General features: G+C 67.7%; 60 protein-coding genes, 1 tRNA gene and 5 pseudogenes (1 of these 66 cut by a window edge). 31 read left to right on the forward strand and 35 right to left on the reverse strand.

What is annotated here, in order from left to right:
• Positions 1-146: 146 nt before the first annotated feature.
• The 6 genes from pyrE to ACFYWY_RS19360 form a co-directional block, all read right to left on the reverse strand.
• Positions 147-695: an orotate phosphoribosyltransferase gene (gene pyrE / locus ACFYWY_RS19335; RefSeq protein ID WP_389187719.1), complete on the reverse strand. Its 549-nt coding sequence runs from the start codon at positions 693-695 to the stop codon at positions 147-149.
• 10 nt (positions 696-705) lie between these two features.
• Positions 706-1,533 (reverse strand): aldose 1-epimerase, encoded by an 828-nt coding sequence (locus tag ACFYWY_RS19340; protein WP_389187722.1) that lies wholly within the window; start codon positions 1,531-1,533, stop codon positions 706-708.
• 9 nt (positions 1,534-1,542) lie between these two features.
• Positions 1,543-2,517 (reverse strand): SRPBCC family protein, encoded by a 975-nt coding sequence (locus ACFYWY_RS19345; RefSeq protein WP_389187726.1) that lies wholly within the window; start codon positions 2,515-2,517, stop codon positions 1,543-1,545.
• 114 nt (positions 2,518-2,631) lie between these two features.
• On the reverse strand, positions 2,632-4,227 hold the full coding sequence (locus ACFYWY_RS19350) for a polyamine aminopropyltransferase (RefSeq protein WP_389187730.1): 1,596 nt from the start codon (positions 4,225-4,227) through the stop codon (positions 2,632-2,634).
• A 74-nt stretch (positions 4,228-4,301) separates the two neighbouring features.
• On the reverse strand, positions 4,302-4,820 hold the full coding sequence (locus tag ACFYWY_RS19355) for a DUF2617 family protein (protein WP_389187733.1): 519 nt from the start codon (positions 4,818-4,820) through the stop codon (positions 4,302-4,304).
• Positions 4,821-5,162: 342 nt separating this feature from the next.
• On the reverse strand, positions 5,163-5,411 hold the full coding sequence (locus ACFYWY_RS19360; protein WP_389187736.1) for a hypothetical protein: 249 nt from the start codon (positions 5,409-5,411) through the stop codon (positions 5,163-5,165).
• Positions 5,412-5,856: 445 nt separating this feature from the next.
• Here ACFYWY_RS19360 and ACFYWY_RS19365 point away from each other — a divergent pair, with 445 nt between their 5' ends.
• Positions 5,857-7,137, forward strand: a complete 1,281-nt coding sequence (locus ACFYWY_RS19365) for an FG-GAP repeat domain-containing protein (protein WP_389187739.1) — start codon at positions 5,857-5,859, stop codon at positions 7,135-7,137.
• Between the two features lie 134 nt (positions 7,138-7,271).
• Here the strand turns inward: ACFYWY_RS19365 and ACFYWY_RS19370 are convergent, their stop codons facing one another.
• Positions 7,272-8,414 carry an aminotransferase class I/II-fold pyridoxal phosphate-dependent enzyme gene (locus tag ACFYWY_RS19370; protein ID WP_389187742.1) on the reverse strand — a complete coding sequence of 381 codons (1,143 nt, stop codon included), beginning with the start codon at positions 8,412-8,414 and terminating at the stop codon, positions 7,272-7,274.
• Positions 8,415-8,646: 232 nt separating this feature from the next.
• Between ACFYWY_RS19370 and ACFYWY_RS19375 the strand changes: the two genes are divergently transcribed.
• Positions 8,647-8,793, forward strand: coding sequence for a hypothetical protein (locus ACFYWY_RS19375; protein WP_389187745.1), 147 nt, complete (start codon positions 8,647-8,649; stop codon positions 8,791-8,793).
• Positions 8,794-8,824: 31 nt separating this feature from the next.
• Here ACFYWY_RS19375 and ACFYWY_RS19380 read toward each other — a convergent pair whose 3' ends face one another.
• Positions 8,825-9,361 (reverse strand): YbjN domain-containing protein, encoded by a 537-nt coding sequence (locus ACFYWY_RS19380; RefSeq protein WP_389187751.1) that lies wholly within the window; start codon positions 9,359-9,361, stop codon positions 8,825-8,827.
• 253 nt (positions 9,362-9,614) lie between these two features.
• On the reverse strand, positions 9,615-12,200 hold the full coding sequence (gene clpB / locus ACFYWY_RS19385) for an ATP-dependent chaperone ClpB (protein ID WP_389187754.1): 2,586 nt from the start codon (positions 12,198-12,200) through the stop codon (positions 9,615-9,617).
• 123 nt (positions 12,201-12,323) lie between these two features.
• On the opposite strand from clpB, the gene ACFYWY_RS19390 reads away from it, so the two are divergent.
• Complete coding sequence (locus ACFYWY_RS19390) at positions 12,324-12,728, forward strand: pyridoxamine 5'-phosphate oxidase family protein (protein WP_389187758.1); 405 nt, start codon at positions 12,324-12,326, stop codon at positions 12,726-12,728.
• 175 nt (positions 12,729-12,903) lie between these two features.
• On the opposite strand, the gene ACFYWY_RS19395 is transcribed toward ACFYWY_RS19390, so the two are convergent.
• Complete coding sequence (locus ACFYWY_RS19395) at positions 12,904-13,224, reverse strand: (2Fe-2S)-binding protein (protein ID WP_142214562.1); 321 nt, start codon at positions 13,222-13,224, stop codon at positions 12,904-12,906.
• Between the two features lie 386 nt (positions 13,225-13,610).
• Between ACFYWY_RS19395 and ACFYWY_RS19400 the strand changes: the two genes are divergently transcribed.
• Entirely contained in the window at positions 13,611-14,594 is a 984-nt protein-coding gene (locus ACFYWY_RS19400) for a helix-turn-helix transcriptional regulator (RefSeq protein WP_389187762.1), read from the forward strand.
• 348 nt (positions 14,595-14,942) lie between these two features.
• Complete coding sequence (locus tag ACFYWY_RS19405; RefSeq protein WP_389187765.1) at positions 14,943-15,578, forward strand: GAP family protein; 636 nt, start codon at positions 14,943-14,945, stop codon at positions 15,576-15,578.
• A gap of 89 nt (positions 15,579-15,667) precedes the next feature.
• Here ACFYWY_RS19405 and ACFYWY_RS19410 read toward each other — a convergent pair whose 3' ends face one another.
• From ACFYWY_RS19410 to dnaK, 4 genes are read right to left on the reverse strand one after another with little or no spacing between them, the layout of a single operon-like run.
• Positions 15,668-16,123 carry a heat shock protein transcriptional repressor HspR gene (locus ACFYWY_RS19410; RefSeq protein WP_389187768.1) on the reverse strand — a complete coding sequence of 152 codons (456 nt, stop codon included), beginning with the start codon at positions 16,121-16,123 and terminating at the stop codon, positions 15,668-15,670.
• Between the two features lies 1 nt (position 16,124).
• A complete protein-coding gene (dnaJ, locus tag ACFYWY_RS19415) occupies positions 16,125-17,315 on the reverse strand; it encodes a molecular chaperone DnaJ (protein ID WP_389187771.1) in 1,191 nt (396 codons plus the stop codon).
• Positions 17,316-17,345: 30 nt separating this feature from the next.
• Positions 17,346-17,996 carry a nucleotide exchange factor GrpE gene (gene grpE, locus ACFYWY_RS19420; protein ID WP_389187774.1) on the reverse strand — a complete coding sequence of 217 codons (651 nt, stop codon included), beginning with the start codon at positions 17,994-17,996 and terminating at the stop codon, positions 17,346-17,348.
• Positions 17,993-19,849 (reverse strand): molecular chaperone DnaK, encoded by a 1,857-nt coding sequence (gene dnaK / locus ACFYWY_RS19425; protein ID WP_389187777.1) that lies wholly within the window; start codon positions 19,847-19,849, stop codon positions 17,993-17,995. The genes grpE and dnaK overlap by 4 nt, the downstream gene beginning before the upstream one ends.
• Before the next feature lie 289 nt (positions 19,850-20,138).
• Between dnaK and ACFYWY_RS19430 the strand changes: the two genes are divergently transcribed.
• The 3 genes from ACFYWY_RS19430 to ACFYWY_RS19440 all read left to right on the forward strand — a co-directional run bounded on the left by ACFYWY_RS19430 (position 20,139) and on the right by ACFYWY_RS19440 (position 24,259).
• Complete coding sequence (locus ACFYWY_RS19430) at positions 20,139-20,672, forward strand: sugar transferase (protein ID WP_389187780.1); 534 nt, start codon at positions 20,139-20,141, stop codon at positions 20,670-20,672.
• A gap of 129 nt (positions 20,673-20,801) precedes the next feature.
• Entirely contained in the window at positions 20,802-23,072 is a 2,271-nt protein-coding gene (locus ACFYWY_RS19435; RefSeq protein ID WP_389187783.1) for a heterodisulfide reductase-related iron-sulfur binding cluster, read from the forward strand.
• 284 nt (positions 23,073-23,356) lie between these two features.
• Positions 23,357-24,259 carry a Yip1 family protein gene (locus tag ACFYWY_RS19440; protein ID WP_389187786.1) on the forward strand — a complete coding sequence of 301 codons (903 nt, stop codon included), beginning with the start codon at positions 23,357-23,359 and terminating at the stop codon, positions 24,257-24,259.
• Positions 24,260-24,349: 90 nt separating this feature from the next.
• On the opposite strand, the gene ACFYWY_RS19445 is transcribed toward ACFYWY_RS19440, so the two are convergent.
• On the reverse strand, positions 24,350-24,847 hold the full coding sequence (locus tag ACFYWY_RS19445; protein WP_389187789.1) for a phosphoribosyltransferase: 498 nt from the start codon (positions 24,845-24,847) through the stop codon (positions 24,350-24,352).
• A gap of 3 nt (positions 24,848-24,850) precedes the next feature.
• Positions 24,851-25,426, reverse strand: a complete 576-nt coding sequence (gene dcd, locus ACFYWY_RS19450; RefSeq protein WP_389187793.1) for a dCTP deaminase — start codon at positions 25,424-25,426, stop codon at positions 24,851-24,853.
• 466 nt (positions 25,427-25,892) lie between these two features.
• Here dcd and ACFYWY_RS19455 point away from each other — a divergent pair.
• A tRNA-Gly gene (locus tag ACFYWY_RS19455) sits at positions 25,893-25,966 on the forward strand.
• A 394-nt stretch (positions 25,967-26,360) separates the two neighbouring features.
• On the opposite strand, the pseudogene ACFYWY_RS19460 reads toward ACFYWY_RS19455, so the two are convergent.
• A pseudogene (locus ACFYWY_RS19460) lies at positions 26,361-26,687 on the reverse strand (PRC-barrel domain containing protein); the annotation flags it as partial.
• Between the two features lie 93 nt (positions 26,688-26,780).
• Between ACFYWY_RS19460 and ACFYWY_RS19465 the strand changes: the two are divergent.
• Together ACFYWY_RS19465 and ACFYWY_RS19470 are read left to right on the forward strand one after the other, a co-directional pair.
• Positions 26,781-27,191, forward strand: a pseudogene (locus ACFYWY_RS19465) (ribonuclease BN); the annotation flags it as partial.
• Positions 27,170-27,574 (forward strand): DUF6381 family protein, encoded by a 405-nt coding sequence (locus tag ACFYWY_RS19470; protein WP_389187796.1) that lies wholly within the window; start codon positions 27,170-27,172, stop codon positions 27,572-27,574. The pseudogene ACFYWY_RS19465 and the gene ACFYWY_RS19470, both read left to right, overlap by 22 nt.
• Here the strand turns inward: ACFYWY_RS19470 and ACFYWY_RS19475 are convergent.
• From ACFYWY_RS19475 to ACFYWY_RS19495, 5 genes are all read right to left on the reverse strand, one after another.
• Complete coding sequence (locus ACFYWY_RS19475) at positions 27,480-27,827, reverse strand: PRC-barrel domain containing protein (protein ID WP_389187799.1); 348 nt, start codon at positions 27,825-27,827, stop codon at positions 27,480-27,482. The genes ACFYWY_RS19470 and ACFYWY_RS19475 overlap by 95 nt on opposite strands.
• A 222-nt stretch (positions 27,828-28,049) precedes the next feature.
• Positions 28,050-28,388 (reverse strand): ANTAR domain-containing protein, encoded by a 339-nt coding sequence (locus ACFYWY_RS19480; RefSeq protein WP_389187801.1) that lies wholly within the window; start codon positions 28,386-28,388, stop codon positions 28,050-28,052.
• A gap of 106 nt (positions 28,389-28,494) precedes the next feature.
• The gene (locus ACFYWY_RS19485) at positions 28,495-28,764 is read right to left on the reverse strand and encodes a hypothetical protein (protein ID WP_389187803.1); all 270 of its coding nucleotides are present in this window, start codon (positions 28,762-28,764) and stop codon (positions 28,495-28,497) included.
• 275 nt (positions 28,765-29,039) lie between these two features.
• On the reverse strand, positions 29,040-29,213 hold the full coding sequence (locus ACFYWY_RS19490) for a CsbD family protein (RefSeq protein WP_389187806.1): 174 nt from the start codon (positions 29,211-29,213) through the stop codon (positions 29,040-29,042).
• Positions 29,214-29,303: 90 nt separating this feature from the next.
• Positions 29,304-29,747: a hypothetical protein gene (locus tag ACFYWY_RS19495; RefSeq protein ID WP_389187809.1), complete on the reverse strand. Its 444-nt coding sequence runs from the start codon at positions 29,745-29,747 to the stop codon at positions 29,304-29,306.
• Positions 29,748-29,915: 168 nt separating this feature from the next.
• On the opposite strand from ACFYWY_RS19495, the gene ACFYWY_RS19500 reads away from it, so the two are divergent.
• Positions 29,916-30,014, forward strand: a complete 99-nt coding sequence (locus ACFYWY_RS19500; protein WP_389187812.1) for a DUF6131 family protein — start codon at positions 29,916-29,918, stop codon at positions 30,012-30,014.
• Between the two features lie 193 nt (positions 30,015-30,207).
• Here ACFYWY_RS19500 and ACFYWY_RS19505 read toward each other — a convergent pair whose 3' ends face one another.
• Both ACFYWY_RS19505 and ACFYWY_RS19510 read right to left on the reverse strand, forming a co-directional pair.
• Positions 30,208-30,378, reverse strand: coding sequence for a hypothetical protein (locus ACFYWY_RS19505; RefSeq protein WP_307662115.1), 171 nt, complete (start codon positions 30,376-30,378; stop codon positions 30,208-30,210).
• 32 nt (positions 30,379-30,410) lie between these two features.
• Positions 30,411-30,767, reverse strand: coding sequence for a PRC-barrel domain-containing protein (locus tag ACFYWY_RS19510; RefSeq protein WP_389187815.1), 357 nt, complete (start codon positions 30,765-30,767; stop codon positions 30,411-30,413).
• Between the two features lie 559 nt (positions 30,768-31,326).
• Here ACFYWY_RS19510 and ACFYWY_RS19515 point away from each other — a divergent pair.
• The 11 genes from ACFYWY_RS19515 to ACFYWY_RS19565 all read left to right on the forward strand — a co-directional run bounded on the left by ACFYWY_RS19515 (position 31,327) and on the right by ACFYWY_RS19565 (position 37,890).
• On the forward strand, positions 31,327-31,590 hold the full coding sequence (locus tag ACFYWY_RS19515; protein ID WP_389187818.1) for a hypothetical protein: 264 nt from the start codon (positions 31,327-31,329) through the stop codon (positions 31,588-31,590).
• 123 nt (positions 31,591-31,713) lie between these two features.
• Positions 31,714-31,893 (forward strand): hydrophobic protein, encoded by a 180-nt coding sequence (locus ACFYWY_RS19520; protein WP_389188028.1) that lies wholly within the window; start codon positions 31,714-31,716, stop codon positions 31,891-31,893.
• Between the two features lie 92 nt (positions 31,894-31,985).
• Entirely contained in the window at positions 31,986-32,159 is a 174-nt protein-coding gene (locus ACFYWY_RS19525; protein WP_274560874.1) for a CsbD family protein, read from the forward strand.
• 132 nt (positions 32,160-32,291) lie between these two features.
• Positions 32,292-32,912, forward strand: coding sequence for a hypothetical protein (locus ACFYWY_RS19530; protein WP_389187822.1), 621 nt, complete (start codon positions 32,292-32,294; stop codon positions 32,910-32,912).
• Positions 32,909-33,334: a hypothetical protein gene (locus tag ACFYWY_RS19535; protein ID WP_389187825.1), complete on the forward strand. Its 426-nt coding sequence runs from the start codon at positions 32,909-32,911 to the stop codon at positions 33,332-33,334. Before ACFYWY_RS19530 ends, ACFYWY_RS19535 begins: the two co-directional genes overlap by 4 nt.
• A 575-nt stretch (positions 33,335-33,909) precedes the next feature.
• Positions 33,910-34,050 carry a hydrophobic protein gene (locus tag ACFYWY_RS19540; protein WP_389187827.1) on the forward strand — a complete coding sequence of 47 codons (141 nt, stop codon included), beginning with the start codon at positions 33,910-33,912 and terminating at the stop codon, positions 34,048-34,050.
• 380 nt (positions 34,051-34,430) lie between these two features.
• The gene (locus ACFYWY_RS19545; protein WP_389187830.1) at positions 34,431-34,613 is read left to right on the forward strand and encodes a hypothetical protein; all 183 of its coding nucleotides are present in this window, start codon (positions 34,431-34,433) and stop codon (positions 34,611-34,613) included.
• A gap of 630 nt (positions 34,614-35,243) precedes the next feature.
• Entirely contained in the window at positions 35,244-35,669 is a 426-nt protein-coding gene (locus ACFYWY_RS19550) for an STAS domain-containing protein (protein ID WP_389187833.1), read from the forward strand.
• A gap of 56 nt (positions 35,670-35,725) precedes the next feature.
• Positions 35,726-36,331: a hypothetical protein gene (locus ACFYWY_RS19555; RefSeq protein ID WP_389187836.1), complete on the forward strand. Its 606-nt coding sequence runs from the start codon at positions 35,726-35,728 to the stop codon at positions 36,329-36,331.
• On the forward strand, positions 36,331-37,089 hold the full coding sequence (locus ACFYWY_RS19560; protein WP_389188031.1) for an ANTAR domain-containing protein: 759 nt from the start codon (positions 36,331-36,333) through the stop codon (positions 37,087-37,089). Before ACFYWY_RS19555 ends, ACFYWY_RS19560 begins: the two co-directional genes overlap by 1 nt.
• Positions 37,090-37,173: 84 nt before the next feature.
• A complete protein-coding gene (locus ACFYWY_RS19565) occupies positions 37,174-37,890 on the forward strand; it encodes a GAF and ANTAR domain-containing protein (protein ID WP_389187839.1) in 717 nt (238 codons plus the stop codon).
• A 91-nt stretch (positions 37,891-37,981) separates the two neighbouring features.
• On the opposite strand, the gene ACFYWY_RS19570 is transcribed toward ACFYWY_RS19565, so the two are convergent.
• Positions 37,982-38,308 (reverse strand): sigma-70 family RNA polymerase sigma factor, encoded by a 327-nt coding sequence (locus ACFYWY_RS19570; RefSeq protein ID WP_389187842.1) that lies wholly within the window; start codon positions 38,306-38,308, stop codon positions 37,982-37,984.
• Positions 38,309-38,359: 51 nt separating this feature from the next.
• Here ACFYWY_RS19570 and ACFYWY_RS19575 point away from each other — a divergent pair, with 51 nt between their 5' ends.
• Positions 38,360-39,046, forward strand: a complete 687-nt coding sequence (locus tag ACFYWY_RS19575) for a diacylglycerol/lipid kinase family protein (protein ID WP_389187845.1) — start codon at positions 38,360-38,362, stop codon at positions 39,044-39,046.
• A gap of 159 nt (positions 39,047-39,205) precedes the next feature.
• Here the strand turns inward: ACFYWY_RS19575 and ACFYWY_RS19580 are convergent, their stop codons facing one another.
• The 3 genes from ACFYWY_RS19580 to ACFYWY_RS19590 form a co-directional block, all read right to left on the reverse strand.
• Positions 39,206-39,694, reverse strand: a complete 489-nt coding sequence (locus ACFYWY_RS19580; RefSeq protein WP_389187847.1) for an Asp23/Gls24 family envelope stress response protein — start codon at positions 39,692-39,694, stop codon at positions 39,206-39,208.
• A gap of 521 nt (positions 39,695-40,215) precedes the next feature.
• Complete coding sequence (locus ACFYWY_RS19585) at positions 40,216-40,728, reverse strand: hypothetical protein (protein ID WP_389187850.1); 513 nt, start codon at positions 40,726-40,728, stop codon at positions 40,216-40,218.
• 295 nt (positions 40,729-41,023) lie between these two features.
• Complete coding sequence (locus tag ACFYWY_RS19590; RefSeq protein ID WP_389187853.1) at positions 41,024-42,013, reverse strand: YihY/virulence factor BrkB family protein; 990 nt, start codon at positions 42,011-42,013, stop codon at positions 41,024-41,026.
• A gap of 319 nt (positions 42,014-42,332) precedes the next feature.
• Between ACFYWY_RS19590 and ACFYWY_RS19595 the strand changes: the two genes are divergently transcribed.
• Genes ACFYWY_RS19595 through ACFYWY_RS19605 form a run of 3 tightly spaced genes read left to right on the forward strand, consistent with a single transcriptional unit; the run spans position 42,333 to position 43,864 of the window.
• The gene (locus tag ACFYWY_RS19595; protein ID WP_389187856.1) at positions 42,333-42,884 is read left to right on the forward strand and encodes a hypothetical protein; all 552 of its coding nucleotides are present in this window, start codon (positions 42,333-42,335) and stop codon (positions 42,882-42,884) included.
• A gap of 48 nt (positions 42,885-42,932) precedes the next feature.
• Positions 42,933-43,439 (forward strand): hypothetical protein, encoded by a 507-nt coding sequence (locus ACFYWY_RS19600; RefSeq protein ID WP_389187859.1) that lies wholly within the window; start codon positions 42,933-42,935, stop codon positions 43,437-43,439.
• Positions 43,440-43,495: 56 nt separating this feature from the next.
• Positions 43,496-43,864, forward strand: coding sequence for a hypothetical protein (locus ACFYWY_RS19605; RefSeq protein ID WP_389187862.1), 369 nt, complete (start codon positions 43,496-43,498; stop codon positions 43,862-43,864).
• Between the two features lie 382 nt (positions 43,865-44,246).
• Here ACFYWY_RS19605 and ACFYWY_RS19610 read toward each other — a convergent pair.
• From ACFYWY_RS19610 to ACFYWY_RS19635, 6 genes and pseudogenes are all read right to left on the reverse strand, one after another.
• A pseudogene (locus tag ACFYWY_RS19610) lies at positions 44,247-44,580 on the reverse strand (FGGY family carbohydrate kinase); the annotation flags it as partial.
• A gap of 255 nt (positions 44,581-44,835) precedes the next feature.
• On the reverse strand, positions 44,836-45,723 hold the full coding sequence (locus ACFYWY_RS19615) for an MIP/aquaporin family protein (RefSeq protein WP_389187865.1): 888 nt from the start codon (positions 45,721-45,723) through the stop codon (positions 44,836-44,838).
• A 401-nt stretch (positions 45,724-46,124) separates the two neighbouring features.
• Complete coding sequence (locus tag ACFYWY_RS19620; protein WP_389187868.1) at positions 46,125-46,400, reverse strand: hypothetical protein; 276 nt, start codon at positions 46,398-46,400, stop codon at positions 46,125-46,127.
• Positions 46,397-46,882, reverse strand: coding sequence for a GNAT family N-acetyltransferase (locus ACFYWY_RS19625; protein WP_389187871.1), 486 nt, complete (start codon positions 46,880-46,882; stop codon positions 46,397-46,399). Before ACFYWY_RS19625 ends, ACFYWY_RS19620 begins: the two co-directional genes overlap by 4 nt.
• Positions 46,883-47,037: 155 nt before the next feature.
• A complete protein-coding gene (locus ACFYWY_RS19630) occupies positions 47,038-48,228 on the reverse strand; it encodes an IS110 family transposase (RefSeq protein WP_389187874.1) in 1,191 nt (396 codons plus the stop codon).
• 201 nt (positions 48,229-48,429) lie between these two features.
• Positions 48,430-49,207 (reverse strand): annotated as a pseudogene (locus tag ACFYWY_RS19635) (IS5 family transposase).
• A 482-nt stretch (positions 49,208-49,689) separates the two neighbouring features.
• On the opposite strand from ACFYWY_RS19635, the gene ACFYWY_RS19640 reads away from it, so the two are divergent.
• Together ACFYWY_RS19640 and ACFYWY_RS19645 are read left to right on the forward strand one after the other, a co-directional pair.
• Positions 49,690-50,034 (forward strand): hypothetical protein, encoded by a 345-nt coding sequence (locus tag ACFYWY_RS19640; protein ID WP_389188033.1) that lies wholly within the window; start codon positions 49,690-49,692, stop codon positions 50,032-50,034.
• 691 nt (positions 50,035-50,725) lie between these two features.
• On the forward strand, positions 50,726-51,325 hold the full coding sequence (locus ACFYWY_RS19645; RefSeq protein ID WP_389187877.1) for a type II toxin-antitoxin system HicB family antitoxin: 600 nt from the start codon (positions 50,726-50,728) through the stop codon (positions 51,323-51,325).
• An 80-nt stretch (positions 51,326-51,405) separates the two neighbouring features.
• Here the strand turns inward: ACFYWY_RS19645 and ACFYWY_RS19650 are convergent, their stop codons facing one another.
• Positions 51,406-52,362 carry a helix-turn-helix domain-containing protein gene (locus tag ACFYWY_RS19650; RefSeq protein ID WP_389187880.1) on the reverse strand — a complete coding sequence of 319 codons (957 nt, stop codon included), beginning with the start codon at positions 52,360-52,362 and terminating at the stop codon, positions 51,406-51,408.
• Positions 52,363-52,606: 244 nt separating this feature from the next.
• Between ACFYWY_RS19650 and ACFYWY_RS19655 the strand changes: the two are divergent.
• Both ACFYWY_RS19655 and ACFYWY_RS19660 read left to right on the forward strand, forming a co-directional pair.
• Positions 52,607-53,600: pseudogene (locus ACFYWY_RS19655) on the forward strand (ATP-binding protein); the annotation flags it as partial.
• Positions 53,601-53,616: 16 nt separating this feature from the next.
• Positions 53,617-53,767 carry the start of a DUF742 domain-containing protein gene (locus ACFYWY_RS19660; RefSeq protein WP_389187883.1) on the forward strand. 176 nt of this gene lie beyond the right edge of the window, so the window shows 151 of its 327 coding nt (coding positions 1-151); its start codon is at positions 53,617-53,619; the stop codon falls past the right edge of the window.

Genomic DNA, 53,767 nt, shown 5'->3' on the forward strand with positions numbered 1-53,767 from the left:
GGGGGGGGTGCCTGCTGCGGGGTCTTTATTTTCCCCCCCCGGGGGCCGCCCCGCCGGGGGGGGGGGCGCGGGTCCGGGGGGGGGGGGGGGGGCCCCACCCCCCCCCCCCCACACCCCTCACCATCACCGCAGGTCAGAGCCTCGTCTCAGGCGAGACCGAGCTCGTCGAGCGAGTACGCGTAGAGGTATGGAACCCCTGCCGTGCCGCTGATCTTCTCGCCGGCGCCCGTCGCCCGGTCCACGATCGTGGCCACCGCGACGACCTCGCCGCCGGCCTCGCGTACGGCCTCTACCGCGGCCAGCGGGGAGCCGCCGGTGGTGGAGGTGTCCTCGACGACCAGGCAGCGCCGGCCCTTGATGTCCGGGCCCTCGACCTGGCGCTGCATGCCGTGCGCCTTGGCCTCCTTCCGTACGACGAAGGCGTCGACCCGCTCTCCGCGGGCGGCGGAGGCGTGCAGGATCGCCGTCGCCACGGGGTCCGCGCCGAGGGTGAGGCCGCCGACGCAGTCGTAGTCCAGCTCCGCGGTGAGGTCGGACATGACCTGACCGACGAGCGGGGCGGCCGCGCCGTCGAGCGTGATCCGGCGCAGATCCACGTAGTAGTCGGCCTCAAGACCCGAGGAGAGGGTCACCTTGCCGTGAACCACGGCCTTGTCCTTGATCTGCTGGAGCAGATCGGCGCGTACGTCAGTCATGCCCATGAGCTTAAAGGCGGCGCCAGCTCCAGGTCGTCGCGATCTCCAGGGGCTCGATCGGGGTGACGAGCTGGGGGTGGGTGTTGAGGCCGTTCGGCGGGCCGGACTGCGGTTCGACGCAGAAGGCCGCCTCCTGCTCGTCGTAGATCACGACCCATTCGGCGCGGCTGGCGATCGTGAGCTCCAGCTGCCCGGGCCAGGTGAGGGTGACCGAGACGCCGTCGGGCATGCCGAAGCAGTCGTCCCAGGGGCCGGGGAGGGGCGGGATGCGCCGGCCGGTCGGCAGGTGGTCGTCGTCGCGCTCCTCCTGCCATGCGGCGGTGAAGTCGATGCGCACGTCCTCGTCGGGTGCGCCCTGGCCGCCCTGGCCGCCCTGGCCGCCGAGGTTGCGCAGGAACCAGGGATGCCAGCCGGCCTGGGCCGGGAAGGACGTGCCGTACGTCTCGATGGCCATGGTGAGCGTCAGCGAGTCCTCGGCCAGCTCGAAGGCCTGGGTGACCCGCCCGGTGTACGGCCAGGGCTCGGCCAGGTCGTACGTGAAGGCCGCCTCGCTCTTGGAGGTACGGGCGGTGCGCCAGGCGGTGTCGCGGCCGGTGCCGTGGATGGCGTGCGGCGGAGAGTTGAGCGGGAGCTGATGCGATACGTCGCCGTTGCGGAACCGGCCGTTCGCGACGCGGCCGCACCAGGGGACCATCGGGAAGGAGCCGTACCGCTCCCCCTGGCGCAGCAGCTCGGTGCCGCCGATGGTCAGGCTGGCGACGCGGCAGCCGTTTCGCGGGTGCACGGTCAACTCGGCGTCTGAGGCGGCCAGCCGGATGCTCTCTTCGCTGCTACTCACACCACGACACTACTTGCGCCGGCGCAGCACGCGTCCGACGACCACGGCAGAGGCGACCACGAGGGCGGCGGCGGGCGCGACCCACCGAAGAGTGGCCCGGGCGCTGCCGGCATCGGGCGGGGGCGTGGGCGCGTAACGTCCGCGCGGCGGCGCGTGATCGACCTCCTCGGCGCTCCGGCCGATCATGGTCCGCCGTGCATGGGCGGCCTCGGCGGGGGGCTCGTCGGGGATGACGGGGATCTCCTGCAGTTCCTCCGCCTCCGCCGCGTCGGTGCCGTTCAGTGCGCCGAACTGCTCCTCGGCGACGGGGTCGAGGGAAGGCGGCGGCACGGGGGCGTCAAACACGGACGCGTTCGCATCGTCGTCGGTGTCGGCGGTGTCGGCGTCGTCGGTGTCGGCGTCGTCGGTAGCGGTGGCGTCGACATCCGGCGCGGTGGCGTGGTCCGCAGCGGTCGGGCCCGCGTCGTCGGCCGCGGTGGCGTCGTCCGTCCTGGACGGGCTTGCGTCGTCGGCGTCGCTCGCGGGCTCCGGCGCCGCACCCGCGTCCGCCGGTGTGGCCCCCGCCGCCTCACCCAACCGCTCCGCGAAGCGGTCCAGCAGGCGGTGGGCAGCCGCGGTCGTCTGTGCGGGATCCAACTCGGCCAAGCGGCCCTCCGCGCGGGTCGTAGCCGTGAACGTGAGCGTGGTGCCGCCCTCCGCCGCTTGCGGACGGATCGTCAGGGTCACCTTCGCCGAGCCGGTGCCGCGTGCCTCAACGCCCTCGCCCTCGACCGCGAAGACCTCGCCCTGCTCCACGATGCGCAGCGTGCCGCGGTAGGTGATCGTGTGGCCGCCGATGCGGACCTTCAGGCGGCCGGAGAGCGGGCCTGCCGACTCGTCCGCGTCCTGTTGGAGCCCCGGCACCCACCGGGCGACCCGGGCAGGGTCCCTCAGTGCCTGACGGACGGTCTCTGCCGGAACCGGAACGTACGCCTCATGCTCCATGGGAGTCGAGCCTACTCAGACACGACCGCCACGTCTGCGTTTCCCTCTCTGTGTACAGCTCAGTCCGTCTGCGACGCGGTCCATGCACGACTGGTCCATCAGTCAATCAGTCCACTAGTCCATGTACCGCGGGTGCACCAATGTCGACGGCGGCAGCGCCGGCAGCCTTGTGCGCTCCGCACCCCGTGCCCCCGCGGCTAGCGCGGACGGGCCCAGCGTCCGCAGCCGCGGCGCTTCGGGGTCGAGTCCGAGCCCCGGCGCACTCCCCGCACCGGCGAGCAGGAAGCCCCAGTCGGGCGGTGCGGACGCCGTGCCGGTCGAAAGGTCCGGGCCCGCCGTGAAGCCGGAGAGCCGTCCGGTGACGAAGTACGGACGCGTCCCGAACCCCGCACCCCGCAGCGTCGCGTCGACCGTCCAGAACGTGTGCGGACGGGAGCCGGCCGACCCCGCGTGCACCACGAGCCGCCCGCTGTCCGTGAGGACCCGCGCGGTGAGTCCGTAGAACTCCTGGGAGTAGAGCTTGGTGCTCGGCGTGATGCCCGGATCGGGCAGGTCCGAGATCACCACGTCGTACGCCCCCCTCGGCTCCCGCAGCCAGGAGAAAGCGTCCGCGGCGACGACCCGCACCCGCGGGTCCTGGTACGCGTACCCGTTCAGCACCGCCAGCGCCGGATCAGTACGCGCGAGCCGGACGACGCCCGGGTCGAGCTCGACGACGGTCACCGACTCGACACCGGGGTAGCGCAGCACTTCGCGCGCCGCCAGCCCGTCGCCCCCGCCCAGGATCAGCACCTGCGCATGCGGCCCGCGCATCGCCGGGTGCACCAGCGCCTCGTGGTAGCGGTACTCGTCGCGCCCGCTGACCCGCAACCGCCCGCCGATGAAGAGGTCCAGCGGCCCCGACCGGTCGCCGGTGAGCACGACTTCCTGCAGATCGGTGCGGATGGCGACCCGCACCTCGTCGCCGTAGACCGCCCGCCGCGCCGCCCGCTCGAAGTCGTCGACCAGGACGGTCGCGGTCGCCAGCAGCGCCAGCACCGTCACATTGGCGGCGAGCAGCCACGCGCGCCAACGCACCGTCAGATCCCGCCGGAACAGCCACAGTACGAGCGCGCCGCCCGCCACCGCGTTGACGCCCCCGGTCAGCAGCGCCCCCGTGAGCTGACCGAACCACGGCAGCAGCAGAAACGGAAACGCGAGCCCGCCGACGAGCGCCCCCACGTAGTCCGCGGCGAACAGATCGGCGACAGTGCCCTCCGCGTCACGCCGCGAGATGCGCTGGATCAGGGACATCAGCAACGGGACCTCCGCGCCGATCAGCACCCCGATGGCGAGGGAGAAGCCCACCAGTACGACGCGGGACTCGCCGAGCCAGGCGAACGCGGCGTACAGAACCATCGCCGAGCAGCCGCCGACCAGCGCGAGCGCCGCCTCCAGCAGGCCGAAGCCGACCGCGGGCCGGCAGTGCAGTCTCTTGGCGAGGAGCGAGCCGATGCCCATGGCGAAGACCATCAACGACAGCACGACGGAGGCCTGGGTGACGGAGTCGCCGATCAAGTACGAGGCGAGGGCGACCAGTTCGAGTTCGTACACCAATCCACACGCGGCGCAGACGAAGACGGCCGTCAACACGAGATACCGGCCGGCGTCGGGGCGCACGGGCAGCCGAACCGCGTGCGGGGGCTGCGGTGTCGGCGGCCGATCGATCATGTTTGCAACGCTACGTCAGGGGTAGAGCGCCGCCTGTCACCCACAAGGGTGCTACTGGAGCGCTGTAGGCATGACTACAGCGTTGCGGGCATACGGGCACCGACCCGCGTACGAGTGACGACGAGACGGCCCTCCTGCGGATACGCGTGCCATGTACGCCACCGCACCTGCCCGTCGAGCCGCTGCGCCAGCATGGCCGTAAACGCGTGCGGCGAGCCGGGAAACGTGCCCGCGAGACCCTGGGGATGGTCGGCGACCAGGGCGAGCAGCTCCTGCGCGCGCCCCGCGAAGGATCCCTTCGAGAGCGTCTCGACGCGAGCCGCGAACTCGTACTCCCAAGCACCGAGCCGCTTGGCCACGCCGAGCGGCAGGGGCGTGCTACTGCCGGGCATGCAGGCAACGGTCTCGGAGCAGCTGCCCTGCTCCTCCTCCAGCAGCACCTGGTGGGACGCGCCCAACAGTCTCAACTGCAGCTTTGCTCCGGACAGTTCGAGGTCGAGGACGGCCAGGGCGGGCAGCGCCTCCCGTCCCAACGCCCAGGCGAGATCGTCGGCACGGGTGTCGGTGTAGGCCGTATGGAGGGTCGTGAGCATGGGTCGGCTCCGCAAACACGCTTTGGCGGGTGAAGGACACGTGGACCGGGGGCGCCCCTGAGAGGGAGATGAAGAAGATCCGGGGACCGCCTGCTCGGGTCCACATCAGGTCCGAGGGCTGGATGGTTCCAACAGGTTCCGACAGCGAGAGAATCATGAACTACGCGGCGTCCACAGCGTTTTTACCCAACTTGAAAGGGTTTCCATCCCCTCGGGGGCCTAACGGTTCAACTGTTCAACTAAAAAGTCTCAGTGAGGTCACTGAACGGGGACAACAAAGAGGCACCCGGCGGGAGTTCACCCGCCGGGTGCCTTAAGTGGCCGCGGACCAGCTGCCCCGTGTCAGCTGCCTCCGCCGCCGCATCCGCCCCCGCCGCCACCGCCACCGCCGCCACAGGACGAGCTGCTGCCGCACGAGGAACCGCCCCCGCACGACGAGCCCCCGCCGTCGCCGGCCCACCAGCTACCGCCGCCACCACCCGCGGCCCCGCGCCGACGGCCCTTGCGGCCCTTGCGGCCCTTCGAGCCGAGCCCCTTGATGATCAAGACGAGCACGAACCCGACGATCAGAATCCCGAAGAAAGCTGCCACTGCCCCCACCGTCCTTCCGTTCCCCCGAAGTCTTGCGTGTGAGGGGGATGCCCCCGGCCCCGCGGACCCAAAGCAGACTTGAGCAACTCCAGAGCTTCGGCACAGGACGGCGAACATGACGCATTGCTGGAGATCCCGTCGGGCCGGCCAGTGCGGGGCCTCGGACGACCGCCGCCCCGCGGGCAGAACTAGCCGACCGATCGGACCTGGGACCCCGGCCAACAAGCCCTCACCATGCTCGGCCCCTTCGTGACGTTGCTGAGTTTTCGGGGGCGTGTCGCACGCGAGGCAGAACCTGGTATTTGCCGAACCGGCGCCGGACTCGGCCCGGCGAACTGGTCGATAGAGGCTAGAACACGCCAAGCAACGGCTGGAATTGATGAAACATATGGGGAGGGCCAGGTAGTCAAGCAAGTGACAGGACAGTCAGAGGATGGAGCTGCGCATGGATGGATACCTGGCACGCGGAATCGTGAAGCGAGGCAGGATGCGTCTCGGGGCCGTGGGTGGCGCACTGGCCATGGTGGCAGGCGGGCTCGTGGGGCTTGCCGGGGGTGAAGCTGCAGCGGCAGCGCAGGCCGGGAGCACGGTCTCGATGGACACCCCAGACGTTCCGGCCGACGGCAGCGTTACACACACGGTAACCGTGCACGCGGCGGAGCAGGGGCGGCTGACCGTGTCCTTCAAGGCATCGGAGGAGCAACGGTGGTGGGACCTCAGCGAGGAGTGGACGCTGGGGATCCAGGCGTCGGGGACGGACGTCAGGTGCGAGTACCCGCGGACGCTGGTGTCAGAGAGCATCTCGTGCGACCTTCCGCCGGGTGACCACACGATCTCCTACGCGATGAGCGCGAGCGCCAACGCCGCCGCGTGGAAGATCGACGTCACTGCCGCATTCTCAGACGGCTCGAAGGCGGAGGGCGGGTTCACGGGAGCGGTCGGCAACCGCGCACCGGCGATGGACTACTGGCTGTTCGGGCGATCCGAGGACGGCACGTTGTGGTCGCACAGCATGTCCATGGGTGAATTCGGACCGCTCGACATCGAGTGGCGCAATAAGGTCGCTGCCGCCTGGGACCGGTACGACCTGCTCACGAAGACCGCACCGATCAACGTGCGCGGCAAAGGCGGAGACGTCGTCACGCGGGACACCACCGGTCATCTCTGGTTCCATCCCACATTGCAGGGTGACGTGGGTGCGCTGGGGAAGCCGGTGGACGTCGGCCGCGGCTGGCACCAGTACACCTCTGTGCGCGGAGTGGGCGATCTGGGCGGTGACGGTGAGCCGGACCTGATCGCCCGGGGCGGCGACGGCACTCTGTGGCTTTACCAGGGCACAGGCAATGACTCCGCACCGTTCACGACCCGTACGAAGATCGGCTCGGGGTGGAACATATACAACGCGCTGACAGGCGGCATGGATGCCACCGGTGACGGCACGGCGGACCTGCTGGCCCGGGATGCGGCGGGTGATCTGTGGCTGTACGAGGGCACGGGCAACGCCGGGCTGCCGCTGAAAGCACGCGTGAAGATCGGAACCGGCTGGAACATATACAACGCGCTGGTGGCGTACGGCGATGTATCCGGCGACGGTCACCCCGACCTGATCGCCCGCGATGCAGCCGGCGGGATGTGGGAGTACCCGGGCACCGGCAAGGCCGCACTGCCATTCAAGGCCCGGATAAAGGTGAACCAGTACTGGGACAGGTACAACGCCGTGCTGTGATTCCGCCGAGTTGAGCAGCAGTTTCACGGGGGCGCCTGACGCTTGCCCGGACACTCCGCCGAGTGAACGGCGCCCCTCGCTGTCCGGACACACGAACTCTCCTGCGAGAAAGCAGTGTCCGCCGGTGACTGTGCTCAGCCCGCCGCGCGCGCGTTGATCAACTGGACAACGGCCTTTCGGATCGAGTCCTCGCGCTTGCAGAACGAGAAGCGGACCAGCCATGCCGGAGCACCCGCACTGAGGTAGAACGCCGACGTCGGGATGGCCACCACACCCGCCCGCTCCGGCAACTCCCGGCAGAACTCGACCCCGTCCGAGTAACCCCACGGCCGCACATCCGCCTGCACGAAGTAGCCGGCATCCGCACGGAAGGGCCGCAGTCCGGCCTCCGCAAGGCCGGTGCTCAGCAGGTCCCGGTTCCCGCGCAGCGTGTCCCGCAGACCCGCCGCCCATTCCTCCACCGAGCCGAGCGCATGCGCCAGCGCCTCCTGATACGGCGTACCCGAGGCGTACGTCAGGAACTGCTTGGCCGCGCCCACCGCAGCGACGAGCGGCGCGGGTCCGCAGACCCAACCGACCTTCCAGCCCGTTGCGTTGAAGGTCTTGCCGGCCGAGGAGATGACCACGGTCCGTTCCCGCATCTCCGGCAGGGCCGCGATCGGGAGATGGCGCGCACCATCGTTGTAGACGAGGTGTTCATAGACCTCGTCCGTGATCACCGTCAGCGAGTGCTCTCGGCACACATCGGCGATCGCTTCCAGCTCTTCAGCCCTGAAAACCTTGCCCGTGGGGTTGTGCGGAGTGTTCAGGAGCAACACCCGGGTACGCGGGGTTACCGCCGCCCGCAGCGCGTCGGCGTCGAGGGCGAACCCGTCGCCGTCGAGGACCAGGGGGACGGCGGCCAACCGAGCCCCGGCAAGCCGGGCATCCGCCGCGTACGCGTCGTAGCAGGGGTCGAACGCAATGACCTCATCACCGGGGTCGCAGAGCGCCAGGAGGGCCGCAGCGAGGGCTTCCGTCGCGCCCGTGGTGACCAGCACCTCACCTTGCGGCTGGTATTCGAGGCCGTAGCGCCGCAGCTGATGGGCGGCGACAGCATCGCGCAGCGCCGGGAACCCATGAGCCGGCGGGTACTGGTTGCTGCCCGCGAGCACGGCGTCCGCTACGCCCTTGAGCAGCCCGGGCGGACTGGCCAGCTCCGGCACCCCTTGCCCGAGGTTCACGGCACCGGTGCTCCGCGCCAGCTCCGTCATCTCCGTGAAGATCGACGTGCCCATGCCCCGCACCCGAGCCGCAGGGCTCCAGCCTGCCGAGCCCACTACGCCGCGCGCGTCAGCCGTCTCCACCGTATTCATGCGATCCCGCTTTCCCGAGTCCACCAACCAGGAGATTCGGCCCTCACGATAGGCATCAAAGGGGACACCGGCCTATTGGCGAGCATGTTCAGGCCTTCACCAGCGCTCGCGTGCGGGTTGGCCGCTCATGGTCGGGTTGACCGACCCTGTGCGCGTGCCTGCATTCCCGCTGCTGCTGCCGCCGGCGTGCGCGCTGACGAAAGCCCGGCCGAGGACGGCGGTCGTGGTGACCGTCGTCCTGGCCGGGCTTTCGTTCGGCTACGGGGCGTATCTGCTGACGCTGTCCCCGATCGCGCTGTAGGGCGCGGCGGGGAACTTCAGGTCAGTGCAGGTCAGGCGTCGTCGGCGGGCTTCTCGTCCGCCTCCGCCGGCTCCAGGCCGAGCTGCTCGACGAGCCACTTGTCGAACTCGATCGCAGCGCGGACCCAGCTGACGGTCGACGACACGAAGTGCTCCAGGTTGACGCCGGTGCCGATCAGCATCTGCGCCTCGCCGATGAGGCGGACGGTTGTCGGGCCCTCCTCCTCGTCATGGATGTGCGTGTAGACCTTCGGCCACAGGGTGCGGCGGTTCCAGTCGTCGATCGCGTCGAGGAGCTTGGACTTGTCCTCGAGGGCGTGCGGCCGGTCGTAGAACGTCCGGACCGAGAAGACCTGCTGGTCCTCCTCGCCGCGGAACATGAAGTACGTGCGGAATTCCTCCCACGGCGCCGCAAGGTCACCCTCGTCGTCGACGACGTACTTCAGCTCCATCTGGTCGAGGAGCTGCTTGACCAGGTCCTGGTCGGGAACGACGGGGCCCGCCGGTCCTGCGGCCTGAGGCTGGGGCTGGCCCCCGAAATTCGGAATCGAGGACGGATCGATGGTCACCGTGGATTTCCCTTCGTACGGTTCCTGCCATCCTCCCCCATGTCGGGCGGGTGGTGGCAACCCCTACCGGGGGCGCGGCGGGATGCGGGCGTGAGGCGGCCGACCCGCGGGAAGCCCGGCCGCCGGGCGAGGGTGCGGGGGCCGCCTCCGCACCCCGGCCCCACACCCCCTGCGCCACACCCCGCCCCCGCATCCCGCCGCGGCCCGCACCCCGCACCGCGGCGCGGCAGCGTCGCGGCGCCCGGCGGGCCGGTTACTGCGCCGGGCCCACCAGCAGGCCGTCCTCGAAGCGGTCCACGCGCACCGTGTCGCCGTCCGTGACCTCGCCCGCCAGGATCTCCTTGGCCAGGCGGTCGCCGATCGCCGTCTGGACCAGGCGGCGCAGCGGGCGGGCGCCGTACGCCGGGTCGTTGCCCTCGTCCGCGAGCCACTCCAGGGCCGCCGGGGTGACCTCCAGAGTGAGGCGGCGTTCTGCAAGGCGCTTGGCGAGACGGTCGATCTGGAGCTTCGCGATGTGGACCAGATCGTCCTTGGACAGGGCCGAGAAGACCACCATGTCGTCCAGCCGGTTCAGGAACTCCGGCTTGAACGAGGCCCGTACGACCTCGAGGACCTGCTGCTTCTTCTCCTCCTCGCCGGTCAGCGGCTCGACCAGGTACTGACTGCCGAGGTTCGACGTCAGGATCAGGATGGTGTTGCGGAAGTCCACCGTCCGGCCCTGGCCGTCCGTCAGCCTGCCGTCGTCGAGGACCTGGAGCAGGATGTCGAAGACCTCGGGGTGCGCCTTCTCGACCTCGTCCAGGAGGACGACGGAGTACGGGCGGCGGCGCACCGCCTCGGTCAGCTGGCCGCCCTCCTCGTAGCCGACGTAGCCCGGAGGCGCGCCGACCAGACGGGCCACCGTGTGCTTCTCGCCGTACTCCGACATGTCGATGCGGACCATCGCCCGCTCGTCGTCGAAGAGGAAGTCCGCCAGCGCCTTCGCCAGCTCCGTCTTGCCGACGCCCGTCGGGCCGAGGAAGAGGAACGAGCCGGTGGGCCGGTCCGGGTCCGCGATCCCCGCGCGGGTGCGTCGTACGGCGTCGGACACCGCCTGGACCGCCTCCGTCTGCCCGACCAGCCGCCGGCCCAGCTCGGACTCCATCCGCAGGAGCTTCTTGGTCTCCCCTTCCAGGAGGCGTCCGGCCGGGATGCCCGTCCAGGACCCCACCACATCCGCGATGTCGTCCGGGCCGACCTCCTCCTTGACCATGGTGTCCTTGGCCGCTTCCTGCTCGGCCACCGTGGCCTCCTCCAGCTCCCGCTCGAGGCCCGGGATCTCCCCGTACAACAGCTTGGACGCGGTGTCGAAGTCGCCGTCGCGCTGCGCGCGTTCCGCCTGGCCGCGCAGGTCGTCGAGCTTCTCCTTCAGCTCACCGACGCGGTTGAGGCCCTGCTTCTCCTTCTCCCAGCGCGCGGTGAGGCCACGCAGCTCCTCCTCCTTGTCGGCGAGGTCGCGGCGGAGCTTCTCCAGGCGCTGCTTGGAGGCCTCGTCGGACTCGTTCTTGAGCGCCAGCTCCTCCATCCGCAGCCGGTCCACGGCCCGTTGCAGCTCGTCGATCTCGACGGGCGAGGAGTCGATCTCCATCCGCAGCCGGGACGCGGCCTCGTCGACGAGGTCGATCGCCTTGTCGGGCAGGAAGCGCGAGGTGATGTACCGGTCCGAGAGCGTCGCGGCCGCGACCAGCGCGCTGTCCGCGATCTGCACCTTGTGGTGGGCCTCGTAGCGGCCCTTCAGACCGCGCAGGATCGCGATCGTGTCCTCGACCGTCGGCTCGGCCACCAGCACCTGCTGGAAGCGCCGCTCCAGCGCCGCGTCCTTCTCGATCCGCTCGCGGTACTCGTCGAGCGTCGTCGCGCCCACCATCCGCAGCTCACCGCGGGCCAGCATCGGCTTGAGCATGTTGCCCGCGTCCATCGCGGAGTCCCCGCCGGCGCCCGCGCCCACGACGGTGTGCAGCTCGTCGATGAAGGTGATGATCTGCCCGTCGCTCTCCTTGATCTCGGAGAGGACGGTCTTCAGCCGCTCCTCGAACTCACCGCGGTACTTCGCGCCCGCCACCATCGCGCCCAGGTCGAGCGCCACCAGCCGCTTGTTCCTCAGCGACTCGGGCACGTCGCCCTTGACGATGCGCTGCGCCAGCCCCTCGACGACCGCGGTCTTGCCCACGCCCGGCTCGCCGATCAGCACCGGGTTGTTCTTCGTACGACGGGACAGCACCTGGACGACCCGGCGGATCTCCTGGTCCCGGCCGATGACCGGGTCGAGCTTGCCCTCGCGTGCCGCGGCGGTGAAGTCCGTACCGAACTTCTCGAGTGCCTTGTACTGCCCCTCAGGGTCGGCTGTGGTCACCCGGCGCCCTCCCCTTGCCTTCTCGAACGCGTCCAACAGCTTCTTCGCCGTGGCCCCCTGCCGGTCGAGCACTTCCCCGGTCTTCCCGCCCCTCGCGGCGATGCCGATGAGGAGATGCTCGGTGGACAGATACTCGTCCCCGAGGTCCTTGGCCCGCTGCGCGGCGTCGGCGATGACGGCGAGCAGCTCCCGGTTGGGCTGCGGCGGCGCGACGGTGGACCCCGCCACGCTGGGCTGCGCGGCCAGCACCCGCTCCGTCCCGGAGCGCACGGCGGCCTGGTCCGCGTCGACGGCGGCCAGCAGGTCGATGATGTTCTCGTTGTCCGCGCCCGCGAGCAGCGCGAGCAGCAGATGCGCGGGGGTCAGATCGGGGTGCCCTTCGGACACGGCCCGGGTGGTGGCGGCGTTGATTGCATCCCGGCTCTTGTTGGTCAGCTCGGCGTCCACGTGCGCTCTCTCCTCCTTGCGGGTAGGGCTGTCTCCCTCAACGCTGACTCATTTAACGTGCACAAAGTTGAGTCTATTCCACTCAACCCAGTCTGAGACAGCCGCCGCCTGTAGGTTCCGGGCATGGCGATCGACCCACGCAACCCCGACGCGTCCTATCTCCGCTTCTGGCGTGAGTACCACATGTGCACCCTGACGACTGCGCGCCAGGACGGAACTCCGCACGTCGCGCCGGTCGGCGTCACCTACGACCCGGAGGGCGGCCTGGCCCGCGTCATCACCAACAAGCACAGCCACAAGGTCGACAACATCCTGGCAGCGGGCCCCGACGGGGCGCCGGTCGCGGTCTGCCAGGTCGACAAGGGGCGCTGGGCGACCCTGGAGGGCCGCGCGAGGGTCCGTATGGAGCCGGAGCTCATCGAGGAGGCGGTGGAGCGCTACGCGGAGCGCTACGGACGCAACCCGTCCTCGAACCCGGACCGGGTGCTGATCGAGATCACCCTGACAGGGGCGATGGGCCGGGCCTAGCCCAGGGAAACCGAGGAAACCGGGAGAGCTGGGGAGGCCGGGAGAGCCGGGACCCCGCGAAAAGGCCCGGAAAAAGGCCTGGGAAAAGCACAGCGGCGCCATCGTGTTTCAGGTCCACGATGGCGCCGCTGTGTGGGGGAAGCGCCCGAGCGATTTACAACGACGGGGGAACCGCTCAGGCACTGCGGGGGGTGGCGGTGGTGGTGTCGGGCTCGACCAACTGGTGGTCCCGCTGGTCAAGATTGACGAAAATCATGCCGTACCGGATGGCACAGCGGACGGGCTGCGGAGCTCCACGGGGCCGGCGAAGGCACCGATACGCGCGGACGTCCTCGTCCTCCTCGCGTGCCACGACAATCGGCTCTCCGAAGAGGGTGACCATCAACGAGTCGCCACGGTGGGGGATTGCCGTGACGAGGTCGATGAAATGCCACCCCGATCTGTAAGCCGTAGCCATCTCACGCCGGAAGACCCGGTCGTCCGGTGGAACGGTCATGCGTCCGTGCGGGCCGGAGCGACACCCCAGGAGGGCTCACCGTTCGTACCCGTGACAGCTGCCGGACCGGCACCCCATGAAGGCTCTCCTGGCGACTTGGCCACAGCGTCCGCGGGAGCGAAGCCCCACGAAGGTTCGCCAGGGGCTGCCGTCACCGCACCGGCGGGAGAGCTACCCCAGGAGGGCTCACCGGAGGCCACCGCACCGAGCGCGGCCGCCGCTATGGCAAGAGCACAAAGAGCACGAAGCGTCCTAGACATGGGTGATCTCCACCTCTTTTGATCATTCCTCCTCCCCCGCGCATAAGACGATGTCTCACTCCGAACGCTTGCACCAGCGACGGCAGGCATCATGTTCCTGTAATGCAGGAGCCTGAGGGGGTACATATGCCAGCTATTGAGGGCGAATCGGGACACCCTCACGCAGACGGCGAGCTGTGCGAGGCGGGGAAGGGTCTTTACATCACCGCGCTGCGTACCGGGCGAATAGCCCGGTCAGAGGCGGAACCCACACCCTGTCTCTTCGATCTGGCCCTGCTGCACCCGGATCCCGACGACGCTCAGTGGCTCCGCCCGGTCCCGCCGACCACTGCGCTGACACAGCTGATACACCCCATCGAGCGGGAGATCCAAGAGCGCCGACGACGAACTGTCGCTCTGACCGATGCTCTTGAGCCATTCATGGCGTTCACCGCTCAGAACTCCACCGTCCCACAAGGGATAACCGTCCTCGAGGGCCTCAACCGCATCAACACAACCCTCGACCAAGTCACCGCAGACTGCACCGAGGAGCTTCTTACTGTCCAGCCCGGCAGCGGGCGACAGCCGCACATTCTGGAGAAGGCGCTGCGCCGCGTGGAGCCGCTGATCGACCGTGGCGTACGGATGCGCACGCTCTACCAGCACACGGCCCGTCACCACCCGGCCACGCTGTCCTACATGGAACAGGTCGGCCCGGTCGGCGTGGAGGTGCGCACGCTGGAGGAGATCATCGACCGGCTGATCATCGTCGACCGGAAGGTGGCCTTCATACCGGCGAGCAGCGACCGCCTGTCCGCCCTCGAACTGCGGCACAAGGGCATCGTCGAGTATCTCGTCGGCGTCTTCGAGCAGTTCTGGCTGCACGGCATCCCATGGGAGGAACAGATCTCCTACGGGCCCCAGTTGGACGGCATCACGGGCGTCCAGCGCTCGATCGCCAAGCTTCTGGTCGAGGGGCATGTCGACGAGGCCATCGCCCGGCGCCTCGGCATGAACGTCCGCACCTGCCGTGCACACATCGCCAAGCTGGGCTCCGCTCTCGGCAGTGGCAGCCGCACCCAACTCGGCTATCTCATCGCGCAGTCGGGGATTCTGGAACACGAGGACTGACAGCGACGGCCCCCGGCGGCGGCACTGCCCGCGGTGCCCCCACGCCGGGATCACCGTCGACAGCGTGCCGCCGCCGGCTTCGCCGCTACGACAGAAGGTCGTCCTGATCTCGCGGTCCGGCGGCGCCTCGCCGCCAGGCCGGCGACGCCTCGTCGGCCTGGCGGGCCGAAGCCCTGTTTCATTCCATCCCAAAATGGATTATCTGCCGCATACTGGGCTGCCTTGAGGGATACGCAGCGTGCGGTGCGCGGGCGCCGGACGACAGACGGGCAGGAGGAGTGCGATGGACGGCCACCGGCGGGAGCGGCGTGTACGAACCGGCGAAGCTCTCGGAGCTCGAGGCCACCGGTGGACCTGAAGATTCTTCCGCTCGCCGTCACCATGATGGTGGGCCCCCAGATCCTGTCGGCGATCATCTTCGTGACCAGTCCGAGGGCGGTCCGGGCGTCCCTGGCGTTCCTTCTGGGGATCGCAGCCGGAACCACGGTCGGCGTGGCTGTCATGCGGGTCATCGCCGCGCTCCTGGGCCAGGCGGTCGACACGGGCAGCCCGTCCGACAAGGGCTCGGTCGGCCACATCATCGAGTACGTACTGGTCGGCCTGCTGGTGTTCGTCGCGGTGAAGAACTGGGTGGGGCGCAGAACGGCCGAGCCGCCGAAGTGGCTGGAGTCCCTGATGACGGCAGGCCCGGGAAAGGCGTTCACGGTCGGCCTGCTGCTGATTCTGCTGATGCCCTCCGACCTCGTGGTCATGCTGACCGTAGCGGTTCATCTGCAGCAGCACGACGCCGGTCTGGGCGCGGCGCTGCCCTTCATCGGACTGACGGTCCTCATCGCGGCGCTGCCACTGCTCGGCCGCCTCCTGTTCGGCAGGAAGGCCGAGCGCACCATGCCGAAGGTGCGCGAGTGGATGAACACCCACAGCTGGCTCATCAGCATCATCGCCTGCGGGATCTTCATCGCCCTCATCCTGTCCGGAGACTGACCGGTCCTCGGCAGGCCGCGGGGCCGCACACGCCGAAGGGGCCGGAGAGCGACTCGCTCTCCGGCCCCTTCGACCGTACGGCTCTCGTCCTACTCAGGCCGCTTGTTGGGGCGCCAGACCACCAGCGCGCTCGCCCGCTGCGCATCCTGGTACGGCACGAGATCGCGCCGGTACGAGGCGTGCACCTGGGCTTCGCGCTGCTGCATCGCCGCCGCCGCGCCATCGACCGCCGTCGACAGCTCGACAACCCGCTGCTGGAGCGCGGCGACCTGGTTCTCCAGCTCGATGATGCGCTTGATTCCAGCCAGGTTGATGCCCTCGTCCTGTGACAACTGCTGGACGGTGCGCAGCAGTTCGATGTCGCGGGCGGAATAGCGCCGGCCCCGGCCCGCGGTGCGGTCCGGGGAGACCAGGCCGAGCCGGTCGTACTGCCGAAGGGTCTGCGGATGCAGGCCGGAGAGCTGGGCCGCCACCGAGATGACGTACACCGGCGACTCTTCGGTCAGTTCGTAGGGATTGCGGCTGCGTCCGGTCCGGCCATCCATCTCATGCTCCCTTCGCGGCCTGGAACAGCTCGGCCCGCGGGTCCTCGGCCGCGGTGGCTTCGCGGTAGGCCTCCAGCGCTTCCTTCGCCTTGTCGCCGAGGTCCTTGGGCACGGCGACCTCGACGGTGACCAGCAGGTCCCCGCGGGTGCCGTCCTTGCGGACTGCGCCCTTGCCGCGGGCTCGCATCGTACGGCCGTTGGGGGTCCCTGCGGGCAGCTTCAGCGTGACCGGCGGACCGCCCAGGGTCGGCACCTTCACCTCGCCGCCGAGCGCCGCCTCCGCGTAGGTGACGGGCACGGTGATCGTGAGGTTGTCGCCCTTGCGGCCGAAGACCGGATGTGCGTCGACGTGCACGACGACGTACAAGTCGCCCGCCGGGCCGCCCCGTTCGCCCGGGGCTCCCTTGCCGCGCAGCCGGATCCGCTGGTTGTCGGAGACGCCCGCGGGGATCCTGACCTGCATGGTGCGCGAGGAGCGGGCGCGCCCGCTGCCCTTGCACACGTCGCAGGGGTCCTGCGCGATCAGTCCGCGGCCCTTGCAGTCCACGCACGGGTCGGTGAGCGAGAAGGAGCCGCTGCCGCCGCGCGAGACCTGGCCGGTCCCGAGACAGGTCTGGCACACCCTGGGCGTACCGTTTTTGTCGCCGGTGCCCGCGCACGCCTTGCACGCCGCCGAGCTGGACATCCGCAGCGGGACCGTGGCCCCGTCGACCGCCTCGGTGAAGCTGAGCGTCACCTCGGACTCGATGTCCTGGCCACGGCGCGGCTGGGTACGCGTACCCGTGCCGGCGCCGGCGCCGCGGTTGAACAGGCCGCCGAACACGTCGCCAAGGCCGCCGCCGAAGCCCCCGGCGCCACCTTGCGTGCCGCCCTGGGCGCCCCCGAAGAGGTCGCCCAGGTCGAAGTTGAAGGAGCCGCCGGGACCGCCGGCCCCGGCAGGCCGGAAGCCACCGTTGCCGAAGAGGGCGCGTGCCTCGTCGTACTCCTTGCGCCGCTTGGGGTCGCCGAGGATGTCGTTGGCCTCGGAGATCTCCTTGAAGCGCTCCTCCGCCTTGACGTCGCCCTTGTTGGCGTCCGGGTGGTACTCGCGGGCGAGCTTCCGGTACGCCTTCTTGATCTCGGCCTCGGTGGCGTCCTTCGGGACGCCGAGGACCTTGTAGTAGTCCTTCTCGACGAAGTCCTTCGTACTCATCGACGTCCCTCCTCTCGGACGATCATTGCGTCAGCCCTCGTCCGGGCCACCGCTCTCCTCGTCGTTCGCCGTCTCTTCCTTGCCTGCCACCGGGGTCGCGCCCGGCTGGGGCTCGGCCACCGCCACACGCGCGGGGCGGATGGTCCGCTCGCCGATGCGATACCCAGGCTGCAGGATCGCGACGCACGTGGTCTCCGTGACATCCGGTGCGTACGAGTGCATCAGGGCCTCGTGGATCGTCGGGTCGAAGGGCTCGCCCTCCTTGCCGAACTGCTGCAGGCCCATCTTGGCCGCCGCCGTCTCGAGAGACTCGGCGACCGACTTGAACCCGCCCACCAGCTCCCCGTGTTCACGGGCGCGGCCGATGTCGTCGAGCATAGGCAGGAGTTCGGTCAGCAGATTCGCCGTGGCGATCTCCTTGACCGTGATCCGGTCGCGCTCCACACGACGGCGGTAGTTCTGGTACTCGGCCTGGAGCCGCTGGAGGTCTGCCGTGCGCTCGCTGAGCGCCATGCGGACCTGGTCCAGCTGAGCCGTCAGGCCGGCGATCTTTGCTGCGTCCCCTGCCGGGGCCGCCGCGCCCTCCTTCTGGGAGGACTCGGCGGACTCGGCGGCGTCGTCAGAGGTGGCGCCGGAAGGGACGTCAGGCTTCTCGTCGAAGCCCGGGGTCTCCTCCGTCACGCGGCACCGCCCTTCGCGTCCTTCTCGTCGTCGACGATCTCGGCGTCCACGACATCGTCCTCAGCCTTGGCCTGCTCACCCGCCGGGGCGTCGGCTCCGGCAGCGCCGGCGCCGTCGGGCGTGGCATTGGCGTACATCGCCTGGCCGAGCTTCTGGCTGACCGCTGCGAGCTTCTCGGTCGCCGTGCGGATCTCGGCCGTGTCCTCGCCCTTGAGCTTCTCCTTCAGCTCGCCGACGGCGGACTCGACCTCGGTCTTCACCTCGCCCGGGACCTTGTCCTCGTTGTCCTTGAGGAACTTCTCCGTCTGGTAGACGAGCTGCTCGCCCTGGTTGCGGGACTCGGCGGCCTCGCGGCGGCGGTGGTCCTCGTCCGCGTACTGCTCGGCCTCCTGGCGCATCCGGTCGACCTCGTCCTTCGGCAGCGAGGAGCCGCCGGTGACGGTCATCTTCTGCTCCTTGCCCGTGCCCAGGTCCTTCGCGGTCACGTGCATGATGCCGTTGGCGTCGATGTCGAAGGCGACCTCGATCTGCGGGACCCCGCGGGGGGCCGGCGGCAGACCCGTCAGCTCGAACATCCCGAGCTTCTTGTTGTACGCCGCGATCTCGCGCTCGCCCTGGTAGACCTGGATCTGCACGGACGGCTGGTTGTCCTCGGCCGTCGTGAAGATCTCCGAACGCTTGGTCGGGATCGTGGTGTTGCGCTCGATGAGCTTGGTCATGATGCCGCCCTTGGTCTCGATACCGAGGGACAGCGGGGTCACGTCGAGGAGCAGGACGTCCTTGACCTCACCCTTGAGGACACCGGCCTGCAGGGCGGCGCCGATGGCGACGACCTCGTCGGGGTTCACACCCTTGTTGGCGTCCTGGCCGCCGGTGAGCTCCTTGACGAGCTCGGCGACGGCGGGCATCCGGGTCGAGCCGCCGACCAGGACCACGTGGTCGATCTCGGACAGCTGGATGCCGGCGTCCTTGATGACGTTGTGGAACGGGGTCTTGCAGCGGTCGAGCAGGTCCGTGGTGAGCTGCTGGAACTGGGCGCGCGTGAGCTTCTCGTCCAGGTGCAGCGGACCCTCGGCGGAGGCCGTGATGTACGGGAGGTTGATCGTCGTCTCGGTCGAGGACGACAGCTCGATCTTCGCCTTCTCCGCGGCCTCGCGCAGACGCTGGAGAGCCATCTTGTCCTTGGACAGGTCGACGCCGTGCCCGTTGGCGAACTGCTTCACCAGGTAGTCGACGACGCGCTGGTCCCAGTCGTCACCACCGAGGTGGTTGTCACCGTTGGTGGCCTTCACCTCGACGACGCCGTCGCCGATCTCGAGCAGCGAGACGTCGAAGGTGCCGCCACCGAGGTCGAAGACGAGAATCGTCTGGTCGTCCTTGTCCAAGCCGTAGGCCAGGGCGGCCGCGGTCGGCTCGTTGACGATACGCAGGACGTTGAGGCCCGCGATCTCACCGGCCTCCTTGGTGGCCTGCCGCTCCGAGTCGTTGAAGTACGCCGGGACAGTGATCACCGCGTCGGTGACCTTCTCGCCGAGGTAGGACTCCGCGTCGCGCTTCAGCTTCTGGAGGATGAAGGCGCTCATCTGCTGCGGGTTGAAGGTCTTCCCGTCGAGCTCGACCTTCCAGTCGGTGCCCATGTGGCGCTTGACCGACCGGATGGTCCTGTCGACGTTCGTGACTGCCTGACGCTTCGCAACCTCGCCTACCAGCACTTCACCGTTCTTCGCGAAGGCGACGACGGACGGCGTGGTCCTGGCACCCTCGGCGTTGGTGATGACGGTGGGCTCGCCGCCCTCCAGAACGCTGACGACGGAGTTAGTCGTGCCCAGGTCGATGCCGACCGCACGTGCCATTTCAATTCCTCCAGCTGACTTGAGTGGATCTGGCTCAAGGATGCATGAACGGATCCGACGCGTCAACAGACCTGAGTCGGCCCCACTCAACTTTTATCCGGCGCTTACGTGCAGGCTTGCGCGGGAGCCAGCGTCGCACGCGTGGCGCGTCGGCTCATCATGCCTTCATCTGCGAGAGTCATAGCCCACAAAAACGGTCAAGAGATACCAATCGCGGCGGAGATGATGGCGGCGCGAGGGGAATCGTGACGAAGACCGTGATGAAGAGCGTGACGAAGGGCCTGCGTCCATGCCTGCGAAGCGAGCCGTCGACCTGGCGGGCAGTCTGATCCTGCTGCTTCTCCTGTCCCCGGTGCTGCTCGCCGTCGCCGCCACCGTCGCGGCGACCTCCCCCGGCGGCACCCTGACCCGCCAGGACCGCACGGGCCTCGGCGGCCGTACGTTTGCGATGCTGACGTTCCGTACGCAGCGGGCAGGCGACTTGGGCCCCACGCCCGTCGGACGGCTACTGCGCCGCTACTTCCTGGACGATCTCCCGCAGCTGATCAATGTGGTGCGCGGCGAGATGTCCTTGGTCGGCCCGCGGCCGCCGGGCCCGGACGACTCCGACGACGCAGATCGGGCGCGGCTCGGCGTACGCCCCGGAATCACCGGGCTGTGGCAGATCAGCGGCCGCTCGGATCTCCCCTGGGAGGAGATGGCAGTGCTCGATCTGCACTATGTGGAGCAACATTGGCTGGGACTGGACCTACTGATCCTGGCCCGCACCCTGCCGACCGCTCTCGCCGGACGTCCGGCGGCCCGCTCGGTCAGGCTTGCCTGAGCGACACAGATCACCGCGTGCGCGGCTACAGTGCGGCGGAACAAGTGGGTACTCTCAGCACGGACTGAAATAAGTTACCGCTTAGTAGAAGCCACACTTTCCCACCTCGCAGGCCCGAGGAGCCCCGAAATGCAGCTCGCCGCGATCACCGTGTCGTTGATCCTGACCGTGGTCGGCGTTGCGCTCATCGCCCGAGCCGTCGCGCAGATCTACCGGTTCGTCAGACTCGGTCAGCCCGTACCGGCAGGCAGTCGCACCGACGATCCGAAGCAGCGCACGATCACCCTGGTCAAGGAATTTCTCGGCCACACCCGGATGAACCGGTGGGGGATCGTGGGCTTCGCCCACTGGTTCGTCGCGATCGGCTTCCTCACCCTGCCGCCCACCCTGGCGCAGGCATACGGCCAGCTCTTCCAGGCCGACTGGACGCTGCCCATCCTCGGCGGCTTCCTGCCGTTCGAGATGTACATCGAGTTCATCGGCCTGATGACCGTCGTCGGCATCGTCATCCTGATGGCGATCCGGCTGCTGAACCTGCCCTCACGGGCCGGCCGCAAGTCGCGCTTCGCGGGCTCCAAGGCCTGGCAGGCGTACTTCGTCGAGTACGTCATCCTCACCATCGGCCTCGCGATCCTCGCCCTGCGCGGGCTCGAGGGCGCGATCCACCACGTGGAGCACTACGAGCCCGCCTACTTCGTCTCGTACCCCCTGGTCCTGGCCTTCAAGGGGCTGAGCGTCTCCACGCTCCAGACGCTGATCTACTTCACCGCGATGATCAAGATCGGCACCTCGCTGATCTGGATGATCACGGTCTCGCTGAACACCAACATGGGTGTGGCCTGGCACCGCTTCCTGGCGTTCCCGAACATCTGGTTCAAGCGGAACGCTGACGGCTCGACGGCGCTGGGCGCGCTCCAGCCGATGACGAGCGGCGGCAAGGAGATCGACTTCGAGGACCCGGGCGAGGACGACGTCTTCGGCGTCTCCCAGGTCGAGCAGTTCTCCTGGAAGGGCATCCTCGACTTCTCCACGTGCACCGAGTGCGGCCGCTGCCAGTCGCAGTGCCCGGCCTGGAACACCGGAAAGCCCCTCTCCCCCAAGCTGCTGATCATGTCGCTGCGCGACCACGCGCACGCCAAGGCCCCCTACCTGCTGGCCGGCGGCGGCAAGGACATGGAGGGCAACGAGAAGGCGTCCGGGGAGCAGCTGGCCGGTGTGCCGGCCGCGGCTCTCGCGGAGGCCGAGCGCCCGCTGATCGGGACGCTCGAGGAGAACGGCGTCATCGACCCGGACGTGCTGTGGTCCTGCACCACCTGCGGCGCGTGCGTGGAGCAGTGCCCGGTCGACATCGAGCACATCGACCACATCGTCGACATGCGCCGCTACCAGGTGATGATCGAGTCCGCGTTCCCGTCCGAGGCGGGCACGATGCTCAAGAACCTGGAGAAGAAGGGCAACCCCTGGGGCCTGGCCAAGAAGCAGCGCCTGGAGTGGACCAAGGAGGTCGACTTCGAGGTCCCGGTCGTCGGCAAGGACGTCGAGGACCTGTCCGAGGTCGACTATCTGTACTGGGTCGGCTGCGCGGGCGCGCTGGAGGACCGGGCGAAGAAGACCACCAAGGCCTTCGCGGAGCTGCTGCACATCGCGGGCGTGAAGTTCGCGATCATGGGCGGCGACGAGAAGTGCACGGGTGACTCGGCCCGCCGTCTCGGCAACGAGCCGCTGTTCCAGCAGCTCGGCCAGGAGAACGTGGCCATGCTGAACCTGGCGTACGGACAAGACGACGAAGACCCCTCGACGAAGAAGCCCAGGTCGGCGAAGAAGATCGTCGCGACCTGCCCGCACTGCTTCAACACGATCGCGAACGAATACCCGCAGCTGGGCGGCGAGTTCGAGGTCATCCACCACACCCAGCTGCTGCAGCACCTGATCGACGAGGGCAGGCTCATCCCGGTGACCCCGGTCGACGGTCTGATCACCTACCACGACCCGTGCTACCTGGGCCGGCACAACAAGATCTACACGCCGCCGCGCGAGATCATGTCCGCCGTCCCGGGCCTGCGCCAGCAGGAGATGCACCGCCACAAGGAACGCGGCTTCTGCTGCGGCGCCGGCGGCGCGCGGATGTGGATGGAGGAGCGGATCGGCAAGCGCATCAACACCGAGCGGGTGGACGAGGCCCTGTCCCTCAACCCGGACATCGTCTCGACGGCCTGCCCGTTCTGCCTGGTGATGCTCACGGACTCCGTGAACGGCAAGAAGAACGACGGCACGGCCAAGGAATCGCTCCAGGTCGTCGACGTCGCCCAGCTGCTCCTCGACTCGGTGCGTACGCCTCCGGCCGGCCCGGCCAACGACGAGGAGCCCGCGGGCACGCCGGAACCTGAACCGGTGAAGTAGCCCGTGCGTCTGTGAGTACAGGTAAGCGGCCGGATCTGCCTTGGGGGCAGAACCGGCCGCTTCCGCGTTCCGTTCCGCGTTCCGTTCCGCGTTCCGTTCCGCGTCCCGTTCCGCGTCCCGTCCGCGTCCCGTTCCGCGTGCCGTTCGGGGTTTCGCCGAGCGGGTTTACGTCATGCGTATCCCCTCCAGGATTCCCCTAGGGGATGTCACAGCTCAGCCGCAAAGGCGCCCCCGTTCCCGGTCTCTTGTCACCCGGCGGACGCGGACCGGGTACGTTCGATTACGTGGCTGGATTCAGGATCGGACGCGGCCGGGACAACCGCACCTCGCAGCAGCAGCAACCGCAGCAGGCACCGCCGCCTTACAGAGGCGGCGGCGGCCATGCGGCACCGCCGTATGCGCAGCAGCAACCACCGCCGCAGTGGCCCCAGGCGGGCGGCGGCGGCCATCAGCAGCCCCGGGGCGCCCAGGGCGGCCCGTACGGCGAACCGGAGTACTTCGGCGACCCGTACCAGCAGCACCCCGCCGCACCCGACCCGTACGCGGCCAACAACCCTGGTCACACGCAGGCGTTCAGCATCGACGAGGACCCGTACGGCAACGGCGCGACCTACCGCGCGGGTGCCGCCAACGCCGCGCCGAGCGGCCCGCGCCTGCACTGGAAGCAGCTGCTGAGCGGCATCGTGCTGCGGCCGGGCCCGACGTTCTGGCAGATGCGTGACTACCCCGTGTGGGGCCCCGCGCTGATCGTCACGTTCCTGTACGGCCTGCTCGCGCTGTTCGGCTTCGACAAGGCCCGCGAGGAGACGATCAACGCGACGATCTCCACGGCCATCCCGTACGTACTGACGACGGCGGTCGCCTTCGTCATCGGCGGCCTGATCCTGGGCGCGGTGACCCACACGCTGGCCCGCCAGCTCGGCGGCGACGGCGCGTGGCAGCCGACGGTCGGGCTCTCCATGCTGATCATGTCGATCACGGACGCGCCGCGCCTGGTCTTCGCCCTCTTCCTGGGCGGCGAGAACTCCCTGGTGCAGGGGCTGGGCTGGGCGACATGGCTGGCGGCGGGCGCGCTGTTCACCTCGATGGTGAGCAAGTCGCACGATCTGCCGTGGCCGAAGGCGCTGGGTGCGTCGGCGATCCAGCTGATCGCCCTGCTGTCGATCATCAAGCTGGGAACGATCTGACCCGTACGACCGTGAGCCCGTACGCCTGGTGAAGGCCCCTATCGCGCCGGTAGGGGCCTTCAACCATAGGCAAGTAATGCTGGGTGGGGCTCAGGCGTCCAGAATCTGCCCGGATCGCTGCACGACGGGCTTCTCGACACTCCAGGGGAAGTTGATCCACTCGTCGGTGCGCTTCCAGACGTACTCGCACTTGACCAGCGACTGCGACTTCTCATAGATGACGGCGCTGCGCACCTCGGCGACGTGGTCGACACAGAAGTCGTGCACCAGCTTCAGCGTCTTGCCGGTGTCGGCGACGTCGTCCGCGATGAGGACTTTCTTGTCAGAGAAGTCGATGGTGTTCGGTACGGGCGCGAGCATGACTGGCATGTCGAGCGTCGTACCGACTCCGGTGTAGAACTCCACATTCACCAGGTGGATGTTCTTGCAGTCCAGCGCATACGCCAGCCCACCGGCGACGAACACCCCACCACGCGCGATGGAGAGCACGATGTCGGGCTCGTAGCCGTCGTCGGCGATGGTCTGCGCGAGCTCGCGGATCGCGCCTCCGAACTTCTCGTACGTCAGGTTCTCGCGGACGTCACTCATAGCTCACACCTGCGTCCGGTGGAAGTTCATGAACGACCGCGAGGCCGTGGGCCCGCGCTGCCCCTGGTAGCGGGACCCGTAGCGCTCGCTCCCGTACGGGAACTCGGCCGGCGAGCTCAGCCGGAACATGCACAGCTGGCCGATCTTCATCCCCGGCCAGAGCTTGATCGGCAACGTCGCGAGATTCGACAGCTCCAGCGTGACGTGCCCAGAGAACCCGGGGTCGATGAAGCCGGCGGTCGAGTGCGTGACGAGCCCGAGCCGCCCGAGGCTGGACTTCCCCTCGAGGCGCGAGGCGAGGTCGTCAGGCAGCGAGATGACCTCGTACGTCGAGGCGAGCACGAACTCCCCGGGGTGCAGGATGAAGGGCTCATCGCCGTCGGGCTCGACGAGCCGCGTCAGATCCGACTGCTCGACGGCGGGGTCGATGTGCGGATAGCGGTGGTTCTCGAACACCCGGAAGTAGCGGTCGAGCCGCACATCGACGCTCGAGGGCTGCACCATGGATTCTTCGTACGGGTCGATGCGCACCCGTCCGGCGGCGATCTCGGCCCGGATGTCCTTGTCTGAGAGAAGCACGCCATGAGGATACGCAGAGCGCGCGGGCCCACCCCAATCGGACGGCCCCACGCGCCCCCTGGCCACCGCGTTCCCTACCGCTTTACGGGCTCCACAGGCACGACACTCCGAAGCCGCGCACAACGCGGACACCGGATGAGCCGCCCGGGCCCGATCCGGTCGGGGCCGAGCTGCTGCAACGGGAACGAAGCGGTACTGAAGACGTGCCCATCGGCACAGCGGACGACGGTGCGCTCCATCAAGTCCATCGAGTCCCTTCCCCATAAATGCGGACGAACGCCCACATTAGGGGATCAACGGGACGCACCCACGAGCGGCACTCCGTCGCTCAAAGGTACGCCTCAACTCCCGTGCCCCGCAGCCGCATCGAGCCACGGGAGAGCACGAAGGCCCCGCGGCTTCATTCGCCGGGAGCCTGCGATGGGGTAGAGTGTGCGCCGATGCGGTGCCGGTGACGGCTCGCTACGCGGGTGTAGTTTAATGGTAGAACATGAGCTTCCCAAGCTCAGAGCGCGGGTTCGATTCCCGTCACCCGCTCCACAACGAAGGCCCAGGTCAGCAACCTGGGCCTTACTTGTTGTCTAGACCTCTTTGGGCCTCCGTGCCCTCCGCGTGCCCCATCTCGCGAAAATGCCCTGCCCAGAGGGGTATTGGCATGCCGTCCACACCCCATCGACGAGCAGTCGTCTCGAATGATGAGACCCATTATCTATGAGCTGCGTCATCCAGTGTGTGGGGTGTGCGAATTCGCTGTCACAAAGCGGCCCGTTGGCCACCGGTGTTATCGGAGGGGGCGCCCACCAGAGCGCCGGGACCATCGCACGGCGATGAAGGCCAGGTCGGCCCCGAGGAGCACGATGCCGATGATCAGCAGATAGCCCAGGCCCTCTGCCACCGCGCCGATGATTCCCAGCACGACAGCCACCAGGGCGAGGAGTTGCCTCTCGCCGACGGCGCCCGGCTGGTAGGGCATGTCGTAGTGCTGGAAGATCGCTTCCTCTGCCTCGGCTGGCAGGATGTCGTCCGTGCCGACCGAGGGTGCCTTCTTCACCAGTGCCCGGGAGTAGGAGACCTTGAGGTAGTCCGGTCCGAGGATCGCGTCGTCGAGGGGGACGAAGGCGAGGCGGTGACGGGTGGGGACTCCGGTCCGGATCGTGGCCATGGCCGGCTCGTCGGTGGTGGTGTCCACGTAGATCGCTTCGAGCACGCCGGTCTTGTGGCCCTTCGGATCGACGACGTTGTGGTTGCGCCACTCACGGATATCGGCTGCCTGGCGGCTTGCTCTTCCAGGCTATCCGGGAACCCGCGCCGCGCCCTCGCGCGACGACGGTATCGACCGTGGTTGTCGACAGGCATGCCGATGAAGCCATCCAATGCAGCAGGCCCTGCATCTCTGTTCGGACGGCTACGCCGCGCGATCAGCCATTCACCAGTCGGGCGCGGATGGCGTCGGAGCAGCGATCTGGAGTTGGGGCCGCGTTCGCTGGGTTTCGCGGCGCTGGGGTTTCTGACGCTGGTGCCGCTGCTGATCATTGTGTCCTCGGCCGATCCAGAGCATGGGCGGGGGTTCGCGCAGTGGCTGGGGGAAGGACTCGTCGTGTCGACCGCCTCCAGAGAAGAGGTGGAGCAGCTGTTCACCCGGCCCGGCCAGGCGCTGCGGGCCACGACCGCGTTCGGCATCGCCGCCCTCGCCGTCTTCGGCCTGACCTTCGGAGCGGCGGTGCAGACCGGCTACGAGAAGGTATGGGACCTGCCGTCGGCCCGCCAGGTTCTCGCTACCCCCGGCCGCCGGGGATCGTGACCGTCGCAGGCGAATCCGGCAGCCGAGCGCAGCAGATGCGCGAGAAGGCAGAGCAGCTGACCGAGCGTGCGGAGCGCACAACCGACCCGCTGGAGCGTCAGAAGCTCCAGGAAACCTGGGTCCAAGGAGGCAGCTGGTCCTACAACTCGGACCACGACGGCTTCACTCTCGACGATCGGGGTCCACCCCTGGTTCGCCCCGGTGGCGGTCCGGCCCTCGGCCGCCACCGAAGGCAGTTACACGCGACTGAGGTCAGCCACGCGGGTGCTGGTAGTAGGAGCCAAGACGCTGGTGGTAGTCCGGGTCTCCCAGGTGCTTTTCCTTGTCGAACTCCGGCGCGTCCTTGATCTCGTCCTTCGTCCGGGACACGTACACCTTCCGCTCGGAAACGTCCACGCGCTCGATGATGCCCGCCGGCAACAGTACGTCCTTGCCGAAAATCCACACACCGGTGTCGACCACAATGCAGGCCGCGCCGACTTCGTCGGAATGCTTGTCGATCTTTCCAATGCTGCCGTCAGTGGCTTCTACCTTGAAGCCGACCAGGCTATTTCCTGCGTTGTGGCCGGCGGCCCGAGCGTAACCCCAGAGATCACTCACGAAATTCCCCTCCTCGAATCTCACCAGAACAGAAGGGCAGATTCCTTCTCCCCACCCTGCCGCTGGCCGAGTCCCCCCATCGCACGTCACCAAACACCCCGACCGAGCTTCGAACGCCGGGAACTCGGCACCGCGGATTCCCCGCTCCGGAGCGACAGCCAGGACGAACGCACTGGAGGGTCGAGGTCACAACTTCCGGTGCCGCCTGGCGGGCGCTCGCTGTCACCGGCGGTCCGCTGCGTGGAGGCGGCGCAAAGCATGCCGCAGCGCCTGTTGCATGGCGTCGGAGAGGGCCTCGTCCTCCGTGGTGGCTACCAGGGCCGCGGCTACGTCCCTGAGTTTGACGTTGCAGTGCTGCGATACGTCCACCAGCAAGCCCCAGGCACTCTCACCGGAACACGGCACCAGGGCCATCACCATGCCACGCGCCTGGTCGATCACCGCACGACTGGCCAGCGCCCGGCTCAACTGTTCATTCTCAACCTGCAGTTCCAGAATTTTCCGCGACCAGAGCGGCGTTTGCCACCGAGCCCACAGCCGTGAAAGTCCGCTGCTCTTCATGGATCGTGATCGTCTGACGCATGGTGCATACCTCGCAGCGCAGTCATAGCGTCCGGCCTGAGCGAAGCACACCCCCGAGCGCCTGGATACAGGGCCACCCCATCGCTCACCTGCGATGATCGTGGTCCCGACGGTCCTGGCGATTCCAGCGGCTCCGGCGTTGCCGACTGTATCGGCGGTCCCAGCGGTCCTGTTGATCGCGGTAGTCCCGGTAGTCCCGGTAATCGGGATCGTCGCCATAGCCCCGGCGCCCGGAACCACCGCGGCCGTAGTGGACGAGGCCAAAGATCAACATGGCCGCGGCCACCCACCACATGGGGTTGAGGAAGCCGAAGCCGATCAGAGCCGCGACGAAGATGAGAAGCAGAACGAACATGGCGGGCCTCCCTGGAGCGGAGCAGGTCATCGCTGCCAGGGGCTGGGGCCTCACCGAACAGCGTAGCCCTGCCCAAGCATTGCGGATAGCGCCCCCTGTCGACTCGTACTGCCGGGCGTAGACGCCTACTTGACACCGGCTCGGGGACGAATTCATGTGCGAACAGCTGGAGGACCTGGCCCACATAGGCGCCCAGTCGCACATCACCTGCCCCCGACGAGGTGCAGATCAATACGGGGTTCCGGCCCTACGCCCGCGCCTGCGGGGCTGAGTGGTCAGTGTTTGAAGGCGTCCTTGATCTTCGCGCCGGCCTGCTTGATGTTGCCCTTCAGTTGGTCACCGCGGCCTTCGGCCTGCAGGCGCCGATTTCCGGTGACGCGGCCGACAGCCTTCTTGGCGCTGCCTTTCACCGCTTCGCCTTGATGTGCGAACTTCTTCGCGATACTCATGGGTGGCCACCCTGGGTGGGTTTCTGCTGGGGTGCGAGGGGGACATCGGTGGCCGCCTGCCGGTGAGCGACCTGCGCGTGCGGCGGCGGCCTACTGGGGGGCGGATCGGTGCCCGAACCAGTGCGACCTGCTCCGGCGACCCCCGTCCGAGGCGACAGGGCGATCGCCTTGGGGTGAATCGTTCCCCCGCGCATTCGGCGTCTCCGCGCGGGCGGTCTCTCGCTGGTCGATCAGGTCGTCGCGACCCTCGTCGGCGGCCGTCTCGCGGCGCGACTGCTTGAGTACATGGCGCCCGGTGCTGCCCTGGCGAGAGGTGCGGCGTGCACCGGTCAGGAGCAGGCTCAGCCCGAACAGCGCCGCCGCCCCGACGACGATGCCGTAGAGGAAGAGCGTGCCTGTGGAGCCGGTCGCCTCGAAGCCGAATACCGAGAACCCGCCGGTGAGCTCATGCGCGCTGCCACTGTTGGTGACAACAGCGGCCACGCCGACGACTACCGCGGCGAGCAGGATGATGAGTCCGAGGATGACGATCATGACGCGCTCCAAGGATCTGCTTCGTATCTCCCTACGGTAGATCTGCGTCGTCCAGGAAGCCACTGCCACAGGGGCCGTCGTTATCCGAACGCCGTGCAAGGGTTTGTCCCGAAAGCGGGCGGGGACCAGCGAGACAGGGAGATTTACTCCGCGAGATCGGCGGACACCATGATCGTCCTCGGAATCATCCTGCTCGTCATCGGGGCAGTCCTGTGGATCCTGGGATCGCTCGGTCACGCGGTCCGCGGACGACGGCACTACTGGTAGAGGGAGCAGGCCCCCGCGCATCATCCCAATCCGTTCCTGGCAGCACGACCCGCCATCCGGACCGCTTTTCGCCCTGCCGCACGTCGGCACGACCACCCTCCCGCGGCGTCGGCACGCGCAACAGGCGTGCGGCCACCCGGCGGTACTCTCGGGCGACGTTCGGCGCTCGGCGGACAGAATGTGAGCCGACGCGTCAGCGGACCGGGCGTCGGCGTGAGCCCAATGCGGAGCGAACAGCGAGGTACGCCACACCGGCGACGAGGAGCACTACGCCGATGGAGAGCAGATAGAGCATGCCCTCGACGGCCACTCCGATGATGCCCAGCACGATGGCCACGACGAGCACGAGAAGGAACAGGACCATGAGGCGGGTGCCTCCTTCGTAGGAGCGGGCGCTCAGCGCCGGGCGAGCTGCCGCTCACCGTCGGTGCCCGGCCGGTAGGTCAGGCCGTAGTGCCGGAAGATCGGTTCCTCCTCCTCAGACGGTAGGACGTCGTCCGTGCCGATCGAGGGGCACTCCTTCACCAACGCCTTGTCGTGGGCGACCCTGACGTGACCCGGCCCTACGGTCGCGCCGTCCAGCGGTACGAAGACCAGGCGGTGACGGGTGGGCAGACCGATCTGGACGGTCGCCATGGCCGGCTCGTCGGTGCTGGTGTCCACGTAGATCGCTTCCAGCATGCCGATCTTGTGTCCGTCGCGGTCGACGACGTCGTGGCCGCGCCAGTCGCGGATATCGCCCACCTGGATCATCCTGGGTCCCTTCGCGAGGCCCCGCGGCTCGGAGCGTGCGCGTTCAACTGGCAGCAGCACCTGGCCTCAGGCCTGTGGCCTACGCACTCCTCAGTGTGCCCCTGCCTGCTCGCCCAAACCAGCGCACGCACTCTGCGACCGCGCGTGGGCTTCGCATCGCGCTCCCGACTTTGATCTCTGCGCAGCCTCCCCCAAGTGGAGAGCACCCAGGGCGATGGGGGAGAAACCGGCCCCCCTGTGCCCACGAGCTCCTCGGAGCGGAACAGGTCATCGCTGCCGGGGGCTCGGGACTCTCCGACCAGCGAAGTCCTGCCCAGCCGTAGACAGCCATGCGTGGGACAGCCCTGCCCGTCGCCCGATGCCCCTGCCGCCTGTTCAGGGAGTGCGTCGACGACTAGCTTGTGTGGTGCGGCCCGGGCCCCCGGCAGCGTCGAGAAGTTACCGCGCTCCCTCGGGGGCGCACCTTGCGCATCGATGCCGGAGCCCGCCTCGTCACGAGCGTGGCCGTTCCGCAGTCGCCGTCGCTATGCGATCCCGGCGCCGCGTCGATGCGCCCCATGTGGGCACCTCTTCCGCTGCCCGCCACGTCGCACGTATCCGACAACTGGCGGTACGCATGTACGCGCTGATCGTTCCGGCTGCACTCCCCTTCGTCCTGCTCGGCACCGTGATGGGCCTGTCCTGGTGGGAGGACCATGTCCTGCCATCGGCCGAGCCCCCCGAAGCCCCTGCCGAGGCTCCGTCGACACCAGCGGCCCCAACCGCCGTAGCACAACTCCCCAGCAACTCCGGCACGTTGACAGGGGTCGCCGACGGGCGTTGACTGACACCGACGGCGTAGGGCTGTGGTGCTCCGGATTCCCCGGGCAAAGCCTTCACCTTCGCTTCGCCCAGCCCCCGCGGAACGCAGGACATGTCCCTGTGACCGCGTGGAGGCGCAGCCATGCTGCTCTGGATTCTTCTCCTTCTGCTGATCCTGGTTCTGTTCGGGTTCGGCTTCACCATGCAAATCCTCTGGTACGTCGCGGTTGTACTGCTGGTCGTCTGGATCGCCGGGTTCGCCATGCGCGGCCACCGTGGTGGTCGCAGTCGAGGCGGGCGCCGATACGGCCGAAGCCGCAGGTAGCCCGTACCAAGACCCGTCCCGCCCGCGGGAATGGCCAGTTGTACGGCAATCCCGCGCGGGAGCCCCACCCAAGTAACGAGTAGAGGACAGTCATGAGCTTCGAACAGAAGATCAGGAACAAGGCACAGGAACTCAAGGGCCGGATCACGGAGGGCATTGGCCGAGCAACCCGCAACCCGCGGCTGAAGAGGCAAGGGAAGACCGACCGAGTCGCCGGCAACCTGAAGCAGTCCGGCGGGAAGGCCAAGGACGCCTTCAGGCGCTGACCACCACCGCCCCGGGTGGTGGTCACGTCGCGTGGGCATCACCCGGCAGGCACCGATGCGGGGCACGAGCCGACAGGGGTTGATGGGAATGCAGCAGAGCAAATTACAACACAAGAGCCAGAGAGGGCAGCCATGTTCACGGCCGTGATCATTGCCGTGGCCGTCATTGTCGTGGCCGCCGCCCTCTTCGCCGGACTCGGCCGGGGCGGTGGCGGCCGCGGGTTGAAGCGGCGCTTCGGCCCCGAGTACGACCGTGCCGTCGCCCGCCACGACGGCGACACCAAGGCAGCAGAGCGGGAACTCGGCGAGCGAGTGAAGCGGCACGGTTCCCTCGAGGAGCAGCCGCTTCCGCACGAGGCCCGCGAGCAGTACGTGGCCCAGTGGGCCGGAATCCAGAAGCAGTTCGTGGACTCGCCTCAGAAGGCGGTCACCGAGGCCGACGCGCTGCTGGCGCGGCTGGCGAAGGACCGGGGCTTCCCCGACGGCGAGCAGTTCGAGGAGCAGGCGGCCGCGATTTCGGTGCACCACGCCGACCATGTCGAGGGCTACCTCAGGGTGCACACGGTGGCGCGTGGCCAAGGCGACACGGAAGAGATGCGGGAGGCCATGGTCGAGGCCCGAGGCCTCTTCGACGCACTGATCACAGAACAGCCGGCCGACTCGGGCCGACACCGTCAGCAATCCCCCGACGACCATCGACACACGCCGTGGACTCGTAGCCGGCACCACGCGAAGGGAAGTGGCACCCGATGACGTACAACGCGGAGCACGCACGGCAGCCCCCGGCCCAGAGCCCGGCTCCCGCTGAGCAGAACGCCCCGCATGCACATCGCACCGAACCGGCCGGGCAACCGCGCGATCCGGTCAGCAGCGCCGACAGCCCCGCCCGCACCCGGGGCTCGGAACAGCAGTTGTTCCCGCAGGGGGAACGGGACAAGCTGGCCATCCGCCTCCAGCAGGCCCTCAACAACTTCGTCGAGAACCCGCGACAGGCGGTGGAGCAGGCAGACAGCGCCTTCGACGAAGTCGCCACCCACGTCATGGACACACTCGCCGAACGGCGGCGCGTCCTGCGAGCGAGCTGGCAGGGCCAGGACACCGACGCGGAGACAGAGGAACTGCGGCTCGCACTACGGCAGTACCGGGAGATCACCGAGCGGCTGCTGCGCATGTGAGTGGCCGGCCATGCAGGTCGGAGCGGGAGGCTGTCGGCGTTGAACTTGGAGGCAGTTGTTGATCTCCGAGCCGCGGCGCCGGCGGCAGACTGCATGACTCCCACCCGCCTCGAATGATCCGCAGCGTCCGATCGACACCTGTCACCCCGATGGACCGACGTTACTGATCGGTCAGATTCTCACCAGGCGAGGAAACGGTGCCTCCTCGGGCCATGTGGCCGGAGCTGCACTGCTCACGCCCGTTCCATGACGACGAAGAGTTCAGCTCGTCCTGGAAAGGGAGGCTGCCACCATCCCTGTCCCAGTGGGAGGACCATGTCTCCTGCCACCGGCCGGGTCGGGCCTGGCCTCCCCCGAGGCGCTTCTCACACCAGCAACCTCGAACTCAAGCCCCAGAACTCCCCGGTCCTGCTGATCCGTTGACAGGAGACGTCGCCCGGCGTTGACTGACGACGACGGTGCAGGGCTATGACGCTTCGGATTCTCCGGGCGAAGTCCTCCTCCTTCCGCTTCGCCGGGACCCCGCGGAACACAGGAATAATCCGCAACCTGAAGGCCTGGCCATGCTTCTCTGGATGCTTCTTCTCCTGCTGATTCTGTTCGGATTCGGCTTCCCGATGCTGATCCTTTGGTCCGTCGCGGTCGTACTCCTGGCCATCTGGATCCTCAGCTTCGCGGTCCGTGGCGGTAGCCGATCCGCCCACAGCCACCAGTGACAGCCGACGCATGACTTTCGAAGAGGAGGACCCGGGTGGTACGACGAAAGGCGCGTATGTCCACTACGGGATAGAACACGCCGTCGAAGGGGACCAGGTCCCTCACCGTGAGACGTAGACGGGCCCGCAGGGGCCCGGAAGGGATCTGCGCCTGTTGCGTCACGACTGTGCCGCGTCCTGGTGACCTCGGGCGGCCTCATCCTAGGTGGCGTGCCTGCGCGCCCAGCGCGCGAAGTGGTGTACGGTACGGCCCCCGCAGCCGGGCACCGCGCACACGCCCGTCGCCAACGAATGCTCGGCCTTCAACAGGGAAGACGACCGATAGCGGCGCAGCCACCGGGATCACGTGTGGTTCGCCGTCCATTGGCAGGAGAAGTCAGATGCTGGCATTCGCGGCGGCCGTGCTCTTCGTCATCGCCTTCGTCATTCACGCCACCGAGACGGCGACCGAGGCGATCTTCAGCCCGACGAGTCTGATGCTTGTCGGGCTTGCCCTCCTCGCTGTGCACTCGGGCGGCGTGGGGTCCGGATGGTCCCCCAGGGGGCGCGGACGCCGGCGCTGAGCGAGGCGACGGCTTGCACCCTTCGTAGGCGGCGCTCCGGCCACAGGGCCGCTGGGTGCCGACCGGGCGCGGCCCCCCGTCGGAGCGTGGCGCCAGTGCACCCGGCTCTCGGTGGTCTCTTCCGCCGGTTCGTCCGGCAAGTGAACGTCGTTGAGGGAGGTGTTGACCTCGACGACTTCGAGACCCGTTTCGGTTCACCGTTGCGATCACATTCCCGCGGACGTGTGCGGCGATGTCGGTGATGCTCCCGTCATAGGAAGCCACCCGTGCGGTGCAACGGATATGTGCACGCGTTGCCGCCTCCAGGGCAGTGTCCAGACCCTGAGAACAGGGGCTTTCGGCCGCCCACGGGACCCTGCTGAGGACTATGCTGCTACATGGACGTCCCAGACCCCGGCGGCATGTTGTTGCTCAACACAGATGGCTGCGGGGAGCGGATCCTTCGTCCGTTCACCCGGCGCATCCCCCTGGAGGGAACTGGGTGGGTCCCTGTCCTGGTACACAGGCCGGCTGGACCGGTCATTCGCCTGCCTCCGCCGAAAGTACGCCCCTACCGGGAGCGCGCCACGCGGAGCCGGAAGTCCGGCATCGCCGCATCCGCTCCCGGATGGTCTCCTGAACCGAGGCGTCATGCCCATTCCGCAGCTGAACGTCTACCGGCACGACAGAGAAAGCCGAGCGCTGCTCACCCTGGCCGGTGAAATCGACATCGACACAGCCCCGCTGGTGCGCGAATCGCTGGAGCACTGCCTGCGCGACGGCATCCGCACCATCGACGTCGACCTCACCGCTGTCGCCTTCTGCGGCTGCAGCGGCCTCAGCACTTTCCTCCACGCGTCACAACAGACCACGGCAGCCGGGGGGTCCCTCCAACTGCACTACCCGCGGCCGCTGGTGGCTCGGCTCGTCGAACTCACCGACTCCGGCTTCCTGCTCCGCAGCCCTCCGCTCGGACACCTGCCCGCTCCTCTCCAGGGCGGACTCCTCCCGACCGCTCCAGCCTCGCCGCGTCGGCCTGCTCCGATCATGCCTGCTCTCTCGGGCGGTGTGCTGTGATGGCCTGGTCCCGGCGGGGGCAGCCGCGGAACCATGATGGTCCCGATTCGTCTGCCATGGACGCGGTGCGGCTGCGCCGGGTGAACCGCTGGCAGGCCGAGGAGCTGTGTGAGGATCTGGCGGATCTTTACCTGGAGTCCTCGGACCTGTCGCCGAGTGAGGGACACCGCAGCCACAGCCGGGAAGAGTTCCTGCACCGCCTCAGTGGCGACATCCGGAGGCCGGGGTTCGCCATGGCGATAGCGGAGTCAACTGCCTTGGTGGGATGTGCTTTCGGATTCCCCGTGAGGAGCGACAGCTTCTGGTGGCGCGGGTTCGACGGGGCACTCCCGCCCAGCATCGAGCAACTCACCGAGTCCGACAATGCCTTCGCGGTCAACAAGATCTTGATCGCTCCGCACGAGCAGGACGATGACATCGCCCGCCGACTGCAGCAGCGGCTGCTGACCGACCACCAGGCCTCGCTCGGTGTCACCCTGGTCGATGAGGCCGACCATCCGTCCCTCGCTGCCTTCAGGTCCTGGGGCTGGCGGGACATCGGAGAGATCCGTAAGCCGCCCGGCCCCACCATGTTCCGTGCGTTGGTTCTTCCCGTCGGGGAGCGAGCGGCCTTGAGACTGGACGGGCTTGCCCGCCATGCCTGGACTCGGTGGCCCGGGTGATGCCTCAAAGCCGATCGGCGCGGATCCAGGCGCTGGTCGCCGAGCAGGCGGCCCTGCGTGGTGCCCGGGTCGGCGTGGTGGATGTGTGTACCGCGGCGGTGGCCACGCTGCCGGTCGGCGGGGCCGGGGTGTCCGCGATGTCCCGGACCGCGGCCAGCCATCCGTTGTGCAGCACCGACGACATCAGCCAGCAGCTGGAGGAGCTGCAACTCACCCTCGGCGAGGGGCCGTGCGTGGATGCCTTCACTCAAAGCTCCGCCGTTCTGACGCCGGATCTGCGGACCGATGAACTGCAGGACCGCTGGCCCGTGTTCGCCGATGCGGCCTTGGGAGCCGGAGCACTGGCCGTCTTCGCGCTCCCCCTGCAACTGGGGGCGATCAGTCCTGGAGTTCTGGACCTGTACTCCCGAGTGCCGGTCCAGTTGGATGCGGAGGAGCTGGCCGACGCGTTGGCTTTCGCCGATATCGCGACGCTGGTCCTGCTCGATACGCAGATCGACGAGACAGGCGCGACGGCCGGCGGAATGTTGCTGGACGGGCGCTTCGAGGACCTGGGCGCGTACCGGGCCGAGATCGACCAGGCCACCGGCATCCTCACCGTCCAACTCGGCGTCGGCATCGAAGAAGCCTTCGTCCGGCTCCGCGCCTATGCCTATGCCCAAGGGCGCCGGCTCGCTGAGGTGGCCGCCGACGTGGTCGCCCGTCGTCTCAGCTTCTCCCCGAACACGGATCCAGATCAAGGCGATGACGATGCCTGACACTCCCGCACGGGCCGATGGATGCACTGCGCTCCACTTCCCGCCCCTCCCCGGCGGGACTAGTCTCAACAGAGGGTGTACAAAATGAATGAGCAGCTCCTCGCCAAGACATTTGTCGAGTTGGCGGACAACCTGGTCGCCGACTTCGACCTGATCGACTTCCTGCGCCTGCTGACCGACCGTTGCGTCGGCATGCTCGGTGCCAGCGCGGCCGGAGTGCTGCTCGCCGACCGGGACGGCGAACTCCGCGTCATGGCCGCCTCCGACGAACAAGTACGCCTGCTCGAGCTCTTCCAGCTCCAGAACGACGAAGGCCCCTGCCTGGAATGCTTCCACACCGGCGCACCGGTGATCGTCCCCGACCTGCGCACTCAGGCCGACCGCTGGCCCCGTTTCGTCGCGCAGGCCCAGCACAGCGGGTTCGCGGCAGTCCAAGCCGTGCCGATGCGCCTGCGGGACGAGGTCGTCGGCGCCCTCAACCTCTTCCGCACCCACCCCGGCCCCTTCGACCCGGTCGGCACACCCATCGCCCAAGCCCTGGCCGACGTCGCCACCATCAGCCTCCTGCAACAACGCTCCACCCACCGCAGCAACGTCCTGAACGAACAGCTGCAGGCCGCGCTGAACAGCCGCGTACTGATCGAACAGGCCAAAGGCAAACTCGCCGAACGCCAGGGCATCGACATGGAACAGGCCTTCACCGCACTGCGCGGCTACGCCCGCGCACACAACCGCCGCCTGTCCGACCTCGCCCGCGCCTTCATCAACGACTCCGAACCCCTCACCGGCCTGGGTACCTGACCCTCGCCACGGCGGTTGCACAACCACATGGCGCCTTTCCCGCTGAGCGAGGCTGTGCCCCGCGCTCGCACGCCCAGCGCGGGCAGCTCTTTCAGGCGTCGCCGGCCATCACCTGGTCGCGCAGCTGCGCGCAAGTGCGAATGATCAGACGGGAGACGCGCATCTGGGAGATACCGAGCTGTTCGGCGATACGGATCTGCGTCATCTCGCAGAAGAACCTCATGTAGAGGATCCGCTGTTCACGCTCGGGCAACGCCCGCAGCAGCGGCCGGAGCGCCTCGCGGTCCACGACCCGGTCGAAGCCGGGTTCCGCACAGCCGAGGGTTTCGGCCAGTGAGTAGTCGTCCCCGTAGGGGACCTGCGGGGCTTCCAGCGACAGGGTGGTGAAGCTCTCCAGAGCCCCCTGGCCCAGCCGCACCTCCTGCTCGGTCAGGCCGGTGTGCGCGGCGATCTCAGATACCGGGGGCCCGTGGTCGTCGAGCGAACGGCACAGCTGATTGCCGGCCCCAGCACGTACTTCCTCAACACGTTCAGCATCGGCTCCTACCCCGAACTCGTCCGAGCCCGCGAAGCCCGGGAGACGTACCTCGGCAAGTGGCCTGCATTCTGCGTCGGATTGCTCCGCGTTCTCGCCGACGGCACCCCCAGCAAAGTCACCATCGACGGACAACACCGGCGTCTATGGCTGCTCTTCGCCGGCAACGGCCGCTACGACCCGCCCGGCTTCGCCCCCTCCTACCGCCGCAGCCTCGATGACGGGCTGCTCGACATCCGTGCCGTCGACGGCCGCCACCCCTTCGCCCGCACCCGCCTCGTCACCGCCTTCCTCACCGGAACCCTCGACCGCTCCCGCGTCTACCAAGCCACCACCGTGACCCGGCTGCGCATCGGCGGCATGGGAGAGAAAGGGGACTACACCCGCGACGGGGAAGTAAGCCCGGCCCGCCGACACGCTCATCCTCGACAAGTCACCCCGCGCGCTCACCGTCTACCTACCCGTGCCGCATTGACCCCTGCGCCATCAGGTTGTGCCGCGCTCCGCTCGGGCCGGCAACACACATGGCAGCGGCCCGGCCAGCCGGTTGGGACCACGGCGGGGAGCCAAGGAGCTGCCGGGCCGGTGTTTGAGATCCACGCGGCGGGCTACTCGGAGTAGGCGTCCGACGGCCGGCCAGGACGAAGGCACCGGAGGGTTGGGGTCACAGCTCCCGGTGCCGCCCCTTGGACGCACAAGCCATCACCGCCCAGCGCCATCCCGACAAACAAGCCCACCACGGCCAAGCTCATTGCGCTCCTTCGTGGGCCACCAGGTCGGCTACCGGAGCCGTGCCTGGTCTTCCTCCTCGTCCTCTTCGTCGGGCAGATGCACGTCGCTGACGGCGATGTTCACTTCCACGACTTCCAGGCCCGTCGTCCACTCGACGCCGGAGATGACGTTTTCCCGCACGGCACCCGCCACATCTGTGATCGAGACGCCGTAGTCGATGACGATCTCCAGATCGATCGCCGTCTGCCTCTCGCCGACTTCGACCTTGACTCCGCGCGAGACGGACTTGGTGGTGCCGGGCACACGTTCCCGCGCGGCGCCGAAGGCCCGGGAGACTCCGCTGCCCATCGCATGGACGCCGACCACGTCGCGGGCCGCCATTCCAGCAATCTTCTCGACCACGCCGTCGGCGATGGTGGTCCGGCCCCGGGTGCCGGGGTCGCCGCCGCGCTTCGCACCGACGTTCTTCCTGGCGCTGTCACCCTCGGACTCCGTGCTGGAGTTATCGGGCCGGTTCTGCTGTCCGGTATCGGTCATGGCCGGTCGTCCCTTTCCAAGCAGAGGAGCCTGCGGCCTGTTTTTCCACATTAGGTCCGTTTGTTTGGCGATGCTCCAGGCATGCGGGAGGCGTGGGACCGGGGCTTGCCACGTGAGCGCCGTGAGCGGCCGGATCGGGGAGGTTCCGGCAGCCTGGATCACCGAGCGCGCGGCCTCCGGGGTACCGAGCCGCGCGGCCTCTGGAGTGTCCGGGGTCCGGCCGGGCGCGATGCGGATCCGCCTGGCCGACCCGGAATCAGTGCCGGAGCCGACTGTTCCTGCGCCTTGGAGCGCAATGGCGCCGGGATCGCTGCAGCAGCGGTACCCGAGTGAGGAGCCCGAGGGAGGCGAAGCCCAGCGAACGCGACCACATTTCGAGATCGTTGAACCGCCTCCGCGCCCGACCGGCAAATGGCGGATCAAATTGCGCAGCCGTCCGAAGAGAGATGAACCGGCCCGCGGCATCGGAAGGCTTCATCGGTATGCCTGTCGACTACTGCGGGCGACGACGTCGCCCGTAGTCACGGGCTGTCTGAAGTCACGCTGCGCACTCGGGAGGAGAAGATCGCCGCCGCTGCCGTGAGGCGCAGCTTCTCCAGCGTGTCGATCTGGCCCCGCGCCCGGTCCAGCAGATCTTGCAGCTGGGCCTCATCCAGACGGGGCTCGCCCGCGGCCACGACAAGCAGCGTGCGCCAGATCAAGGTCTTCCCCTCGACTCCCAGCCGCAGTGTCTCGAGCTCGATGAACGTACTCAGCCCGGAGCGCCGGTACAGGACGCCGTTCGGTTTCAGGCGCCCGAGCCTCTCGGCCGCCCAGCCACCGTAGACCTTGTAGCGGAGAGCGGGGACGCCGAGTGCGTCCATCAGTTCGAGCAGGGTCTGCCGGTCCTGGGCGATCTCGTCGGAGATGCGCTGCAGGTCGGCGCTGCGTGCCGAGTGGCGGTGCTGGTGGGCGATGCGCCGCGCGAGTCCGATGCCGAAGGTGGCACCGGCCAGGTGGTCATTCAGGTAGATCCCAAGCTTGTCGCGATGCATCCTGGGCCCCTGTCTCGACTGTCCTCGGCGATCTCCTCGAAGGTGCGACCGCGTACGCAGGCGGGCTGGGAGTACCGGCGTCGGATTTCCCCCGCACCACGACAGCAAACCGCGAGGGAACGGAGTCGTCGGGGCGAAATGCCGGGAAGGGACCCGAACGGCTCACCAGCCCGAGGTGTTCGGCGGCCGCTGTGGCGGAGGCTGACGCCCCGGCCCGGTGACGGTCGCCGTTCTTGTGACGGCGGTGGAACCCGCCAGGGGCCGACCAGCCTGACCGGCAAGGCAAACACGCGAATCAGCGGCTTTTTGACCCGCTACCGCGCTCAGCATTACGGGCCGCGCGCTGGAGGCGCCGTGCGGCGCGGTGCTGCTGATGGGCCGCCCCCTGTGGTGCGTCGTCGGCTGCGGATCTGACCCTCGGATCCGGGCCCTCACCCTCGGCTGTTTCACCGGGCTGCACCGCCGTCGCCGTCCAAGCGGCGCAGAACAGCAGCAGCCTGGCCATAAGGTTGATCCACAGAACGACGGCGACCGGCACAGCGAAGGCGCCGTACATGCTCTTCGCCGCGACGTCCTGCAGATAGCCGGTCAGCAACCACTTGAGCAGTTCGAAGCCGACCGCACCGATCAGGCCGGCGACCACGACCGCGCGCCGGCCGGGATGCACCCGCGCCAGCCGGGTGAGCAGGTAGATCAGCAGCAGGAAGTCGACGAGCAGGGCGATGGCCAGGCCGACGAAGAACAGCACCGCCCGTCCCGCACCGCCCTCGATCCCGACCTTGTCGGCGGCCCAGCCAACCGCACTGTTCGCGAAGACCGAACTGCCGATCGCGACCAGCCCGACCGCGCCGAGACCGACCAGCACCCCGGTGTCCTTGATCCTGAGCAGGATCGGATTTCCCGGGTCCTGCTCCTTCTCCCACACCGCGCGCAGGCACCCGCGCAGAGCGCCGACCCAGTTGATGCCGATCACGAGCAGCAGCGCGCCCGCGATGAGCCCGACGGTCCCGGCGTGCGCAACGAGGCTGTCCAGGTCCAGCAGGCCGGAAAGGCCCGGCGCCTGGTCGGCAATCTTGTCCTGGAGTTTCCCGAGCTGGTCTTCGCTCAGCAGCTTGGCGCCGATCGCCGCGCCCACGGTGATCAGCGGGAAGAGGGCGACGAAACTCGTGAAGGTGATCGCGGCGGCGAGCCGGGCCCAGTGGACTGTGGCCAGCCGGTCGAACGCCCGCCACACGTGCGTACGCATCAGCCGTGCGATCGCTGGAAGCCTCGTCAGCCATTCCATGAAGAACACCCACTCTCAGCGTACCCACGGCGAGAAAGGAGGTATCCAGCGGCGACGAATCCCACCGTCCTCCGTGGCGAGGCCGGTGCCCTGCGCGTGCGGCCGGAGGGACCGGCCGGTGGCCAGGGCCTCGGGAGCGGCGAGCACCGAAAGTGTCGCGCCAGGCGGCCTTCAATCAGCCGCTTGCCCCAAAGGAGCAATTAGGGCGATTTGTGAAATCCTGGAATGTGGCACACCAAGGGACGGCACCCGCGGCGGTGACCCTCGTTCGCCCCCAGATCTGGCTGGTGGTGCGAGTTGTCAATGAGTGGAGGATGCGATGTCGACAATCGTCATCATCGTGGCTGTCGTGGTCGTCCTGGCTCTGGTCGCGCTGGTTCTGCGGACCATGGCCCGGCGCCGGCACCTGCGGGAGCGATTCGGGCCGGAGTACGAGCGCACGGTCGAGGCGAAGCACAGCCGTGGAGCGGCCGACCGCGATCTGCGCGCGAGGGAGGAGCGGCATGAAACTCTGGAGATCAGGCCGCTGCCCTCGACGGTCCGGGACCGGTACGCCCGGGACTGGACCAGCGTGCAGGAGCACTTCGTCGACAGTCCCGACCAGGCCGTGGGTGAGGCGGACCGGCTCGTGACCACGCTCATGAGCGAGCGTGGCTACCCGACCGAGAATTACGAGCAACAGAAGCGGGACCTCTCGGTGGAACACTCCCGGACGCTGGAGCACTACCGCGTCGCCCATGAGATCAACAAGCGTGCTGGAGGCAGGGACACCTCGACGGAGGAACTGCGGAGCGCGATGGTCCACTACCGGGCGCTGTTCGAGGAACTGCTGCATGACGGCACCGGTTCGCCGGATGAGAAACGCCGATGAATGACCAGCGGCCGGGAGCGTGCCAGCACCCCATGGAGGTGAAGGGACATGCAGAGAGAAGCACCATCCGGACGCGACGAGTATCCCGAACCCGTCGAAGAGAGTCTGTCCACCGAGGACATCGCCCGGCCTCGGACAGATGCATCGCAACAGCGCCCGGACGATGACCTGACGGCAGCCCCCGATGCCGACCGGGCAGCACCCAGGACCAGAATCACGGACGAGGCCGGAAACGAACCGGACGCCGCAGCCGGCGAACACGACGCCTCCGCGCAGGAACCCGATACTGCCCCGCTTCTCGGGCCCCAGGAGACAGAAGACCTCCGCACCAGGTGGCAGGAGATCCAGCAGGGATTCGTCGATGACCCGCAGCGGTCGGTGCGTGCGGCAGACGGGCTCGTCGCCGAGGTGATGCAGCTGCTTGCCAGCACATTCGCGGACCACAAACAGGGACTGGAAGGCCAATGGCACCGCGGCGAGGAGGTCGAAACCGAGGACCTGCGCCTGGCCCTGCGCCAATACCGATCCTTCTTCGACCGCCTGCTCAGCACCTGACCACCGGGCGGCCGGCCCTCACGGCCTGTCCGCTGCACGGCGTTCGGACGGCCCTTGTGGCAGTAGCTTCCTGCGGTGTTGTCACCAACAGTGGCAGCGCGCATGAGTTCAGCGGCGGGTTCTCGGCATTCGGCTTCGAGGTGACTGGCTCCACCGGCACGCTCTTCCTTTACGGCATCGTCGTCGGAGCGGCGGCGCTGTTCGGGCTGAGCCTGCTCCTGACCGGTGCACGCCGCACCTCTCGCCGGGGCAGCACCAAGCGCCGGGGACTCAAGCAGACGCGCACCGAGACGGCCGCCACCGACGAGAGTCGCGCGGCGAACGCGCGGGGGAACGGCTCACCCCAAGACGACCGCCCTACCGCCCCGAACAGGGGTCGTCGGAGCAGGCTGCACTGGTTCGGGCACCGATCCGCCCCCCAGTAGGCCGCCGCCATCGCTGGCCGGCAGGCGCCACCGATAACCGGCTCCCCTCGCCGGCTGATCGACTTGCACCCGCAACGTCAGCCTCGCCCCCCTTCAACCGGCGTGCGAAGAGGCACGTCCTGTCCGCACCCAGGAGAGCTACGACAACCCTCCGCCGCACTCGTGCCCCATCCATGCCCTTCAGAGTGGTCAACAGCGGTCAACAGGGGTGCCAGGATTCCCTCTTTATCAGAGCGAGGGCCAGCCATCTGCCCAGGTCAGAGTGTATGTAGGCGCTGGAAGCGCCGTTGATTCCCAAGGTCAGAGCGCGGGTTCGATTCCCGTCACCCGCTCCATGAAAAAGCCCCAGGCCAGCAGCCCGGGACTTTGTTGTTGTCTAGACCTGGCGCAGTCCATCCATATCTCCCAGCAGCCACTCAATCTTGCCGCCTGAGAAGTAGGTTGCCAGAGGCAGGCCTTTCTATGGCGGATGATCTCGCCGTGGCCGCCGCCCTCGAGGGAACTCGCGATACTGTCGGTGCGGGTGTCCTGCTGGACGACGGCGTTGCAGTAGGGATGACCATTGCGCGGGTCCACGGTCATCTCGTGCTCAATCGGGTCCTGCTCGGCCTAACCGGACTGCGGCAGGATTTGGCGCTGCCCGAGTTAGTGCTTCGCCACTTTACTGTCGGTGTGATCGAAGATCATGATGTGTGTGCTGGTCATCCCTGGTCCACCGCACCGACAAATTCCTGGCGTCGTTGCCGTCTCCTCTCGTGTTCGTGAAGTCTCTAAGGCTGAGGAGCGACGGTTCGCGTCAGGCAATGCTGTAGCCGCCTCATCATGAGGCAAAGCCAGGTGCGTCCAATCTGGAGTATCGCCCTTGGGGGGCGGCTGAGGCGCGAAGCACATAGTTGGTGTTCTCAGGCGAGCCGCGTTGGTGTTATCAGGCGAGCCGCCGGTGGTGCGCCGGATGGCACCAGTTGCTGCGTCTAAGGCTCTTCGGTGGCGGGTCCTTCTTCGGTCAACCCGCTCCTGGCCTTGATCACCGAAGTGATGAGCAGGTCGTACACGACGATACCGATGACTCCGCCGACGAGTGGGCCGACAATGGGAATCCACCAGTAGCCGCTGAACCATTCGAAACTCCCGGGGAGAGCAATAGATCCCCAGCCTTCGAAGAATGTGAACAATCGGGGGCCGAAGTCTCGTGCGGGATTGATCGCGTACCCGGCGTTGGTACCGAAAGTCAAACCGATCGCGACGACCACCAGGCCGATGAGGAACGGGCCGAGATTGGACATCGGAGCCGTATTGCGGGTGTCGATGAGTGCACAGATCAGTAGAAGCAGGATTCCGGTCCCCACGATCTGGTCGAGCAGGGGTCCCCACCATGAATTTCCGAAGTATTCGGCGGGGAATGTGGCGAAGATCGAATATGTGCCGAGAGATTTATCCCGCGGGACTCCCGCCTTGGCGTTGGCCGCGTCGATCGCCCACCTGTAGGACGCGTAGACGAGCGCGGCGGCGACGAAGGCGCCCACGACCTGCGCCAGCCAATAGGGCAGGACCTTCCGCCAGGGGAAACCCCTTCGAACCGCGAAGGCGAGGGTCACCGCGGGGTTGAGGTGGGCGCCGCTGATGCCGCCGGCCACGTATACGCCGAATACCACGGCGAGGCCCCAGCCCCACGAGATGATGAGCCAGTTGTCGGCCCCGAAGTCCGCGGTTTGTCGGCCTGAGCCGGGCAGACCGACGACTGCGACGGCCACCGACCCGATGCCCAACAGAAGCAGGACGAACGTTCCCAGGAACTCGGCAACCATCTCACCGCCGAGGCCTTCTCGATAACCGCGTCGATGCACAGTGCGTTCAGCCATCGGTTCTCCTTGGTCGGAATGGAACAGACCTGCCCCCTTCCTACCGGAAATGTGGCGGAGGAAAGCCCATCGCAGTGAGCCTGCTGGCGATTCCTTCGAGTTTCCCCCCGATGGGGCAATGAGCGCTGCTATTACCCGGCTGAGCGTTCCCCTGAACCGGGGATCGCTGCCACGAACCGACGCGGATCAGTGCCCGTAAGGCTCGGATGGTAGGTGCGCAACATCCCGTGAGTTTCTATGAGCCCCGCTGAGTCCGTGTCCCTGTGGTCAGGCGGTTCTTCCTCCTTCGGGTGTTCTGCAGCTTCGTGACGCAACTTCGGGTGAAGAGGCTCGGTTGGCTGCGTTGGCAGCCGTACGGACCTGCCTGAGCACTGGTCGCCCCCCGAGGCTGCTATATCGCGTCAAGCCGCTTGGGAGGTGATCCTCATACTTCGTATCGTGGTCTCCGACAGGCCACCGGATGGCTCACGCGCCATCCCGCGACCGGCAAGCGAGGCATGGGGGTCGGCGTCGCCCTCGGCCTGGTCGCGGCGATCCCCACTGGCGGCCTGTCCCTGGTCGGAGGTGTGCTTGGAGGCAGGGCCGACGGCGGGATCATCGGCGGGTTCTTCCATAAGGGCCTCAAGATGACCGACGAGGACGCGGCACACATCGCCGACGAGTTCGACGCGGGTCACGCAGCGGTGGGTGTGCTCACCTGGGACTCGCCGACTGTTTGGCTTCCGCTGGTCTCACCCGTCAGACGGAATCCGAGCCCGAGGTAGAAACCTTCGGGGCCGCCCGTGCCCGGATGCCAAGTGGTGGTCAGGCGGGTGCCGCCGCGACGGCGGATTTCAGCAGCAACGGACTCGACCGCGAAGCGACCGTAACCTCGACCCTGCTCGCCATCTGCGATGTTGAGCCGCCAGAGACCGGAACGGATGTCGGTGCCTGTGCCGTCGCCCCTCCAGTCGATGTCGAAGAAGGCCATGAGGAAACCGACGGGACGGTCACCGTCAAGGATGAGGCGGGGCCAAGCTATGCCGGGATAGGCGTATGCCTCGGCCAGAGATTTCACGACCGGCGCGACCAAGTGCTCCTGATCCGGACGAACCCGCAGACCGATCGCTGCGTCGAAGTTGGCCGGGGTGATCTCCCGCAGACAGAGTGTGGTCGTCATGCAGGAACCCTAAGCCAGTTGATCAAGTGGACTCTGCGGATGCGTCGTCGGACGCGGGAACCCTGCTCGATAGCTCGTATGCCCCGGGCTCAGGCTCGGAGCCAGAGCCGTATGGCTGCGGTGGTGACGGTTCCGTGGATTCCTAATGGTGTTTGTCAAGCTGTGAGCGTGACAGGCGGCGTTGGCTGATAGCACCTTCGGTCGCGGATGAGGGCCCAGAGGACGTTGACGCGGCGTCGCGCCAGAGCCATGACGGCTTGGGTGTGGCGCTTGCCCTCAGCGCGCTTGCGATCGTAAAAGCGGCGTGACTCGTCGGAGTAGCGGATGCTCATCAACGCAGAGGTGTAGAAGACGCGCTGCAGTCGTCGGTTGTATCGCTGAGGGCGGCGGAGGTTTCCGCTGATCTTGCCGGAGTCGCGGGGCGTAGGCGCGACGCCACCGAAGCCGGCAAGGCGGTCGGGGCTCCCGAAAGCGGTCATGTCACCGCCCGTGGCTGCGACGAACTCGGCACCGAGGATGGGGCCCAAGCCGGGCATGCTGACGATCACTTCAGCATTGGGGTGCTCCCGGAACCGGGCCGCAATGAGCTTTTCGATCTCAGCGACCTGGTGGTTGAGGGCGAGCACCTCGTTCGCCAAGGCCGAGATCTGCTGGGCGGCCAGCTTCTCGCCGGGAACGCTTGTGTGCTGGCTCTCTGCGGCCCGGAGCGCGGTCTCGGCGAGCCGGTCGGCAGGGCGGACTTTGCGGTTACGCAGCCACGTCTCAAGCCTTTTGGCTCCGAGTCGTCGGATGGCCGCCGGAGTTTGATAGCCAGCCAGCAGAACGACAGGCCCGGTGTTGTTGAGGTCCAAGGCCCGGTCTAATGCGGGAAAGATGCCGGTGAGCAGGGCTCGGAGCCGGTTGATGGTCCGAGTGCGGTCCTCGACCAGGTCGGAACGCCGGGCGGTGAGGATCTTCAGATCGGTGGTGATCTCGTCGCCAGCGCCTAAGGGGTGCAGGTCTCGCCGGATGCGGGCCTGATCGGCAATGACGCCTGCGTCCTTTGCGTCGGTCTTTCCCTCGCCGCGGTAGCCCTCGGAGGCCCGGTGAATTGCCCTGCCGGAGATGTACATGACCTGCTGGCCATGGTTGAGGAGCATGGCGATAACCAGTGCCGCCCCGCCGTCGGCCAGGTCGATGCCCCACGTCACCTCCTCGCCGAGGGAGAGAACGTCGGCGAGGAGCTGGAGCAGTTCCGGCTCGTCGTTGGCGACTCGACGCGACAGCAGCCGACTGCCGGTCTCGTCGATCGCCACACAGTGGTGGTGGGTCTTCCCTGCGTCGATACCGGCCCAGATCTCGGCCACTTGGCTCCTCCGCCCGTTGCGCTGTTGGTGCCTCCCACGGACGACCTCGCTGGCGATTCCCTACAGAGCGATCAGTTCGCAAATCCTAATTAGCAGCCGAGTCGTCGTGGGGTGTCGGGCGGCCAATCCACGGAAGCCATAGACGGCAGAAGACGTAGAGCCACACCCGACACCCCTGGGCGGGTCAACCATACGAAGGGCTCACCCTGTCCCGGAGAAGAACGTAGGGAAGACGTAGGCCCGCTTGTCGTACCTGGTAGCTACCGCCCGAAACCGCTTCAGGGCGTTGATCGTCCGCTCAACTTCATTGCGGTGCCTGTACCTGTCCTTGTCGAAAGCGGTCGGGCGACCGCCGTTGCTGCCTCGGCGTCGACGGTTGGCCCGCTGGTCCTTCGGCTCCGGGATGGTGTGCTTGATCTGGCGTCGCCGCAGGTAGCGACGGTTCCGGCGGGAACTGTATGCCTTGTCGCCGCCCAAGTGGTCGGGACGGGTGCGAGGGCGTCCGCCGCTCAGCCGCGGAACGCGGACGCGTTCTAGGACTGGGATGAGCTGTGGGGAATCGCCCCACTGGCCCGGCGTAATCAGGAACGCGGGGGGCGGAGTCTTCCTTCACTGACCAGATGGATCTTGCTGGTTAGTCCGCCTCGGGAACGTCCCAGCGCCTCGTCGGGGCGGTGCTGAGCAGGCCGACCATGCCGGCCCGGAGCGCGCGGTGCGGTCCTACGGGCGCCCGAGGCGTGCTGGTGGGCTCTGCACGAGGTCGAGTCCACACTGACCATGCTCCAGTCGATCCGGCCCTCCGCGTCGGCATCGGCTTGGAGAGCCTGCAGAATCCGTTCCCATGTGCGGTCCGCTGACGGAAGAGAATGCCGTTGAGCACCCTGCGGTGACTCTTCCAACGCCCGCCCCGCCCCACGTTCTTCGGCAGGTGTGGTTCCAACCGAGTCCACTCTGTATCCGACAGATCGCCCCGCCTCACGCAGGCCAGAACGACATGATCACTGCGCAGTCACACGAGCCATCGGACAGTGCCTAGAAAGCGGTTGACCACCTTTCCGATTGGATTCCACACACGCCCGTCGGGCATCCGGATCCCCAGCTGCCGACCGGACAGATCTCGCTGCTCCGGTCCAAATCCACCCAAGCCCCGGCCCATCGCATGCAGCAGCGCCCCGTTCTGACCACCATGCGACAACAGAGTCAATCCTGCGGACAATCAAGGCATTTAGCGAAACGTCTCCTGGAGGAAGGCCAGAGGCGACCGGCTACGAGCGGACAGCCATCGGCGACCCGCCCGGCCCGAGCCTGGAACCCCAAGTAGGCATTGGGACACCGGCGTTCGCGGTACAGATCGGAGTGCTGGTCGAGAGCAGAGAACTGTTATGCAATCGCAGGTTTGAAAGGGGTTTCGTGCACTCGCGCGAGGCAAGCAGGGAGGGCATGAGCAATCCCCATGAACCCATGCCGGTAAATGACCCCTACAACCCCTATGACCGTAACCGGGACACCCACGGGCGTAGCCGGGATGGCGCCGGAACATTCCGGGCAGCCTTGGTCATCCACACGATCGCGGACATCGCTGCAGGCTTTCTGGGCCTGTGGATCCTGCTGTACCTGCTCGACGCCAACCAGGGGAACGTCTTCGTCGGCTTTGTGCACGCCATGGCCGACTGGCTCGCCGGGTGGTCCCAGGACATCTTCACCATGGAGACCGAAGGTCTCCGGGTTTTCCTCAATTACGGCCTACCGGCCGTGATCTACCTTCTGCTCGGCCATGGGATCGCCGCGAGGGTACGCCGCCTCTGACCGAATTCAGGTCGAGCGCGTCATTTACATCGGTGAGGCCCGTGATCAGACCAATGTTGCGGGCCTCACGACGCGGCGCCGTCGGTCGTTCCTACCGCGCGCCGGATGCCGCGATGCGCCCCTGAATGGCACGATGCCAAGTCCAGTGCCTTACCCCGGCATTCGTGACGACATGTCCCGGAGTACGTGATATCACCGCCGGTGAATCTTTGCAGCAGCGTCACAAGGGCTGCGCACCACCTTGGGCGGGTGCCATTAGCGTTACTGGCCGCTCGATCCCGCGTGCGAACTTGAAACAGCTCGCCGGCGTCCCTGGAAGCGCAGCCAGCACAGAAAGATCCCAGATGGACTACTGCTCCTCGTGCCGCCGGAACCTCGATGGGGCACTCGCGTGTCCAGGGTGCGGCGCATACGCTCCGGACATTGCCCCGCCTGCCCATCGCCTCCACAGCGCGACTGCGAACCTCGTGCTGACAACGCCGGCGGTCGATCCGACATCACCGACGCAGGTGTGCCTGATCGCCTTGTGCACCGGCTGATTGCTCCGTTGTCATCGGGCGTCGGTGTCTGCTCGCCCTGACCAAAACGCGCCCCGTCTCATCCGCGACTGTGCGGCCGAGCCGTGCCGATGCATCCGGGCAACAGTGCGACAGCCGAACGTCACCGCCGAGAGATCAAGGAGTCCGAGTCCGTGAGCGCTGGCTACAAAGCACGGCTGCACAGAATCGGCCGGTGGTGGGCCGTCGACATTCCGGAACTCTCCATCCACACCCAGTGCCGCACCCTCGATGAGGCTGAGGACATGGCGCGCGACACCATCGCCGAAGCACTTGGCATTCGACGGGACACGATCACCGTGGAGCTGGTGGTTCCCGAATTCGCATCACTGCTGCAGAGCGTGCTGGAGGCAAGAAGGCGCCGTGCCGCGGCCGATGCTGCCGAACAGCAGACACTCGCCGATGCCGCTCGCACACTGGTCAAGGACTTGTGCGTAAGCCAAGGTGATGCCTGCCGACTGCTCGGTATATCTCACCAGGAGGTCTCTCACCTCTCCCCAGCCCACGGCTCCGGCGACACACGTCCATGGCGCCATGGTCCACTGTCCACGCCGGGCGCACCGGGCCTCGGCATCCGCAGCAGCGGTGACACGGCAGAGCACTCGAGCGGGCAGCAGCGTCCGCGACCGGAACTCGCCAATGGCTCACCCGACAGCAGCATGATGCGCCCAGGGCGGGCCCGACAGGCATCAGCCAGGCGCCCGAGCTGGGCGATTGCGGAGGATGACGGCTAAAAGACGGCCCGAGCTGAAAGACCGACTGCGTGTCATCAAGGGCGTGTACATCGACCGCCGGGCCGACCCCGGCCGCCGGGTCAGCGGCTTCCGTACCGCATCTCGCGGGGACTCAGCCCGAAGCGCTGCCGGAACGCGGTGCTGAGCGCGCTCGCGGAGGAGAAGCCCGACGCGTACGCCAGATCGTTGATCGTCATGTGCTCGAACGCCGCGCACCGCAGCCGGTCCCGCACCAGCCGTAGCCGCTCCTCCCTGATCAGTTCCCGGGGCGTGGTCCCCACGCGCTGCAGCGCGAGCTGCACCTGCCGCAGCGACCACCCCAGCGCCTGCGCCATCTCCGCGCCGGTCAGCTCCGGATCGGCCGCGTGCCCGCGTACGTAGCGACGCACCATCGCTTCCACCTGGGCCAGATGCCCCGGCACGTCCGGGCGGTCGTCACCGACCGCGAGCATGCACAGCAGCTCGACGACACGGTCGGACACCGCGTTGAACTGGGGGTCGGTGAGGTCGTCGCGCTCCTCGTACAGGCCGTTCAGCATGGAGCCCACCACGCGGCCCAGGCCCCTCCTCAGATCCAGCCCGGCCGCCAGCGGCGATTTCCGGTTCATTGGGCCGTCGACCTCATGCGCCGGGATCGTGAAGATGAACGCGTCCGTGGACGCGCTCTGGAGGCACTCGAAGGGTGCGCCGAAGCTGACGAGGGCGCCGGTCCCCGGCGTCAGCCGTGCCTCCTGGTCGTCCTGCCGCAGCACGATGTCTCCGCTGAGCGGAAGCAGGAAGCGGTAGTTCTCGTCCGGGTCCTGCCGCACCTGACGTGTGGTCCGGGTGTACTCGATCTCGTCCGACCAGAACCTGACGAGTTGATAGGCGTCAGTGTGCTGGCGGATCGTCTCACCGCGGAAGTTGTCTGCGCGCGAATATCTGTAGCCCATCCGGGACTGGTACGACGCGATGTGCTCGCGCCAGAATTCGGCGCGCTCACACGGTGCCACGTCCCCGGTCGACAACGACTCCACGCTGTACATTCCCGCGGGCACCGAAACCCCCTCAGTACTGTGTGAATCCTCAACTAACCTGCCAATAACGGCAGTTACGGGCGCGCAGTGTATTACAGCTTCCCGGTCTCCGGCCTCCGGTGGATTCCGTGAAACCCACACACATTCCGGGCCACGCGGGGCGCTTCGTCTGCTGACAACTTCCTTGCGTGCGTGAGCAAGTGTGGGTGTGCCCGCTGGTCTACCGTCGGCCGCCCCGCCATCTCACGCCTGCCTCGAGGACTCCATGACACAACACATACCGGAGGCGGTCTTCTGGTGCCTGGCCGTCGGCCTGCTCGCCGTCACCGTGCTGCTGGTGGCGCCAGCGAGGGATCACCACGATCGTGCGCGAGCGGAACGCCGAGTTGGCGGACGGCCTACGGGCCCGTGACGAGGAGGTACGGCAGCTGGTCTCGGTCCGGCTGCCCGCGCTGGAGGATGCACCGCCCCCGTCGACCCCGCACCCGTCGACCCCGGAGACCGGGCTGCTGCTCGACGCGAGGCTGACCGGCACCGACTTCGCGAAGAGTCTCCAAGACGTCGTAGAACGGTTCTCCAGCGCGGTCGAGCACGCGCAGACCCGGGCCGACCGTTCGGCGAAGGCCGCCCTGAAGACGTCGATGCGCTCGATCCAGGCCCTGGCGAACGAGCAGCAGGTGTCGATTTCCCAGATGCAGTCGCGGCACGACCACCCCGACGTGCTGCGGGACCTGCTGGAGATCGACCACGCGAACGCCCAGTTCGGCCGCCGCGCACAGGCCATCGCCGTGCTGTGCGGGTCCTGGCCCGGACGGCAGCGGGCCGCCTCCGCGCTGACCGAGGTGGTACGTGGCGCGAAGTCACGCATCCGCGACTACCGGAGAGTGCACCTGCACGGACAGGTCGACATCGGCGTCGAGAGCCGGTTGGTTGAGCCGGTGGTCCTCACGGTCGCCGAGCTGCTGGACAATGCCGCGCGCCACTCGCAGCCCAACACGACGGTCGAGGTCAACATCAAGTCTGTGCACAACGGCGCGTGCATCGTGGTCGATGATGCGGGCGTCGGCATGGACGGACAGGTGGAGGAGCGTGCCTCCGTACTGCTTTCCAGCCGGCAAGCCGTGGATGTCACCCGGCTCGACGACCCTCCGCAGTTCGGTTTCGCCGTCATCGGAGTGCTCGCCGCCCGGTACGGGTTCAGCGTGTCCGTCGACACGCACTCGCCCTACGGAGGTGTACGTGCCGCCCCGCAGGCGCCGCCCCGAAGGAGGGCTGGTGCGGCCGTACGTGGTCACCGACGGACGCGCCTACCCGACCCGCAACACTCTGGATCTGGTCACTCTGCTGATCGGCGCCGAGGACCTGCCGCTGACCGGTCTGAGTCCTGAGAAGCGTGGGCTGATGGAGCTGTGCCGGCCCGGAGCCC

Source organism: Streptomyces sp. NPDC002870 (assembly GCF_042888505.1).
Taxonomy (GTDB): domain Bacteria; phylum Actinomycetota; class Actinomycetes; order Streptomycetales; family Streptomycetaceae; genus Streptomyces.

Coding starts and splice junctions, on each gene's coding strand:
- pyrE (WP_389187719.1), bottom strand. CDS start 695: ATGACTGACGTACGCGCCGATCTGCTCCAGCAGATCAAGGACAAGGCC.
- ACFYWY_RS19345 (WP_389187726.1), bottom strand. CDS start 2,517: ATGGAGCATGAGGCGTACGTTCCGGTTCCGGCAGAGACCGTCCGTCAG.
- ACFYWY_RS19350 (WP_389187730.1), bottom strand. CDS start 4,227: ATGATCGATCGGCCGCCGACACCGCAGCCCCCGCACGCGGTTCGGCTG.
- ACFYWY_RS19355 (WP_389187733.1), bottom strand. CDS start 4,820: ATGCTCACGACCCTCCATACGGCCTACACCGACACCCGTGCCGACGAT.
- ACFYWY_RS19365 (WP_389187739.1), top strand. CDS start 5,857: ATGGATGGATACCTGGCACGCGGAATCGTGAAGCGAGGCAGGATGCGT.
- ACFYWY_RS19370 (WP_389187742.1), bottom strand. CDS start 8,414: ATGGGCACGTCGATCTTCACGGAGATGACGGAGCTGGCGCGGAGCACC.
- ACFYWY_RS19390 (WP_389187758.1), top strand. CDS start 12,324: ATGGCGATCGACCCACGCAACCCCGACGCGTCCTATCTCCGCTTCTGG.
- ACFYWY_RS19395 (WP_142214562.1), bottom strand. CDS start 13,224: ATGACCGTTCCACCGGACGACCGGGTCTTCCGGCGTGAGATGGCTACG.
- ACFYWY_RS19400 (WP_389187762.1), top strand. CDS start 13,611: ATGCCAGCTATTGAGGGCGAATCGGGACACCCTCACGCAGACGGCGAG.
- ACFYWY_RS19410 (WP_389187768.1), bottom strand. CDS start 16,123: ATGGATGGCCGGACCGGACGCAGCCGCAATCCCTACGAACTGACCGAA.
- dnaJ (WP_389187771.1), bottom strand. CDS start 17,315: ATGAGTACGAAGGACTTCGTCGAGAAGGACTACTACAAGGTCCTCGGC.
- dnaK (WP_389187777.1), bottom strand. CDS start 19,849: ATGGCACGTGCGGTCGGCATCGACCTGGGCACGACTAACTCCGTCGTC.
- ACFYWY_RS19430 (WP_389187780.1), top strand. CDS start 20,139: ATGCCTGCGAAGCGAGCCGTCGACCTGGCGGGCAGTCTGATCCTGCTG.
- ACFYWY_RS19435 (WP_389187783.1), top strand. CDS start 20,802: ATGCAGCTCGCCGCGATCACCGTGTCGTTGATCCTGACCGTGGTCGGC.
- ACFYWY_RS19445 (WP_389187789.1), bottom strand. CDS start 24,847: ATGAGTGACGTCCGCGAGAACCTGACGTACGAGAAGTTCGGAGGCGCG.
- ACFYWY_RS19470 (WP_389187796.1), top strand. CDS start 27,170: ATGGGACCTGCCGTCGGCCCGCCAGGTTCTCGCTACCCCCGGCCGCCG.
- ACFYWY_RS19480 (WP_389187801.1), bottom strand. CDS start 28,388: ATGAAGAGCAGCGGACTTTCACGGCTGTGGGCTCGGTGGCAAACGCCG.
- ACFYWY_RS19485 (WP_389187803.1), bottom strand. CDS start 28,764: ATGTTCGTTCTGCTTCTCATCTTCGTCGCGGCTCTGATCGGCTTCGGC.
- ACFYWY_RS19490 (WP_389187806.1), bottom strand. CDS start 29,213: ATGAGTATCGCGAAGAAGTTCGCACATCAAGGCGAAGCGGTGAAAGGC.
- ACFYWY_RS19495 (WP_389187809.1), bottom strand. CDS start 29,747: ATGATCGTCATCCTCGGACTCATCATCCTGCTCGCCGCGGTAGTCGTC.
- ACFYWY_RS19500 (WP_389187812.1), top strand. CDS start 29,916: ATGATCGTCCTCGGAATCATCCTGCTCGTCATCGGGGCAGTCCTGTGG.
- ACFYWY_RS19505 (WP_307662115.1), bottom strand. CDS start 30,378: ATGGTCCTGTTCCTTCTCGTGCTCGTCGTGGCCATCGTGCTGGGCATC.
- ACFYWY_RS19510 (WP_389187815.1), bottom strand. CDS start 30,767: ATGATCCAGGTGGGCGATATCCGCGACTGGCGCGGCCACGACGTCGTC.
- ACFYWY_RS19525 (WP_274560874.1), top strand. CDS start 31,986: ATGAGCTTCGAACAGAAGATCAGGAACAAGGCACAGGAACTCAAGGGC.
- ACFYWY_RS19530 (WP_389187822.1), top strand. CDS start 32,292: ATGTTCACGGCCGTGATCATTGCCGTGGCCGTCATTGTCGTGGCCGCC.
- ACFYWY_RS19535 (WP_389187825.1), top strand. CDS start 32,909: ATGACGTACAACGCGGAGCACGCACGGCAGCCCCCGGCCCAGAGCCCG.
- ACFYWY_RS19540 (WP_389187827.1), top strand. CDS start 33,910: ATGCTTCTTCTCCTGCTGATTCTGTTCGGATTCGGCTTCCCGATGCTG.
- ACFYWY_RS19545 (WP_389187830.1), top strand. CDS start 34,431: ATGCTGGCATTCGCGGCGGCCGTGCTCTTCGTCATCGCCTTCGTCATT.
- ACFYWY_RS19550 (WP_389187833.1), top strand. CDS start 35,244: ATGCCCATTCCGCAGCTGAACGTCTACCGGCACGACAGAGAAAGCCGA.
- ACFYWY_RS19555 (WP_389187836.1), top strand. CDS start 35,726: ATGGACGCGGTGCGGCTGCGCCGGGTGAACCGCTGGCAGGCCGAGGAG.
- ACFYWY_RS19560 (WP_389188031.1), top strand. CDS start 36,331: ATGCCTCAAAGCCGATCGGCGCGGATCCAGGCGCTGGTCGCCGAGCAG.
- ACFYWY_RS19565 (WP_389187839.1), top strand. CDS start 37,174: ATGAATGAGCAGCTCCTCGCCAAGACATTTGTCGAGTTGGCGGACAAC.
- ACFYWY_RS19580 (WP_389187847.1), bottom strand. CDS start 39,694: ATGACCGATACCGGACAGCAGAACCGGCCCGATAACTCCAGCACGGAG.
- ACFYWY_RS19585 (WP_389187850.1), bottom strand. CDS start 40,728: ATGCATCGCGACAAGCTTGGGATCTACCTGAATGACCACCTGGCCGGT.
- ACFYWY_RS19590 (WP_389187853.1), bottom strand. CDS start 42,013: ATGGAATGGCTGACGAGGCTTCCAGCGATCGCACGGCTGATGCGTACG.
- ACFYWY_RS19595 (WP_389187856.1), top strand. CDS start 42,333: ATGTCGACAATCGTCATCATCGTGGCTGTCGTGGTCGTCCTGGCTCTG.
- ACFYWY_RS19600 (WP_389187859.1), top strand. CDS start 42,933: ATGCAGAGAGAAGCACCATCCGGACGCGACGAGTATCCCGAACCCGTC.
- ACFYWY_RS19615 (WP_389187865.1), bottom strand. CDS start 45,723: ATGGCTGAACGCACTGTGCATCGACGCGGTTATCGAGAAGGCCTCGGC.
- ACFYWY_RS19625 (WP_389187871.1), bottom strand. CDS start 46,882: ATGACGACCACACTCTGTCTGCGGGAGATCACCCCGGCCAACTTCGAC.
- ACFYWY_RS19640 (WP_389188033.1), top strand. CDS start 49,690: ATGCCGGTAAATGACCCCTACAACCCCTATGACCGTAACCGGGACACC.